This is a genomic window from Pseudoalteromonas sp. TP27, assembly GCF_056470645.1.
This window is the reverse complement of record NZ_JARDAK010000010.1, coordinates 1-57,671: the sequence shown is the minus strand read 5'-3', so window position 1 is coordinate 57,671 and position 57,671 is coordinate 1. Positions and strand designations below refer to the sequence as shown.

Annotated in this window: 46 protein-coding genes and 3 pseudogenes (1 of these 49 running past the window's edge); 29 read left to right on the top strand and 20 right to left on the bottom strand. The window is 38.9% G+C overall.

Going from position 1 to position 57,671, the window contains the following annotated elements:
* The 3 genes and pseudogenes from PX700_RS12840 to PX700_RS12830 all read left to right on the top strand — a co-directional run.
* Positions 1-625, top strand: partial view of a DUF4097 family beta strand repeat-containing protein gene (locus tag PX700_RS12840; protein ID WP_479520897.1) — the 3' portion only. The gene continues 269 nt to the left of window position 1, outside the view; the window shows 625 of its 894 coding nt (coding positions 270-894); its start codon lies off the left edge, out of view; it ends in the stop codon at positions 623-625.
* A 209-nt stretch (positions 626-834) separates the two neighbouring features.
* Positions 835-3,231 carry a PKD domain-containing protein gene (locus PX700_RS12835; protein ID WP_479520896.1) on the top strand — a complete coding sequence of 799 codons (2,397 nt, stop codon included), beginning with the start codon at positions 835-837 and terminating at the stop codon, positions 3,229-3,231.
* Positions 3,232-3,394: 163 nt separating this feature from the next.
* Positions 3,395-5,280, top strand: a pseudogene (locus tag PX700_RS12830) (monovalent cation:proton antiporter-2 (CPA2) family protein).
* Between the two features lie 41 nt (positions 5,281-5,321).
* Here the strand turns inward: PX700_RS12830 and PX700_RS12825 are convergent.
* From PX700_RS12825 to PX700_RS12800, 6 genes are all read right to left on the bottom strand, one after another.
* Positions 5,322-5,549, bottom strand: a complete 228-nt coding sequence (locus tag PX700_RS12825; protein WP_479520895.1) for a hypothetical protein — start codon at positions 5,547-5,549, stop codon at positions 5,322-5,324.
* The gene (locus tag PX700_RS12820) at positions 5,549-5,956 is read right to left on the bottom strand and encodes a hypothetical protein (protein ID WP_479520894.1); all 408 of its coding nucleotides are present in this window, start codon (positions 5,954-5,956) and stop codon (positions 5,549-5,551) included. Before PX700_RS12820 ends, PX700_RS12825 begins: the two co-directional genes overlap by 1 nt.
* A gap of 234 nt (positions 5,957-6,190) precedes the next feature.
* Positions 6,191-6,904, bottom strand: coding sequence for a hypothetical protein (locus PX700_RS12815; protein WP_479520893.1), 714 nt, complete (start codon positions 6,902-6,904; stop codon positions 6,191-6,193).
* Positions 6,905-7,030: 126 nt separating this feature from the next.
* Positions 7,031-8,821: an alkaline phosphatase gene (locus PX700_RS12810; RefSeq protein ID WP_479520892.1), complete on the bottom strand. Its 1,791-nt coding sequence runs from the start codon at positions 8,819-8,821 to the stop codon at positions 7,031-7,033.
* An 11-nt stretch (positions 8,822-8,832) separates the two neighbouring features.
* A complete protein-coding gene (locus PX700_RS12805) occupies positions 8,833-10,416 on the bottom strand; it encodes an alkaline phosphatase (RefSeq protein WP_415638058.1) in 1,584 nt (527 codons plus the stop codon).
* Positions 10,417-10,624: 208 nt separating this feature from the next.
* Positions 10,625-10,987, bottom strand: a complete 363-nt coding sequence (locus PX700_RS12800; protein ID WP_415638059.1) for a hypothetical protein — start codon at positions 10,985-10,987, stop codon at positions 10,625-10,627.
* A 331-nt stretch (positions 10,988-11,318) separates the two neighbouring features.
* On the opposite strand from PX700_RS12800, the pseudogene PX700_RS12795 reads away from it, so the two are divergent.
* The 7 genes and pseudogenes from PX700_RS12795 to PX700_RS12765 all read left to right on the top strand — a co-directional run bounded on the left by PX700_RS12795 (position 11,319) and on the right by PX700_RS12765 (position 14,955).
* Positions 11,319-12,063, top strand: a pseudogene (locus PX700_RS12795) (GntR family transcriptional regulator).
* A gap of 267 nt (positions 12,064-12,330) precedes the next feature.
* Positions 12,331-12,435, top strand: a pseudogene (locus PX700_RS12790) (putative sulfate exporter family transporter); the annotation flags it as partial.
* Between the two features lie 430 nt (positions 12,436-12,865).
* Complete coding sequence (locus tag PX700_RS12785; RefSeq protein ID WP_006792548.1) at positions 12,866-13,075, top strand: cold-shock protein; 210 nt, start codon at positions 12,866-12,868, stop codon at positions 13,073-13,075.
* A 186-nt stretch (positions 13,076-13,261) separates the two neighbouring features.
* On the top strand, positions 13,262-13,471 hold the full coding sequence (locus tag PX700_RS12780) for a cold-shock protein (protein ID WP_007580429.1): 210 nt from the start codon (positions 13,262-13,264) through the stop codon (positions 13,469-13,471).
* 187 nt (positions 13,472-13,658) lie between these two features.
* On the top strand, positions 13,659-13,868 hold the full coding sequence (locus PX700_RS12775) for a cold-shock protein (protein WP_007580429.1): 210 nt from the start codon (positions 13,659-13,661) through the stop codon (positions 13,866-13,868).
* A gap of 187 nt (positions 13,869-14,055) precedes the next feature.
* The gene (locus PX700_RS12770) at positions 14,056-14,265 is read left to right on the top strand and encodes a cold-shock protein (RefSeq protein ID WP_182672130.1); all 210 of its coding nucleotides are present in this window, start codon (positions 14,056-14,058) and stop codon (positions 14,263-14,265) included.
* 441 nt (positions 14,266-14,706) lie between these two features.
* Complete coding sequence (locus PX700_RS12765; RefSeq protein ID WP_002963088.1) at positions 14,707-14,955, top strand: DUF3297 family protein; 249 nt, start codon at positions 14,707-14,709, stop codon at positions 14,953-14,955.
* 229 nt (positions 14,956-15,184) lie between these two features.
* Here the strand turns inward: PX700_RS12765 and PX700_RS12760 are convergent, their stop codons facing one another.
* The gene (locus tag PX700_RS12760; protein WP_415638060.1) at positions 15,185-16,036 is read right to left on the bottom strand and encodes an alpha/beta hydrolase; all 852 of its coding nucleotides are present in this window, start codon (positions 16,034-16,036) and stop codon (positions 15,185-15,187) included.
* A 145-nt stretch (positions 16,037-16,181) separates the two neighbouring features.
* Positions 16,182-16,598: a MerC domain-containing protein gene (locus PX700_RS12755; RefSeq protein WP_415638061.1), complete on the bottom strand. Its 417-nt coding sequence runs from the start codon at positions 16,596-16,598 to the stop codon at positions 16,182-16,184.
* 140 nt (positions 16,599-16,738) lie between these two features.
* Here PX700_RS12755 and PX700_RS12750 point away from each other — a divergent pair, with 140 nt between their 5' ends.
* A complete protein-coding gene (locus PX700_RS12750) occupies positions 16,739-19,141 on the top strand; it encodes a TonB-dependent receptor (protein WP_415638062.1) in 2,403 nt (800 codons plus the stop codon).
* Positions 19,142-19,173: 32 nt separating this feature from the next.
* Positions 19,174-20,562 carry a 5-methyltetrahydrofolate--homocysteine methyltransferase gene (locus PX700_RS12745; RefSeq protein ID WP_415638063.1) on the top strand — a complete coding sequence of 463 codons (1,389 nt, stop codon included), beginning with the start codon at positions 19,174-19,176 and terminating at the stop codon, positions 20,560-20,562.
* Between the two features lie 107 nt (positions 20,563-20,669).
* Here the strand turns inward: PX700_RS12745 and PX700_RS12740 are convergent, their stop codons facing one another.
* From PX700_RS12740 to PX700_RS12715, 6 genes are all read right to left on the bottom strand, one after another.
* The gene (locus tag PX700_RS12740; RefSeq protein ID WP_415638064.1) at positions 20,670-21,971 is read right to left on the bottom strand and encodes a DEAD/DEAH box helicase; all 1,302 of its coding nucleotides are present in this window, start codon (positions 21,969-21,971) and stop codon (positions 20,670-20,672) included.
* Between the two features lie 139 nt (positions 21,972-22,110).
* A complete protein-coding gene (locus PX700_RS12735) occupies positions 22,111-23,310 on the bottom strand; it encodes an alpha/beta hydrolase-fold protein (RefSeq protein WP_415638065.1) in 1,200 nt (399 codons plus the stop codon).
* 110 nt (positions 23,311-23,420) lie between these two features.
* Positions 23,421-25,241, bottom strand: a complete 1,821-nt coding sequence (gene glmS / locus PX700_RS12730; protein ID WP_479520891.1) for a glutamine--fructose-6-phosphate transaminase (isomerizing) — start codon at positions 25,239-25,241, stop codon at positions 23,421-23,423.
* A 40-nt stretch (positions 25,242-25,281) separates the two neighbouring features.
* Entirely contained in the window at positions 25,282-26,046 is a 765-nt protein-coding gene (locus PX700_RS12725; protein ID WP_166421745.1) for a DeoR/GlpR family DNA-binding transcription regulator, read from the bottom strand.
* Between the two features lie 109 nt (positions 26,047-26,155).
* On the bottom strand, positions 26,156-26,806 hold the full coding sequence (locus PX700_RS12720) for a helix-turn-helix transcriptional regulator (protein ID WP_415638073.1): 651 nt from the start codon (positions 26,804-26,806) through the stop codon (positions 26,156-26,158).
* 309 nt (positions 26,807-27,115) lie between these two features.
* Positions 27,116-29,185: a winged helix-turn-helix domain-containing protein gene (locus PX700_RS12715; protein ID WP_415638074.1), complete on the bottom strand. Its 2,070-nt coding sequence runs from the start codon at positions 29,183-29,185 to the stop codon at positions 27,116-27,118.
* Between the two features lie 189 nt (positions 29,186-29,374).
* Between PX700_RS12715 and PX700_RS12710 the strand changes: the two genes are divergently transcribed.
* The 12 genes from PX700_RS12710 (at position 29,375) to PX700_RS12655 (ending at position 43,807) form a co-directional block, all read left to right on the top strand.
* Positions 29,375-29,569, top strand: coding sequence for a hypothetical protein (locus tag PX700_RS12710; RefSeq protein ID WP_415638075.1), 195 nt, complete (start codon positions 29,375-29,377; stop codon positions 29,567-29,569).
* Entirely contained in the window at positions 29,569-30,687 is a 1,119-nt protein-coding gene (locus PX700_RS12705) for a hypothetical protein (protein ID WP_415638076.1), read from the top strand. Before PX700_RS12710 ends, PX700_RS12705 begins: the two co-directional genes overlap by 1 nt.
* 90 nt (positions 30,688-30,777) lie before the next feature.
* Positions 30,778-30,948, top strand: a complete 171-nt coding sequence (locus tag PX700_RS12700) for a hypothetical protein (RefSeq protein WP_179959201.1) — start codon at positions 30,778-30,780, stop codon at positions 30,946-30,948.
* Positions 30,949-30,996: 48 nt separating this feature from the next.
* Positions 30,997-32,022 carry a radical SAM protein gene (locus tag PX700_RS12695; protein WP_415638077.1) on the top strand — a complete coding sequence of 342 codons (1,026 nt, stop codon included), beginning with the start codon at positions 30,997-30,999 and terminating at the stop codon, positions 32,020-32,022.
* Positions 32,023-32,026: 4 nt separating this feature from the next.
* Positions 32,027-32,722, top strand: a complete 696-nt coding sequence (locus tag PX700_RS12690; protein WP_415638078.1) for a hypothetical protein — start codon at positions 32,027-32,029, stop codon at positions 32,720-32,722.
* 10 nt (positions 32,723-32,732) lie between these two features.
* Positions 32,733-34,847 (top strand): peptidase domain-containing ABC transporter, encoded by a 2,115-nt coding sequence (locus PX700_RS12685; protein WP_415638079.1) that lies wholly within the window; start codon positions 32,733-32,735, stop codon positions 34,845-34,847.
* Positions 34,848-34,883: 36 nt separating this feature from the next.
* Positions 34,884-36,110, top strand: coding sequence for an efflux RND transporter periplasmic adaptor subunit (locus PX700_RS12680; protein WP_415638080.1), 1,227 nt, complete (start codon positions 34,884-34,886; stop codon positions 36,108-36,110).
* Positions 36,111-36,118: 8 nt separating this feature from the next.
* Complete coding sequence (locus PX700_RS12675) at positions 36,119-36,823, top strand: ABC transporter ATP-binding protein (RefSeq protein ID WP_415638081.1); 705 nt, start codon at positions 36,119-36,121, stop codon at positions 36,821-36,823.
* Complete coding sequence (locus tag PX700_RS12670; RefSeq protein ID WP_479520890.1) at positions 36,817-39,210, top strand: ABC transporter permease; 2,394 nt, start codon at positions 36,817-36,819, stop codon at positions 39,208-39,210. The genes PX700_RS12675 and PX700_RS12670 overlap by 7 nt, the downstream gene beginning before the upstream one ends.
* Positions 39,203-41,572, top strand: coding sequence for a S9 family peptidase (locus PX700_RS12665; protein WP_415638083.1), 2,370 nt, complete (start codon positions 39,203-39,205; stop codon positions 41,570-41,572). Before PX700_RS12670 ends, PX700_RS12665 begins: the two co-directional genes overlap by 8 nt.
* A 1-nt stretch (position 41,573) precedes the next feature.
* Complete coding sequence (locus PX700_RS12660; RefSeq protein ID WP_415638084.1) at positions 41,574-42,104, top strand: sugar O-acetyltransferase; 531 nt, start codon at positions 41,574-41,576, stop codon at positions 42,102-42,104.
* 77 nt (positions 42,105-42,181) lie between these two features.
* Positions 42,182-43,807 (top strand): tetratricopeptide repeat protein, encoded by a 1,626-nt coding sequence (locus PX700_RS12655; protein ID WP_415638097.1) that lies wholly within the window; start codon positions 42,182-42,184, stop codon positions 43,805-43,807.
* 253 nt (positions 43,808-44,060) lie between these two features.
* Here the strand turns inward: PX700_RS12655 and PX700_RS12650 are convergent, their stop codons facing one another.
* The gene (locus PX700_RS12650) at positions 44,061-44,525 is read right to left on the bottom strand and encodes a hypothetical protein (protein WP_415638085.1); all 465 of its coding nucleotides are present in this window, start codon (positions 44,523-44,525) and stop codon (positions 44,061-44,063) included.
* Between the two features lie 352 nt (positions 44,526-44,877).
* Between PX700_RS12650 and PX700_RS12645 the strand changes: the two genes are divergently transcribed.
* A complete protein-coding gene (locus PX700_RS12645; RefSeq protein WP_415638086.1) occupies positions 44,878-46,518 on the top strand; it encodes a hypothetical protein in 1,641 nt (546 codons plus the stop codon).
* 72 nt (positions 46,519-46,590) lie between these two features.
* Positions 46,591-48,576: a hypothetical protein gene (locus PX700_RS12640; RefSeq protein WP_479520889.1), complete on the top strand. Its 1,986-nt coding sequence runs from the start codon at positions 46,591-46,593 to the stop codon at positions 48,574-48,576.
* 63 nt (positions 48,577-48,639) lie between these two features.
* Here PX700_RS12640 and PX700_RS12635 read toward each other — a convergent pair whose 3' ends face one another.
* The 3 genes from PX700_RS12635 to PX700_RS12625 are packed head-to-tail and all read right to left on the bottom strand — an operon-like array spanning position 48,640 to position 53,004.
* Positions 48,640-51,036, bottom strand: a complete 2,397-nt coding sequence (locus PX700_RS12635; protein ID WP_415638088.1) for an ABC transporter permease — start codon at positions 51,034-51,036, stop codon at positions 48,640-48,642.
* A gap of 1 nt (position 51,037) precedes the next feature.
* Entirely contained in the window at positions 51,038-51,739 is a 702-nt protein-coding gene (locus tag PX700_RS12630; protein WP_138585638.1) for an ABC transporter ATP-binding protein, read from the bottom strand.
* 11 nt (positions 51,740-51,750) lie between these two features.
* On the bottom strand, positions 51,751-53,004 hold the full coding sequence (locus PX700_RS12625) for an efflux RND transporter periplasmic adaptor subunit (protein WP_479520888.1): 1,254 nt from the start codon (positions 53,002-53,004) through the stop codon (positions 51,751-51,753).
* Between the two features lie 225 nt (positions 53,005-53,229).
* Between PX700_RS12625 and PX700_RS12620 the strand changes: the two genes are divergently transcribed.
* Together PX700_RS12620 and PX700_RS12615 are read left to right on the top strand one after the other, a co-directional pair.
* On the top strand, positions 53,230-54,636 hold the full coding sequence (locus tag PX700_RS12620) for a sigma-54-dependent transcriptional regulator (RefSeq protein ID WP_479520887.1): 1,407 nt from the start codon (positions 53,230-53,232) through the stop codon (positions 54,634-54,636).
* Between the two features lie 2 nt (positions 54,637-54,638).
* On the top strand, positions 54,639-55,958 hold the full coding sequence (locus PX700_RS12615; RefSeq protein ID WP_479520886.1) for a sensor histidine kinase: 1,320 nt from the start codon (positions 54,639-54,641) through the stop codon (positions 55,956-55,958).
* Positions 55,959-56,151: 193 nt separating this feature from the next.
* Here the strand turns inward: PX700_RS12615 and PX700_RS12610 are convergent, their stop codons facing one another.
* Positions 56,152-56,598, bottom strand: coding sequence for an REP-associated tyrosine transposase (locus PX700_RS12610; RefSeq protein WP_415638090.1), 447 nt, complete (start codon positions 56,596-56,598; stop codon positions 56,152-56,154).
* An 82-nt stretch (positions 56,599-56,680) separates the two neighbouring features.
* Between PX700_RS12610 and PX700_RS12605 the strand changes: the two genes are divergently transcribed.
* The gene (locus PX700_RS12605) at positions 56,681-56,857 is read left to right on the top strand and encodes a hypothetical protein (protein WP_415638091.1); all 177 of its coding nucleotides are present in this window, start codon (positions 56,681-56,683) and stop codon (positions 56,855-56,857) included.
* Positions 56,858-56,874: 17 nt separating this feature from the next.
* On the opposite strand, the gene PX700_RS12600 is transcribed toward PX700_RS12605, so the two are convergent.
* Complete coding sequence (locus PX700_RS12600) at positions 56,875-57,468, bottom strand: hypothetical protein (protein ID WP_479520885.1); 594 nt, start codon at positions 57,466-57,468, stop codon at positions 56,875-56,877.
* Positions 57,469-57,671: the final 203 nt, after the last annotated feature.

Sequence of the window (57,671 nt, the reverse complement as noted above, 5' to 3'; positions counted from 1 at the left end):
GCTCGAGCAAGACGGTAAACAGGCAAAGCTTGTTGCCCAAAATAAAAGCCGTAATGGCATTAGCTTTTACAGTGGCCAATCTCCACATATTGATTTAGTTGTAACTGTGCCAAGTAATCTAAATTTAGATATTGATGATGGCTCTGGCGACATTTTAATAAATGCTATGCAAAGCAATATTGATGTAAAAGACGGCTCAGGAGATTTAACGATAAGCGGTGCTAAAAACCTAACTGTTGACGATGGTTCAGGCGAAGTAAACTTTGAAAACATCGCGGGTAATTTAGAGCTTACCGACGGCTCTGGCAGCATTCATATAAACAACGTAAGTGGTAATGCCATTATTGAAGATGGGTCGGGCGAAATGCACGTGAGCAACATAACCGGTTTGCTAAACGTTGAAGATGGATCGGGTGATATAGTGATAAGCCATATAAGCGGTGCAGTTAATGTTGATGATAACTCTGGCGACATGATCATTGAGCATATTGGCTCAAGCGTTACTATTGAAGACGGTTCGGGCGACATTCGCGTTAACCATGCAAAAGGGCTGACCATTACTGAGTCGGGTTCTGGCGATGTAAGCATTGATAACATTACCGGACCAGTAAAAGTAGCTGACTAACTCTATTTAACTGCAATTAAACATGTTTTATGCTCTAACAATATGGGCATAAAACGCTCGTCTGAAAACATAAGTCACTTAGAAATAAAACTTTTTCGCTAAAGTTATTTCATAAAATAATGCAAAAGCACTAATTTTATTTATTTTTTTGATTTACTGCCAATTTAGGTACATATTAATATCCACTCTATTAAAAGGATATTAATATTATGAAATGGAAATTATTAATTTTAGCGTCAACTTTAGTAACGCTTGTAGCATGTGGCTCTGGAGGATCAGACTCCAAAACAGTAGCTAAACCAGTTAGCACTAACATAAAGCCTATTGCAGTTATTACTACCGAGCAATCGGAGTTTAAAGTAAATACCATCCTCGTTTTTAGCGCAGCACAAAGTAACGACCCCGATGGCGATGCACTCACCTATCAATGGCAATTAACCAGCAAAAACGAACAAGTAGAAATACCGATTACAGTTAATAATGAAAGTACCGTTGAATTTTCAGTATCTGAAGCACAAGAGTACCAATTAGTATTAACCGTGAGTGACGGTAAGCTTTCAAGCACACCTGCACAAAAACAACTCACCGTTACTACAAATACTCAACTAATTGCTAACGCAGGTAGCACACAAACCGTTAAACAAGGTGATGTAGTGCTTTTAAATGGCGCGCAAAGTAGCACAACCAGCAGCGCCATTAATCAATACAAATGGCAGTTTATTACTAAGCCTGTAGCAAGTAGTGCAACGCTTGAAAATGCGACTCAAGTTAAAAGCCAGTTTGTTGCAGACGAAATAGGCGAGTTTAAAGTTGATCTTACCGTTACTAATTCACAAGGTGATACAGCAAGCACTGTCGTACTCATCAAAAGTGAATCGCTTAATTCTAACTCATCGCCACAAGCGGTTATAAACGTAGAAAATCAAACAATTGCTCCAAATGAAGTTGTTACGCTTTATGGTAATCAAAGTACTGATCCCGATAAAAACGATACGCTTAGTTATGCCTGGGCAATTACATCAAAGCCACAGGGCAGCACGCCAGCTCTTTCAAACATGCAAAATCATACCGCTGGGTTTTCAGCGTCAACAGCTGGAGATTACACGCTTTCACTCACCGTTACCGATCAACAAAGTGAAAGTGATACCGCATCAGTTACTTTAACTGTTACCACAAGTAATAAAGCCCCCGTTGCAACACTTGAATCCGAACGCGATATTACGTTAAACGAATCAACCACTTTGCAGTGCCAACAATGTAGCGACCCAGACGGAGATACGCTGAGTTATAACTGGCAGTTACAAGCCAAGCCTGTAAATAGTGCATCACAACTGACTAACAGTACATCAGCAACGCCCTCTATTATTGCCGATAAAGAAGGCGATTACGTTGTAGTGCTTACAGTGTCTGATGGGCAATTAAGCTCAAACCAAGCAACCTCAGTACTGCATGCCAGTAGCAATAAAAAGCCTATTACTTTGGTAACTTATGAAACCTCCATAACGGTTGATGAACAAGTTTTACTTGATGCCTCAAATAGTTACGATCCAGAAGGCCAGCCACTAAGCTACCAATGGGAAATCATTTCGTCGCAAGGCCAGGCAACGCTTAGCAGTAATACAATATCAAAACCAACGTTTAGCGCATCAGTAGAGGGGCAAGTGGTTATTTCGTTACGCACTAACGATGGCGTGCAGTTCTCTGACACAAAAACCCTAACAATTGATGTAATACAAAATGCACTGCCAGTAATTAACTTCACGGGAGAGGAATCACGCTACGATGTAGTGGGCAATGCAGTTAAATTTGATGTAAGCCAAAGTTACGACCCAGAGGGAACCACTCTCGATTACGCTTGGACGCTATCAGCGCCTTCAGGCTCGAGCACCAGCTTAAGCAATACAAACCAAAGCATTACCGAATTTATCGCCGATATGACAGGTAGTTACACGCTAACCGTTGTAGCAACTGATGCTGATGGATTTTCAAAAAGTGTGCAATTTTCAATTACAGTAACTAACTCTGCCCTACTTACCGGTCGCATTAAAGGGCAACTCACTAATGTGCAAAAAGCGGCTATAAGCAATGTACAACTAACAATTAATGGACAGCAGTACAGCACCAACACAAATGGCTTTTTTGATGAAGAGATTAATTTAGCCCAAGGTGAAAAAATAACGATAACAACATCAGATCAAAGGCTCGCAGCTGGGGAATACAACTCTGTAGCTATTACGCAAAGCAACTTTACTGTGGATGTAGGCCAAAATAGCATGCCCGTTTTACAAGCTGTTGAAGTTTCAGTATTTGTGTGTGCTGAGTTTTCAGGCCCCGACACCGTTAACCTACGCTTTAACATGGTAGATACACTTTTAGCGTCAGATAGCTTTCAATTTAGCTTTGATCAAACAAAACCACTTACTTTGCAAAAAAGCGGAGGTATGTACTTCGATAGCGAATTAAATATTAACTTACCTGCATCTGCCGAATTTGAAGTAACAGTAATTGAAACAAGCGTTGAAAATACAATAAGCTCAAACATGACCATTTATCATTCTGATTCAGGCCAACCAAGCTCAGCAATTATAAGTATTTGTAATATTTAGTCCCCCAACAAGCCCTTCAACATAAAGTGCTATTTTTAGCCCAGTAGTTATAACCATTAGTGTTATAACTACTGATAAATAAGTAACTTTGAGCCATATAATCCATTGTATTTTATAAGCAGCTAAGCCATTCTAAAAGCCTTGATGTTATTAGGATAAACGCGTGTTAGAAATTGCTTTAATTTACTTAGCAGCAGCCATAGTAGCTGTCCCTATTGCAAAACGAGTCGGACTTGGCTCTGTGTTAGGTTATTTAATTGCCGGCATACTCATTGGCCCTTATGCGCTGGGTGTTGTGGGCGATCAAACTGATGTAATGCACTTCGCTGAATTTGGCGTAGTAATGATGCTATTTTTAGTGGGCCTTGAGCTACAACCCTCGCGTTTATGGAAACTTCGACACTCTATTTTAGGGCTCGGTGGCTTGCAGGTTGTACTCACCGCCGCCGCTATTTTTGCATTTTGTTATTGGTTTTTTGCCATGCACTGGCAAACCGCACTCGCCATTGGTTTAATGCTGGCGCTCTCCTCTACTGCTATTGTGCTGCAAAGCCTTGAAGAAAAAGGCTGGCTAAAGCAAGAAGCCGGACAAAATGCATTCTCGGTTTTACTGTTTCAAGACATCGCCATTATTCCTATTTTAGCGCTACTACCGCTACTGGCTTTTGCACCGCAAAGTAGCTCAAAAGACATTAGCGACTCTATCATTGCTGGCTGGCCTGTTTGGCAACAAGTAGGCGTGTCGGCTGCGGTTATCGCTGCAATTATTGCCGGTGGTAAATACGTATCGGCCCCGTTATTTAGATACATTGCACAAACCCACATGCGTGAAATATTTACTATTTTTGCGCTGTTTTTAGTTATTGCCATAGCGCTGGTTATGCAAAGTATTGGTTTGTCGCCTGCATTAGGTACGTTTTTAGCAGGCGTAGTACTGGCCGAAAGTGAATTTAGACACGAGCTAGAAGCCGATATAGAACCCTTTAAAGGCCTACTTTTAGGATTGTTTTTTATAACCGTGGGCGCTTCAATAAACTTTGAGTTATTAGCTGATGAATTTACGACTGTTATTGCGCTCGTTGCCCTACTAATTGTTATAAAAGCCTGCATTTTGTTTGCCCTTGCCGTTACCTTTAATATTAGTAAAAAGCAGCGTTTGTTATTTGCATTAGCCTTAGCGCAAGGCGGCGAATTTGCCTTTGTACTATTAAGTGTAACCACTACATTAAGTATTTTAACGCCAGAACAAACCAGCTTAGTCACCTTGGTGGTGGCTGTTTCAATGCTGATTGCCCCACTGTTATTAATGCTTTACGAACAACTACAAAAGCGCACCAGTAACAACGCGCCCGAGTTTGATAAGCCAGAGCAAATTAGCACCGCTAAGCACGTAATTATTGCGGGCTACGGACGTTTTGGGCAAATTATGGGACGCTTACTGCACGCGCAAGGCTACGAAATTACCGTACTTGATCACAGCCCTAGTCAAATAGAATTACTGCGCCGTTTTGGTAACACCGTATTTTATGGTGATGCCGCACGCCAAGAACTCCTTGAAGCCGCAGGCGCGCACACAGCGCAAATGCTAGTGGTGGCAATAGACGACCCAGATAAAACTATTGAGATAATTAAGCTCGCCCATAAAAACTACCCGCAGTTAAAAATTGTTGCTCGCGCAATCGACCGCCGCCACGCGTATCAATTACTTAATTTAAAAGTAGATGCCTTTAACCGCGAAACAGTCGACTCAGCCATTAACCTTGAGAAGCACTCGAGTTACTAGGTAACACTAAACAAGATGCCGAGCGCGCAGGTAAGCTGTTTAGAGACCACGACCGCGCTGCAGTAGTGCAACTTGCTGCATTATGGGGCGACGATGCCAGCTACGGCGTAGCAGTGCGCCAACGGATGGAAGATTTAAAACATGTGCTACAACAAGATAAACAAGCACAAAGCGATTTAAATACCTGCGACAGCGGTGATTGCGAAGATGGCTTAACAGAAGTAGCGAGTAAACCTAAAAAGCCTGATGATGCTCATTTGGAGTAGTGTCAGGCGATAGTGTTTGTTTTTTATTTATAAGATTACGTTTACTTAAATGTCTTTTTGAACATTTTTTCAATTTCTTCTTTAGCATATTTCTCAGCGAGCTCTTTGCCTTCATCAACTGCAACGTCAACCAATGCATCGTAATCATTGAGCTCACCACATTCTTTGCACTCAAGCATATCGCCTGAACTTAACTCTGTTTCAGTATCGTTCTGAAGTTCACTATCGCAAAACAAGCATTTCAAAGAGATTGTAAATTTATTATTCATTACTTACCTCCAAAGATTTTCAGTGCGAATGTAGCAAGTGTTAATAAGAAGCCGAGGACAATAAATAAGCCTTTGCGCTCTTCAATATAATCAGATGTTTTTTTCAGGAAAGAGCGAGATTTTTTTAATTCCTCAGATCTTTGTTTTGATCTCGCAGCTCCAACGCCTTTTGGTGTTATATGTAAATGAGTATATTTATCTTCACCCTGACCTCTTCGCTTTAACCATTCATGCGCAAAACACTTATCAGCCGCCTTTTGTAATTCTTCTAAAGTGTGAGAGCTGTTGTTTACAGTATTTATTTCCTCAACAAGATCCTCATTAATAGTGACTACTACACTCTTATATGTAAGCCCTTTAGATTCCATATAATCAAGTACGTTGTTTAAGATCTTGAATTCTGGCATGAACTTTCCTTAGCAATTAAATGTACCCTTTGTGTAAACTGTTATTAATAACAAATAGAGTAAATTATTACCAACTATAAATATTATGCAGCCGATGGTGTGTTTTATAAAAATGGGAAATAGTTTGTAGTATTACTTGGCTGGGAATGGCTTAAATTAATCTACTTTTGAAACTAGCTTGTAGCTCATAGCCGCCTGTCATTTTTTAGCTATGAACTACAACATTTAAAAAACCTAGTGATGATGTCCGCCTTGAATTGCTTCGCCCTGCTGGTTGTAAAAACCCGTTGCGCTGTGTTCTATAAAACCAAGGTTGATCATTTTAGCTAAAAACGGGTCGTTTTCGTTATCGCCAATGTCGGCGTAGTCGGTGGTTTGAAAGCGATCCCATTTGGCAAACTGCTCAGTTATTTCTGCTTTATTACTGCTTACATTATTAAGGCTAAGCACAATGTTTGTTTGGGCTTTTTTATTGGTTACGCTAAAGCTTTTAACTAAGTTTGATTGCGTAAATAAAGCGAGTTTAAATTGGTTGTCGCCTTCGATAAGTGCGTAGTTTTTTACTTCATCGCAGCCTGTGTTTTGGGTGTTTAAAAGCGCCATTTTTTCTATTAAGTGCGCATCCACCAGCTGGTTTTTAGCACTCCAATTTTGTACGCCGCGAACCTCAGATGGCTGATATTCAATACCGCGTTGCTGGGCATTAAAGTAACGAATAGGGCGAATTTTCTTATTGGCTAAGTGCTGCCAAAGCTCGGTAATTACTTGGCGTTGATGCGCTACTTGCTGATCGTTTCGCCAAAGGGTAAGTGACTCATTACTTTGCTGCGCTTTATGGCTGTTGGTAATTTTATAATCGGCTTTTAAATATTCGGCATTAATATCGCACTGCGCTGCTAATGTGCTGGTGCTTGCTAAGGTTGCCATTAAAAATAATGCTACTTTCATCGGTTAATCTCTTATTTAAACGTCACTGTAATAGCCATACAATAACGACTTACAATGGCATTTTTATGACATAAAAAAACAACTCGCACAGGGTACGAGTTGTTTTTAAACATACAAGTTAGCGGCTTACTGCGTTACTTTTTCGTCGGCTGTTTTAACTAAATCAGCCGCAAAGTCCATTACATGGAATAAAAAGCTTTGCTCGTTTGTGCCTGTTACTAAGTGCGCACCTGGTCCCATTGCATAAACACCTACATCTTCACCGGCGTGAGTTTCTGAGCCTAGCGGAACTAGCGCTTCTTGATGAAAGCCCGGTGTGGTTGTATCAACGTCAGTTAAATCAACACGCCCTGTTACCGGTGCGGCTAAGTAAGATGCATCGGCATTGGTTTCATCGCCTAAATCTCTGTAACCTAAACCATTGGTGTAGCCAACAGTTGTGTATGGCATATCGTCGGCAGCAAGGCTTGGTTCTGTTTCGCCTACTGCAACTACTTTACCTAGTATTGGGTTACCACGTTTAGGGTAACCGGCAATGGTAAATACATGGCTATGATCGGCTGTTACTATAATTAGCGTTTCTTCTGGGTTGGTGTTTTCCATTGCCACTTTTACGGCTTTAGCCAGCTCTACGGTATCGTTTAGTGCGTTGTATGCGTTACCCGCATGGTGCGCGTGGTCAATACGCCCTGCTTCTACCGATAAGAAAAACCCGTTTGCGTTGTTATCAAGCACATTAATTGCTTTTGCGGTCATTTGCGAAAGCGAAGGCTCGCCCGCTACGTCGTTTGCGCGGTCGGCTTCGTATTGCATGTGGGACTCGTTAAACAAACCAAATACTTTAGTGGCATCATCGCTTATTGCATCAAAACCGGTTTGATCCATTACGTATGTGCCGCTTGGGTAGGTTGTTTGCCACTCAGTCACTAAGTTACGGCCATCAGTACGATCGCCTTCTACTGCGCTTACTGCATCGCTTGAATTTGCTGCTGCATCTTTTGGTAAAAAGTGACGACGACCGCCACCCATTACTACGTCAATCCCATCTACATCAATACCTGCAAAACGCGCTTCTAGGTTGGCTTCAAAGTTAACTAGTTGCGATGCTATGTCTTCACATGCCTCAGAACCTGCTGGCATATCTGAAATATCTTCCCAGTTACGATCAGCCGATTTAGCATACGTTGCCGCAGGTGTTGCATGAGTAATTCGCGCTGTTGAAATAAGGCCCGTTGCTTTACCGGCTATTTCAGCAAGTTCAAGCGAGGTAACTAGCTCATTACCTTGCGCTGTTGAACACACGCCACGTTCAATGTCTTCATCTACACCAATTACGCCAACGTCGGTTTTAACACCCGATACCATTGCCGTCATAGTGCCTGCCGAGTCTGGCGTTTGTGCATCTACGTTGTAGGTTTTAACAAAGCCTGAATAAGGCATGGTTTCAAAGCTAAGTTGGTAATCTTCACCTAGGCCGCCTTCAAGCTGGCCCGCTAAAATACGTGCAGCCGTTACGGTTGAAATACCCATGCCGTCGCCTACAAATAAAATAACGTTTTTAGCTTTGCCCGACTCGGTAACAACACTTGCGTTAGCTTGTTGTGTTTTTGCAAGCTGAGCCTGCGCGCCGCTATACCATTCGTTACTTGTTAAGGATGCTAGCTGCTCGCTAGTAAGTGATGTAGCAGGTGCATTACACACTAAGTTAGTTGAGTTAACTTCGTCACTATCTAGCACGTCGTTATTATTGGTATCTGCGCCTACTTGCGTCTCTACACCGCCATTAATACACTGCTCAGAGCCAACTGCAATAGCGTTATCTACTGCGATAATATTGTTTTCATTTTTATCGTTATCACTTGAGCAACCTGCAAGCGCGACCATTACTGCCAAAGAAAGTACTTTTAATTTGTTCATGTTAGCCGCCATTATTGCTGAGTTAGTTCAAGAGCTTGATTAATTAAATGAAACACTACATTTTGCTCAATTACGCCTTGGGCAAGTTGTGCACCGGGGCCTTTTGCGTGTAGTGAAATGTCTTCACCTGCATGTGTTTCTGAACCGAGTGGCACGGTTGTTTCTTGATGAAAACCGGGTGTTGTTGTATCAACTCCATTAAGCTCTACACGTCCGGCTACTGGGCCAGTTGTATAAGCGGCATCGGCATCTGTTTCATCAACTAAATTTCTAAAACCTAAACCATTTGCATAGCCTACTGTGGTGTATGGCATATCGTCGGCAGCTAGGCTTGGTGTAGTTGCACCTACCGCAACTACTTGACCTAAAATTGGGTTACCGCGTTTAGGGTAGCCTGCAATAGTAAATACGTGGCTGTGATCGGCGGTTACTAAAATAAGGGTTTCTTCTGGGTTGGTATTATCGATGGCAGCTTGCACTGCTTTTGCAAATTCTATGGTGTCGTTAAGCGCGTTGTATGCATTACCCGCGTGGTGCGCGTGGTCAATACGACCCGATTCAACTGTTAAAAAAAAGCCTTTTTCGTTTTTACCCAATACATCAATAGCTTTGGTGGTCATATCGGTAAGTGAAGGCTCACCCGCTACGTCGTTTGCGCGGTCGGCTTCGTATTGCATGTGCGATTCATTAAATAAACCAAATACCTTAGTGGCGTCGTCGCTTATTGCATCAAAGCCTGTTTGATCCATGACGTAAGTTGCATCTGGGTATTGTGTTTGCCATTCAGTCACTAGGTTACGCTCGTCAGTTCGATCGCCCTCTACCGCGCTTACTGCGTCAGTTGAGTTAACGGCTGCATCTTTTGGTAAAAAGTGACGACGACCGCCACCCATTACAAAATCAAGGCCGTCTACATCGGTACCTAAATAACGGGCTTCTAAGTTTTTTTCAAAGTTTACAAGTTGCGATGCAATATCTTCACATGCTTCTGAACCTGCTGGCATATCTGAAATATCTTCCCAGTTACGGTCGGCCGATTTAGCATACGTTGCCGCTGGCGTTGCATGAGTAATACGCGCTGTTGAAATAATACCCGTTGCTAGGCCTTTAATTTCAGCAAGTTCTGTGGCTGTTAAAAGCTCGTTACCTGCAGCGCTTGAACATACGCCGCGTTCTATATCTTCATCTACGCCAATAACACCTACATCGGTTTTAACGCCTGAGATCATCGCGGTCATTGTGCCTGCAGAATCAGGAGTTTGTGCATCTACGTTATATGTTTTTACTTGCGCTGAGTATGGGAACTCTTCAAAGCTTAAATAACCTTCTTCACCTAGCTCACCCGCGCGCTGGCCTTGTAAAATACGTGCAGCGGTTAGAGTAGAAATACCCATACCATCGCCTACAAATAAAATAACGTTTTTAGCTTTTGTTGTTTGCTCACTTTGCGCTTGAGTCGTTTTTGCAGCCAACGTAGTTTGGGCATTTGTATACCAGCTACTTTGTGCTTGGCTTTGTGGTAATACATTGGCGTAGCTTGGTGCACTTAACATAAACGTTAAGCCAACTGCCGCAGCAACTTTTTTTATTTTCATCCTTTATTATTCCCATTGTGTAGTGGTTATTTTTTGTTGAAGCGTAAACCTCAAATAAGTAACCGCTGCACTATAAAAAATAGATATGACTACCAAAGGACTTTTTGATGAAGAAACAATGACTAAATTATTACAAAAATAAAACACAAAAAAAGCGCAACGTGTTAAACGTTGCGCTTATTCATTCAATTAAACGTTATTATTTTAATTAACGACCATCTTCAAACGAAGCCGTTGCGGAAACTTTGCTCCAAGTACCATTTGTATATAATACAGTTGCTTCTGCTTTATTACTTATAAAAGGTCCGATCGAAAATGAGCATGATGTACCAGATACGCCACAAGACGATGCAGCATTTGACCAAACAACACTATCAATATCAGAGCCATTACCTACAACTCTAAATACTGCTGTAGCCGCTTTTTTACCATAAACCATCGCAAAACATTGGTTAGGAGTAAATTGGTCATATGCTTGAGTATCTACGTAGCACTCCATTTGATCTGCGCTCGCTTGTGCAGAAAAAATAGATGCCAAAATAATACCTGTAGTAATTAATATAGTTTTCATTTTTATCCTTAATAATTGAACCTAAATAGGTACAAAAAAGATAGAACAAGAATCACTTTCTGTACAATTTATTTACAATAAAAATTAAAAAACATACAAAAGGGTTGTTTTTACCAAAAAAGCGCAGCGTGTTAAACCTTGCGCTTATAAAGAAAATTATCGCCACTGTAGATGTTTGCAAAGCTTTCATCAGTTAAGTTTTTAGCAATACTCTATTGCTTATATAAGCAATTACAGTCGTAGCTCGCGTTTAATCGTGTTACGCAAATATGCGTAAAAGGTTTCACCTATGATATAACTACAGGTGGATTAAATTTAATGGTAAATGGCAATGAGTGACTCTATGTTTGATCAGAAATTAAGTGGTTCAAGCTTGGGTTTTCAACCTCTCTACTTACAAATAGCTGATAGTATTAAACAACTCATTGTTAAACAGCATTGGTTGCCCGGCGAAGCTTTACCAAGCGAATTTCGCCTTGCTGAAAAATTTAACGTAAGCCAAGGTACGGTTCGTAAAGCATTAAATTTGTTAACCGACGATAAAATAGTAATTCGTCGCCAAGGCGTTTGTATCAGAGCATACCTCGCAAGACGCCTTATTCAGGTTTTTTCCGTTACAAGCCGACAGTAAAGGTGACGACTCACCAAAGGCGGAGCTGCTATCAGTTGAGCTTTGTTCAGCGCCCGCTGAAGCTATAAAGGCTTTGCAGCTAAATAAAAAAGATAAAGTTACTAAGCTTGTTCGTAGACGTAGCCTTGATAACAAATTTTGCATGAGCGAAACTATATACCTACCGCAAAGCTACTTTCCTGATATACATCAAAGTAGAGATATACCGCACATTCTCTATCATTACTATCAGAGTAAATTTAACCAAACTGTACACAAAACCCAAAACAGTATTAAAGCCGTACTTGCTACAATAGGTGATGCAAAAATGCTTACTATAAAAGCTGGCGACCTACTACTGTTAGTATCGCGCATTACCGAATCAATCGAAGGTAAACGTATTGAATACCGCCTAAGTAAATGCCGTAGCGATCACTATCATTACCAATTGAGCTCGACTAGTTAAACGTACTTAAACTACTAATTAGCAATCTTAGCGCGTAACCATTAAATATTTTTTAAAGACAGCAAGCCTTACCTTGATGGCTTTGTGCTGGTTGTCCACCCACTAATCGCCACTTTGCTGTAAACGCAGTATGATTCACATATTGCATAACGCATCTTCGAGATAAATTCCTATTGAAATAATTAAGTAGCATCCTTCCATTAGGGGTCTATTTATTAAACTTAGAGTAAGAATATTGGGTACAAACGGTATGAATACTAATTTAGGAAAATTAATTTAGGAAAACTTACCGAAGTAGGTATAAAACCTATTATTTTAATTGTTGCTGAAACACTTTGGATTGCATTATTAATACTTGGATTTGTAATTTAAAGCTAATGAATCATGTTATTTAAGATATATATCAAAAAATTTAGTAGGTAATTAGGTCATGTTTTAACCAGTTAAAACCTGTATTTTACCTACTCTAAAACCGTGTGCAAAAATAATCGTAAAGCATTGATTAAAATAAACTTAACTTTAATTTATAAGTTAAAAAGATCATCTAAATCATAACGAGTTAGTTAAAAAACAAACAAACAAATAAAGCACTTACTCTAAAATAAATTTACAATAGGGCTTGGTATATAACTTAATTTACTGTTATCCTGCTTGCCATCGGGTTGACAGAAAACCCTATTTATTTGTAAGTACCACGTTGTTTTAGTAATAATCCTTCGCGTTATCCTCAGTTAAATGTATGTTTTCTTCCTGTTAAATTGCCTAATTTAGGCGCACTTTTATTAATTCTTAGGATACTATTATGTCTAATACTACAACTGGTACAGTTAAATTTTTCAACGAAGCAAAAGGTTTTGGTTTCATCGAGCAAGAATCTGGTCCTGATGTTTTCGCACATTTCAGCGCAATCTCTGGCGACGGTTTCAAAACTCTAGCTGAAGGCCAACGTGTACAGTTTACTGTTACTCAAGGTCAAAAAGGTCCACAAGCTGAAAACATCGTTAGCATCTAATTGCTTTCGTTAAAATGGGTTAGCAATAACCCATTTTGAATACTAGTTTGAAAGAAGTTTTGTTTTATTTGTTAGTACCCCGTTGTTTTAGTAATAATCCTACGCGATATCCTCAAGTTAACTATTTTTTCCGGCTCAATCGCCTCTTTTCAGGCACACTTATATTAATTTTTTAGGGTACATATTATGTCTAATACAACTACTGGTTCAGTAAAATGGTTTAACGAAGCAAAAGGTTTTGGTTTTATCGAGCAAGAATCTGGCGCAGACGTTTTTGCACATTTTAGCGCAATCTCTGGCGACGGTTTCAAAACTCTAGCTGAAGGCCAACGAGTACAGTTTACTGTTACTCAAGGTCAAAAAGGCCCACAAGCTGAAAACATTGTTAGCATCTAATTGCTAAACAATTTGATGGGTTAGCAATAACCCATTTTGAATACTAGTTTGAAAGAAGTTCTGTTTTATTTGTTAGTACCGAGTTGTTTTAGTAATAATCCTACGCGATATCCTCAAGTTAACTATTTTTTCCGGCTCAATCGCCTCTTTTCAGGCACACTTATATTAATTTTTTAGGATACATATTATGTCTAATACAACTACTGGTTCAGTAAAATGGTTTAACGAAGCAAAAGGTTTTGGTTTTATCGAACAAGAATCTGGCGCAGACGTTTTTGCACATTTCAGCGCAATCTCTGGCGACGGTTTTAAAACTCTAGCTGAAGGCCAACGTGTACAGTTTACTGTTACTCAAGGTCAAAAAGGCCCACAAGCTGAAAACATTGTTAGCATCTAATTGCTAAACAATTTGATGGGTTAGCAATAGCCCATTTTGAATACTAGTTTGAAAGAAGTTTTGTTTTATTTGTTAGTACCGAGTTGTTTTAGTAATAATCCTACACGATATCCTCAAGTTAACTATTTTTTCCGGCTCAATCGCCTCTTTTCAGGCACACTTATATTAATTTTTTAGGATACATATTATGTCTAATACAACTACTGGTTCAGTAAAATGGTTTAACGAAGCAAAAGGTTTTGGTTTCATCGAGCAAGAATCTGGTCCTGATGTTTTCGCACATTTTAGCGCAATCTCTGGCGACGGTTTTAAAACTCTAGCTGAAGGCCAACGTGTACAGTTTACTGTTACTCAAGGTCAAAAAGGCCCACAAGCCGAGAACATTGTTAGCATTTAATTGCTAAATAATTTAGTGGGTTAGAGATAACCCATTAATATATTTACCTTTATAATTTTTTAATCAAATATCTTCAAAACCCCTTCTGTAAATATTTTCCCAGCACAACCTCATTTGTATACACAACTCATTAATTATACCAATCTGCTTATATATGGGGTCTATTTAACGTTAAGAAAATTACGCTAGAACTAGGCAAAAATTTTTGTATTTAGTTGTTCTCGGCAATTGCTCCCTGCATTGCTCTACCTCCTGCATCCATGCAGTCGTAAATAAAAAATTTTTAACGACGTTATAGTGGAATTTAATTCGTTAAATTGATCAAAGATTTATGCAGGTTGGTATTAGTACATTTTTAAACATATTTGCAACTATCGCACTTGAGCGAAAGCATTGTATTGCCTACAATAGCGCATACTTCATTCAATATAGAATATGACCATGAACGACACTACCGCAAAACCTGCTTTACCAGATCGCCTTTCTATTAACCCACGCAGCCCACATCATGTGGAAGAAGTTTTTGAACACGATATTGGTATCACGTTCAACGGCAAAGAGCGTTTTGATGTTGAAGAATACTGCATCAGTGAAGGTTGGATAAAGTTTGCATCTCCAAAAGGGCTTGATCGTCGCGGACAACCCCTTTTACTTACAAGAAAAGGCACTGTTGAAGCTTTTTACAAGTAATACCAATCTGCTTAATTAAGTGATCTATTTTGAGGGCGGAAAAACGAGTTGGTAGCCAGGCAAAAAATTCGCTATTTAGTTGTTCTAATTGAGAATTTTTTAACGCAGGTAGCGACACGTTTAGCCCCGCAAAATGATTAAGTATTATTGCGGATTGGTATAAGCTAATACTACTCACTAAAAAAGCGACACCTTATTGGGTAGTCGCTTTTTTTGTACTTGTTAAAATTCATTTAATTGTATTAATTTTCGCTTTACCCAGCACCCAATCAAGCCCCTGTATTGCTGTGGTAGGAAACGCAGTTGCATGACTAGCCCCTTCAATAACAATACTTTTTAATTCTATATTGTCACTTTTAAGTGCATTAACTTTTTGCACAAGCTGCGCAGCACCTTCAATCATATTTTGCCCTTCGCCAAAAGCAGGCGTTTCCATAGATCCAACTGATATATATACCCTTATAGGTAATTTTGGTTTATTCACTTTTAATGCTAATAGTGCATTGTTATTAAACCAGACAGATGGGCTGCCAATAATATAATTGTTAAATAAATCAGGCATCGTAAATAAAATAGTGGCGCCAAATAACCCGCCTAAAGAGTGACCTATATAGGTTTTTTGTGTGCTACTTGCTCGGTAGTTGCTTTGTATAAACGGCAGTACAGTATTTTTTAAAAACAGCGCATGATTTTGAGCGTTACCAGTTTGTTTTTTCCAGCTTTTAGCCTGATTTGGTGTGTAGTCTCTAATTCGGCTATTAGACCCTTTGGAGCCTTTTTCGTAACTAATGGCCACAATAATAGCCTGCTGCATTTTGCCGCTATTCATTGGAAACCGCGTAGCCCCCGCCACAATGGGAAACGTATACGGTGCATCGGTTAAATAAATAACCGGATATATTTTTTCAGGGTGTTTTTTATATGACTTAGGGAGCTGAATAAAAACAGGGTATACCCGACTGGTTTCGGGCTCAGTGAGCTCAATAACGCTACTTCTAGGAATTTGGTACGGAGTATTTGCGCTTAATTTAAAACATATTAAGGCGCTTAAAAGAAAAAGAGATTTTAAAATAAGAGGCACTGTATTGGTTAACCTAAGCTAAAAATAAATTAAGTACCTACTTTAAAGTACTTTTAGCGAATATATAAGCTATCCAAAAAACAAAGTTTAAATAAAAAATAAAGTGCCAGTGTAACTTTCGTTTAAACCACCAGCACTTATAGCATTAAACCGCTTGGTCTAGCTCACTGCCTGAACACGGGCAATACTCATCTTCTTTTTTAAGACATTGGCGATAGTTGAACCAATGCGCTATGGCTATAAAAACTGAGCCAGTTAACGTTAATGCTTTTTCTGCGGCTTCATTCCCTACAAAGATAGCTGATAGCATTAAGCACAAACCCATAATCCCAAGTACCATGTAATTAAATTGCTTATGTTTTTTACAACCCAAGCTTAACGCAAGTAAGCTCGTAGGTAATACCGCCGCTAATATCCATACATGAAACTGCTCATTATCTAGCTGCAGCGCTGCCAAGCTCGGTAAAAGCACTAAAAGAATTGGCGTTGCAAAGCAATGCACTGTACACATTAACGAAAGCCCTATTGCTAGGCGATCTATTACACTTTGACTCGATTTCATTTTTTCCTCTATAAATCAATGGCTACAAGCAAAAATTTTACTTTTAAATAAGCATTTAAATAACAATCGTTAATTACACTTGATACATTATAACATTTCCAGCACAATTGATATAGTATAACATTTCAAGGAAAGCAAGAATGAAACGTAAATCGCAGTTAGCTATTTTAATAGCGGCATTATTACCCGCAAGTGTGCTTGCACAGTCCATAGTGGGCACTGTTTTAAATACAAAAGGGAGCGCTGTAAATAATGCAGTAGTAGAACTTGAAGGCTCAGATATAAAGGTAACTACCGATAAAAACGGTAAATTTGTTATAGCAGAGCTAAACAATGGCTTAAAAGAGCTTCACGTTGTAGCCCCTGGCTATGCGCATCTTCATCGCGATATAACAATAACGAATGATGAAAACCAATCTGTTACGTTTAATTTAAAGCGTTCGCCTATTGAAGTTATTGATATTGAAGCAACCCCTATTCATATGTCGGCAATGGAATCTGCCTCACCTGTAAGTGTGCTCTCTGGCGAACAGCTAAGACGACAACAAGCTGCAACACTTGGCGATAGCCTTGAAAAGCTCCCAGGTGTAAATACTAACTTTCATGGCAAAGTTGCGAGTACGCCTATAATTCGTGGGCTAAGTGGACCGCGCGTGCTTATCACTCAAAATGGTCTTGATGTTAGCGATGTATCAAGAGTTGGTCCTGATCACTCTGTTGCATCAGAAGCGTCTACCGCACAACAAATTGAAGTATTACGTGGTCCTGCAACCTTATTTTATGGCAGTGGCGCCATTGGTGGCGTTGTAAATATAGTTGATAACCGCGTACCAACCGACAGTACAACCCGTGGCGAATGGAACGTAGAACATAACTCGGTTGATAACCAAAAAGTAGCCTCGTTTAATGCCACCACAGGCACTGATTCATTTGCATTTTATGCCGATGCATTTTGGCGTGAAGCCGACGACTACGAGGTGCCTGTAGCTGCCGATATAGATAGCAACGGTGAAGAGCATCATGGCGATTACACTGTTGAAAACAGTAATGAAGAGTCCGACGGTTTTACTGTTGGCGCTAGCTATTTAATGGATAACGGATTTATTGGCATAGCGGTAGAGCAATTTAATCGTCAATACGGCATTCCTGGTCATACGCACGGCGATGAAGAAGAGGAAGAACACAGCGACGAAGAAGAGAGCGTATTTGCTGATTTAGAGCAAACTAAGGTGCAATTATTAGGTGAGTACAACCTAGATAATAAATGGCTAAACAAAGTAAACCTGCGCGTTGGCCATACCGACTACGAACACGCTGAAATTGAAGGGGGCGCTATTGGCACTACCTTTAAAAACGAAACAAATGAATTACGTATAGACCTACTACATAACCAATTTAGCGAGTGGAATGGCGGCATTAGCTTTCATTACAAACAAAGCGATGTTGAAGCACAAGGTGAAGAGGCTTTTACGCCTCCATCAAAGACAGAAAGCTTTGCTGTAGCATTAATGGAAGAAAGGCACTTTGGTGATTTTTTAGTGCAAGTAGGTGGACGTATAGAGCGTGTAACAATTGAAGCTGGCAACGTATTACTGCCAGACATTGACGCTCACGCACACGATGAAGCAGAAGAAGCCGACGAACATGATCACGAAGAAAGTGCCGAAATTACTCGCGTATTTGATGTAGAGCATGAGTTTACGCCAGTCAGTTTATCGGCAGGGGTAGTATGGGATTTTACACCTGACTATAACTTAGGGCTTTCGGTATCTCGCTCTGAACGTGCGCCTTCTGCCTCTGAGTTGTTATCGTTTGGGCCACATATTGGTACTGGCACTTACGAAGTAGGCGCACTATTTGATTTAGACGACGATGGGCATTTAGGTTTATCTGATCAAGCAATAGATCTGGAAACAGCCAATAATATCGATTTAACCCTGCGTAAAACTCAAGGCGATGTTGGCTTTATTTTAAATGCCTTTTACAACCAAGTAGATAACTACTATTACCAAATAGACACCGGTTTATTCGCAGAAAGTGGCCACGATCATGACGAAGAAGAAGGCGTTGACGAGCACGACCATTCATCAGAACTACCGGTTTATTTATTTAAAACAGACGACGTAATTTTACATGGTTTTGAAGCGCAAATTGCGTGGCAATTAACCGATGAGTTTAAAGTAGATTTATTCTCAGATTACGTTCGTGCACGCCTTAAAGACGGCGGCGATTTACCACGCACACCGCCACTTCGTTTTGGCAGCGAACTAAGCTATCAAACAGATAAATTAAGTGCGCATATTCACGTTACTCGCTATCAAAAGCAAGATCGCACCGCCCCACAAGAAACAGCCACAGACGGTTACACATTAGTTGATGCAAGTGTGTCTTATGACTTATCAGTACTTAATCAAGACCTTTCATTGTACCTAAAAGGGATAAACTTAACGGATACAGAAGCACGGGTGCACAGCTCGTTTGTAAAGGATATAGCGCCACGTCCAGGACGTAGTTTTGCGCTAGGTATTCGCGGTTATTTTTAAGCGTTAAAAAATTATAATTAAAGGAAATAAACATGAAAAAACTATATCAATTAAAGCTTATTGCACTGGCAATTAGTACTACATTTATCACAGCCTGTGGCGATGCAGAAACCACTATTGTGGAAAAAGATCCAATTGTTGTAGAAGACGAACATGATCATGATGATGATGATCATGACGACGGCTTTACCATAAGCTCACTTGGCAGACTTGCCATACTTGCTGGGGATAGCAACGAAGCGAGCTTTTTTGATTTAGACGATAACGCACTGCTTGATACATTTGTATTAAACGATGAGTCAAGTACGTTGTCGGCTTCGCCTGACTTTCGTTACGCTGTAATTACAAACCGAACTCAAGATTACCTAGGGTTTATAGACGGCGGTATGTGGCGCGAAGATCACGGTGAGCACTTGCATGATTATGAGCAAGGCCCTGCATTTAGTAGCTACGAGCTAACAAGTGGTAGCCGCCCTACACACTTAATGACTCACGACGGACAATTAGCAATATTTTACGATGGCGATGCAGATTCAGGTGCGCCTGCTTCTGTTGAAGTATTAACAGATAGCGATATCACTAACGCAACAGCAACACTCCCTGGTATTAGCTACGATATAAATATGCACGGTGTAGCTGAACCACGTGGTGAACATTTATTATCAACTATTCGCCGTGATGATGCAGATAACACATCGGTTGCTAAAGTACTGCCAGACCAAGTCGGCGTTTATCATTTTCATGATGGTGAATACGAACTTGAACAAACGCTAGCGCCTACATGTCCTGATTTACACGGCGCAGCACAAAACCACGACTATGTTGTATTTGGTTGTGGTGATGGTGTGCTAATAGCTCATCAACAAGATGATGTATACGAAGCACAAAAAGTGGCAAATATAGAAGCTGTAGGCACTGAACGCATTGGTACTTTATATGGCCACGAAAATAGTAACACCATTTTTGGTATTGCAGCGGCACACGATGGCAGTGGCTCAGTATTACTGAGTATTCATCCTGAAAATGCCGAAATGGAAGAAGTAGAATGGCAACTAGCCGATGGCGCAAGTGCTGTATCTTATTCTTTCTCAGCCAGTGGTGAACACTTTTTAGTTCTCGACAGCTTAGGCTTTTTAAATGTACTTACGGGGCATGACCATGATGGTGAAATGCACTGGGAACTTGCAGGCCAAGTTGATATAACACAAGAAGATATATCAACCATGCCTCAGGGCATGAACTTTAGCATGACGGTAGCTCAAAATGGTGAGTTTGCTTATGTTGCCGACCCAATTGCTCAACATATAGTGCAAGTACACCTTGAAGACTTAGAGGTTGAAGGTGAACTAGAGTTAACTTTTCCACCAGCAGGCTTAACATGGTTAGGTATTGCAGAAGTGGAAGACGGTCACGACCATTAATTTAGAAATATTAATAGTTAACACTTTAAGCTAAAGCTACAAAATAAAAACCCGTAATTAGGTTTACTAATTACGGGTTTTTACAGCTATTTATTTAGCTCTCTATGTTACTTACGGCGCCAGCCACTCCATACATCATCTATATCATCGGCTTTATTTTTTTTCTTTTTCTTGCCTGTGCCTTCTGGTTTTGCCATTGGCTTTTCATTTTTAAGCGCATCAGCTGCATCAAGGTTTGCTTGGTTTACAGCAAAACCGGTTACTTCTTCACGCTCTAGGCGTAGTTTGTTTTTCTTCTCGATTATTTTAAAGTGATGAAAATCTTCATAATCAACCAATGAAAGCGCTAAGCCTACTTCACCAGCACGGCCGCTTCGGCCAATACGGTGCATGTAATCAGAAGGGCTGCGTGGTAGATTAAAGTTTATTACCACTGGCAGTTTTTCAATATCTAAACCACGTGCAGCAATATCGGTTGCGATAAGTACTTCGATTTCGCCCGCTTTAAATTTTTCGATTACGCGAGTACGCTCACTTTGACCTTTATCGCCATGGAATACTTGTGCGTTAACACCGCGTTTTTCAAGTTTACTGGCTAAGTGTTCACAGTCTTTTTTAGCGTTTACAAAAATCAGTGCTTGGCGCCAGTTATGTGTTTTAATTAAATGCGCTAAAACAGTGGTTTTCTCGCCTTTATTTACGGTAAAAACACGTTGTACTAAGGTGCTTTCGTCTTTGCTTTGAACTTGTATTTCAACAGGGTCGTTTAATAGCTCTTGCGTTAGAGACTTAACTTGCTCAGGGAAAGTAGCTGAAAACAACATGGTTTGTTTTTTAGCAGGCATTAACGCTAATAGCTCAGCAAGCTCTTCGGTAAAGCCAAGGCTTAGCATGCGGTCGGCTTCATCAAGCACAAGCGTATTTAGTTTATCAAGCTTAATCGCGTTACTTGAGATTAAATCGAGTAAACGCCCAGGCGTTGCAACAATAATATCGGCGCCACCACGAAGAGCCTGCATTTGTGTATTAACCGATACACCACCAAACACAGCAACCGTTTTAATTACGCCATTAAAGTTAGCAGAATAAGATTTAACACTATCGGCTACTTGCGTAGCAAGCTCACGAGTAGGTACTAAAATAAGCCCTGTTACAAAGTTACCTTTGCTGGCTGTGCTTTTACTACCTTGTTCAACAAACATTTTTTGTAGCATTGGCAGCGCAAACGTTGCTGTTTTACCTGAGCCAGTATTTGCCCCTGCAATTAAATCACTGCCCGCAAGCACACTAGGTATAGCCTTAGCTTGAATTGGCGTAGGCTGGGTATATTCCAAATCGGTTAAACGAGCTAATAGATCTGGAATAAGGCCAAGTTCGGTAAAGGTGCTAGGGCTTGTTGCTGAGGTCATGAATATTACGGGCTCATTGCTAAAAAAGTAGCCTGTAATTTTAGCGTATTTAGCGATTATTAAGTAGGGATTAGTGATTTAAATAAAATTTAGCTACAACTAATAAAAAGACGCTTGCGCGTCGTTTTATTAGTTGTAGCTAAAAAACCAAGTTACGCTTATCAAACTCTGCCTGCAACCTAGCTTTTGTTTCTTTTAAGTAATTTATGTAAGGATATGAGTCGTCAGCAATCGCTAAAGCAGATTCCATATATTCAAGCGCTTGACGGGTATCGCCTTGCATTTCATAGCCATAAGATAGAGCAGAAAGCGCATCGACTGATTTTGGATAGTTTTTTATATTGTATTTAAACACTTCAATAGCACGGTTAAATTGCTTGCTACCCGTTAGATTATAACCTAGTGATCTAACAGCGCGATCTGGTGGCGATATTTGCTCACCCCACTGCTGAGATAAGTTTTGATAATAAGCATCAATAGAGGCTACATCGTCAGTTAAATCATTTATGGACATTTGTTTAGGCAAAAATAAGTTGTGATAGGCATTAAATGCACCAGCAACGGAAGTCAGGTTATGCGAGACACCATCAAACGCATCACTAAAGAAGCGTAGCTCTAGCACTTTATGCGCTTGCAGTAATTGCTGTAGTTCATCGTACCTTTCGCGCATTATGCCGCTTTCTTCGCCGATATTGATGTAAACGTAACTGTTAAGCTCTTTCGTTTTAGCTATAAACGATTTTGTACTTTTTACCGATGCGCCATAGTTCCACCAAACGGCAGGGCTGTAAGCAATATGCGCTTGGAAAAGCTCAGGGTTAGCTTGCATAGTATAAAGTGCAAACACGCCTGCTGCTGAGCCCCCAGCAATTACATTAAAGTTATGCGTACGATAACTTTTATTAATCAAGGGCATAAGCTCTTGCTCAATAAATGCTAAAAACTTTGCAGCACCACCGCCTTCACCTACTGGACCTTGTGGCTCTTTATTCACCGTTGGATATAAATCTCTTAATCGATTAGTGTTTTCAATAGCGACAATAATAACCTCGGGCGCACGATTATCATTTTGTAAGCGCTCAATAACAGCACTGGCAAGCGGTATATTACCCGCGCCATCTAAGCGATATATAACAGGATATACCTTGTTTGACTCAGCTTGATAGCTTTTAGGCAACTGTACTGTAACTGTGCGTTCTTCGTTTAAAACAGCCGATTTAAATATATGTGTGTACTGAGAGTAATCAGCGGTTTGTTGTTTAGTGCTAGATTGTGCAAAGGCACTTTGTGAACTAAAAGCAAAAAAGCTAACAAAACAAATTACGGTTAATAAACGCATGACTAATCCCTTAGAGAATAATAAGTTACTTAAGCTAACAGACTTTCAGGCACAAAAAAAGCGCCTTAAGCGCTTTTTTAACATCAATCAAAACCTATAACATATTGATTTTACTCAACTGTAACTGATTTAGCCAAGTTACGAGGTTGGTCAACGTCAGTACCTTTAATTACCGCTACGTAATACGACAATAACTGTAATGGCAGTGTGTAAACAATTGGCGCAATAATGTCGTCAGTGTGGTTTACGTTGATTACACGCATTGTGTCGTCTGACTCAAAGTGTGAATCTTTATCTGCGAATACGTAAATAATGCCGCCACGTGCGCGTACTTCTTCTACGTTTGATTTAAGTTTTTCTAGTAGCTCATTGTTTGGCGCTACAACAATAATTGGCATGTCGGCATCAATAAGTGCAAGTGGGCCATGTTTTAGCTCGCCCGCTGCGTAGGCTTCTGCGTGAATGTACGAAATTTCTTTTAGCTTAAGCGCACCTTCCATCGCGATTGGGTATTGCGAGCCACGACCTAAAAATAATGAATGGTGTTTATCAGCAAATTCTTCTGCAAGGTCTGCAATACCATCTGCAAGCTGTAATGTTTCTTCAAGCTTAGCGGGAAGTACTTTTATAGCATTTACAATGGCACTTTGATCAAGCTTCTTTTCTTGCGCTATAGACGCAGTAAGCATTAACAAACCAACTAATTGGGTTGTAAATGCTTTAGTAGAAGCTACACCAATTTCAGCGCCCGCTTTAGTCATAAAGGCAAGGTCTGATTCGCGTACAAGCGATGAGCCAGGTACGTTACAAATGGTCATTGATGCCATGTAACCTTGCTCTTTAGCTAAGCGTAATGCCGCTAGCGTATCGGCTGTTTCACCCGATTGTGAAATAGTCACAAGCAGGCTGTTTTCGTGTACAAACGACTGGCGGTAACGGAACTCAGAGGCGATTTCTACATTACAGCTAACGCCTGCAAATTGCTCAAGCCAGTAACGCGCAACCATACCTGAATGGTAAGACGTACCACAGGCAATAATTTGTACGTGTTTTACATCTTTAAATATTTGCTGAGCACTTTCGCCAAACGCATCAATTGCTACGCGATCATCGTTTAAACGTCCTTCAAGCGTATTACGTACTGCAAGTGGCTGCTCGTAAATTTCTTTTAGCATGTAGTGACGGTAATCGCCTTTACCTGATGCATCTTGCGTAATGTTTGATTCAATCACTTCACGCTCAACGGCGTTACCGTTTGCATCAAAAATTTCTACTGTGTCACGTGTAATACGTGCTACGTCGCCTTCTTCTAAAAAGATGAAGCTGCGAGTAACAGGTAATAGTGCTAATTGATCAGACGCAATAAAGTTTTCGCCAAGGCCTAAACCAATAACAAGAGGGCTACCTGAGCGCGCTACAATAATTTCGTTATCGTTATCTTTATCAAATACAACGGTACCAAATGCGCCTTCAAACTGTTTAACAGCTGCTTGTACTGATGCAAGTAACGTTGTGTGTTGCTTACGAAGTTGGTGAATTAAATGCACCATTACTTCTGTATCAGTGTCTGATAAAAATTCGTAACCATCAGCTTTTAATGCTGCACGAAGCGTAGCGTGGTTTTCAATAATACCGTTGTGCACAAGTGCTAGCTGGTTGTTTGATACATGTGGGTGAGCATTTGCTTCTGTAACGCTACCGTGTGTTGCCCAGCGTGTGTGTGCAATGCCTGTATGACCGCTAACGCCTGCTTTTTCTAAAGCTGCTTCTACGTTTACTACTTTACCGACTGCTTTTACCGTATTAAGTGTGTTGCCATCAAGCAATGCTACGCCTGCTGAGTCATAACCACGGTATTCAAGACGCTTAAGGCCTTCAACTAAAATTTTGTTTACTGGACGTTCTGCAACTGCCCCAACTATTCCACACATAGTGTCTCCATTAATTTTTTAAATACTTGCTACTCAGTAGCTATTGTATAATCTCTGCGCAAATTAGTTTTACACCACACGCCTCAATCGCTTTGCGTTTATCGTCTGCTAAGCCATTGTCGGTTATTAATGTGGTTACTATTTTCCACGGTAATTCTAAATTTGGTATTTTTCGGCCAATCTTGTCAGATTCAACCATTACTATTACTTCACGGGCAGCTTTTGCCATAACCTGGCTTAAGCCTACTAACTCATTAAAGGTTGTAGTGCCACGCTTTACATCTATACCGTCAGCACCAATAAAAAGCTGATCAAAGTCGTAAGAACATAATACATTTTCTGCAACTTGCCCTTGAAACGACTCTGAATGAGGATCCCAGGTTCCACCGGTCATCAAAAGTGTCGGCTCGTTCTCGAGCGCTAATAAACGACTAGCGACTTTAATCGCATTGGTCATAACAACGAGCCCACGTTTATTGGCAAGTTCAGGGATCATCGCTGCTGTAGTGCGTCCGCTATCAATAATAATGCGATTATGATCGTTTATAAGTGAGGCCGCCGCTTTTGCTATTGCGACTTTGCGCTTTGAATCTACTTCATCGCTAACAATTTCTTTGGGTAGTGCAATAGCACCACCGTAGCGGCGAAGTAATAAGCCACTTTTTTCAAGCGAGGTTAAATCTTTTCGAATGGTTACTTCTGATGTTTGAAACTGCTCAGCTAGCTTTTCAACAACGACTTCACCTAGCTCATTAACCTGAACCAGTATATTGTGACGACGCTGTTGTGTGTTTCGTTTAGTCATAAATTAAGTTTCGTTTCGAAAGTTAATAGATTTTAAACGAAACGATTCAAATGGCAAGATGTAGATCAAAAAAAGCGCAAAATGCGCTTTTAATTTGTCAGGGGAAACTCTATTGAGGATTCAGTAACTCTCCACTCAGAATGCATTTAACAATTGCATGTTGCCGGTTTGTACTGTTTGTCTTTTTAATGCAATTTGTTAGGTGAAAATCAACCGTTCTTTGACTAATATCTAGAATTTGACTTATCTCCCACGATGTTTTTCCAATAGATGCCCATCGAATACACTCTTTTTCACGTCGCGTAATTTTTACAACATCAAGACTTGTTAAGCGTCGGTATGCTTCAAATATTTCAACTAAAAATATTCGCCAATAATCCCCTAGCATTTTCACTTTATGAGGTTCAGCACCTAAACTTAACGATTCCAGCACAAAACAAGCCAATTTATTTTTATATACTCCTGTAGGAACTACTAATACAGACTCATAGCTGCCAATTAACTCACTAAGTTGAATTGCTTTTGTTTCATTTAAGCAATAATGAAGTAACTCCTTACGAGAATTAACATCACTCAAAAAAGAGTCATCTAATTCACCGAAATAATGAGTATCAAACTTAAATAAATCGGAGAGATCAAAAATAATAACCCCTGCTTGAACATAGCTATAACTATTTTTTATATATTTAAAAAAATCATTAAAGCCATGGATTGAGTTTATAAGCTCAATCCTAGAATGTAGTTCATTTATGTTTATCATATGCAGAACTCGATTTAGACTTATCTTTACAGAGTATAGGAAACATCACACAAGAATAACTTGGCGAGTCATTATCAGTAATTTGAGTGTTAATACCTATGGACGAATCAGCGGGATATATCACTGTTAAGAAAGTAAAAATAACTGTATAGATAAATGATGATTTGTATACATAATTCATGTTGGTGTTGCCCCTAATCTATTTGGTTTTTGTAGTTCTATTGTTCACATTAAATTTGAACTACACGATAGATATTATCAACAACAATCAGATAACTTTTTTATAACTTTGCAAAAACTAAATTTAACCTATTGAATTTCAATGGAAATAATATCACTATTTCTACTACCTAAACTTTCAACAATAATTAAACCATTCACTTTATCCACATAAAACCTTGGTCTAATTACATTAAAGTCAAAGGCTTTTGACTTTAGGCTAGAAGCATCCACATCATTTAAGTCTATTTCATAAAACATCGTATTTAACAAATTGTGATCACTCCATAATACTTTACCGTTTAATACAGCCCAATTTGTGTTTGTCTCAGTAGACACACTTACCGATATTGGAGTCATCGTTTCTTTTTGCACATCAAACCGCGATAACCTCCCTGCATTATCACCTAAGACATATCCTCCTTCAAATTGACGAATAAAGCGATAGCCGTTGAAAATAATATTTTTATTTTTATTATCAATAATATAATCAAATACTTGCCACTCACCATTACTCTTACGTGTATATAGAATGGACTTTTCATCAACTGAAAAAGTAACATCACCAATCAACTCATCAGCCTTAGAGAGGTAAGTCAGGCTGTTATCAAAGGTATTAAGAATTGTTATGCGGTCTTGAAGCTTTAATAACACATATTGCCCAGACAGAGAGGGGCTGATCAACTTGAGTGATTTTTCAGTACTCATTAACGTTGCTTTTTTTCTAGCCTTGCTTTTTTCATAAAAAATTAAGGAGCTAATACCTTTCTCTTTTATAACCATCCAGGCTTTGTTACCTAAAGGTTGATAGGCAATAATGCTACTATGTTGCTCAGGTTGTTCCTTTTGAATCATTTCAACATTTTTAAAATCACTTAATGGCAGTTTTTTCTCTATCAGAGTATTGATAATACCATTATCTCTGATAGCTAATAATGTATTAGGGGTTACTCGTTCTAATGCGATCAGGCCTCTGTTTTCATCGATAATAATATTTGAATGGCCTGTTTTAACATTCATTTTAACTAGCTGTTTATCATCTAATAAAACGATATGCTCATCATCAAGCCAATGAACATCATAGATAGCTGTATTTTGATCATGATGAAAAAGAGTTCTGCCAGTTTTTAAATCGTTTACTCGAATAGAATTACGCTTACTACCCAAATAAACTCGCAGTACAACCAGCTTACTAGAGTCTGGAGAAATGTCCGCACGACTATCATGAAATCCTTTTTGAGGAACAGAAGTAATCTCTTCAAGCAAGCCTTTTTCAGAGTTGAATTTATAGATAAGTAATGCACTTTGCTGATCTTTTTGCCCAGAAAAATAAATTACGTCATTTTCATTTTTGTCGATAAACACATCTGAGATAAAATAAAAATCAGCTACTAACGTACCTATTCCATGCGCTTTATTTGTTAGATCTACCTGCTTTAATAAAGCAATACCACCTAAATTATCGGAAAAGTACAAGCGCTCCCTATCATTAGAGAAAACCAAACCTGTAGGCAGGGTTGTATTATCTACAAGCACCTCTATAGTCTCTGTTTTCTGGTCTTTTAAATAAATATGATAATTCTTTTCATGACTTAATTTACTAGTGAATGCAATGTATCGACCTTCACTGGAGGCTGCAAAGGCTTTTTTGTCTGAGACGACAGTATTTACCACCCTAGCAGTAACTGAAACTTCATCGACATTGTATTTAAATAAAAGATAAGCTAACGAAAGAAAAAGAATCGCTATTGCAATAAGGTAAAAATAGACCTTAGCTTTTTCAGCATTCTTGTGCTCTGTTTTTTCTATACTTTTTTGTTTTTCTTCTATAGGGGAGATAATTTTTGAGACAGGACAAATTAATTTATAACCTCGCTTAGAGAGCGATTGAAGATATTTAGGATCCTTATGATTGTCATTCAAAACTATGCGTATTTTACTAATAATACGCCGTACAGCTGCATCTGACACACAACGACCTTGCCATAGATTTTCATGTAATTCATCCATTGAAATATACCGCTCATGATGCTCAATAAAATACATCAATACGGCAAAAACTTTTGGTTCAAGTACAACTAACTGCTCATTAATTTGAAGAGACATTTCCTCAGTGTCCAAACAGTACTCACCAAACTTAATCAACATAGCATTTGCCACTTACAAACCTTAACAGTCCCTTAACATGCATTATATTAACGTACTGCAATAACAATTACCACAAGGTTTTAACCAATTGATTTAAATGAAGGTTACATTTTAGTTATGTATATATCACGTATTAATTATTGTAAAAATAAATCGCGGCAATAGGCTGAATTTTTTACCCATAGCCATAAGGTATAGACAATGCATAACCACATAAAAAAAGAAAAAAATGCAATTACTGCCCGCAGAACAAATGATGGATTAATCGAAATTACAAGCCTTGAACTGCTTGATCAACTCGTCGGAGGATTCATAAGTCCAGAAGATGTTTATTGTAATGTCATTGATAATGATGAAACGCCTTCTACGAAAATAAGCCAAGAAGGCATCGGCTGATGGATATTGAAGTTTGCAAGCCATACAAGCCAAAGCTGAAGCGATTAACAGAAAAGAGAGATTTAAACTCCTTATCGAACCTTGAAGATTGGTGCGAAGAAATGTGCCTTGCTTTTGATAAAGATGTTCGTAACCAGAGTTCAAGTGACAACAAAACTCTGCATTGGCTGATTAACGCCTACCCGCTTATTTTAGCTTACCAAGGAAAAACACAAGAGAGCGAATTGTTTTTACACAGAGTAATAGCTTATTGGTCGGATAAATTTTTGCAGGATGAAAATAATCAAAACCTCATAAACTTAATCGATCCCACAATCAACTTATTACGCCTTTATAAGCTGACAAACCAACACTCAGCATACCTCAAGCTGATGGGTGAAATAGCTATTCTCGACAATACGGGCAAAGCAAAACTAGGGTCCATAAATGTCACCAAAGAAATACTAGGTGAACAATGGGAGATATTGCACTTAGCTGCAATAGATGAGTTCTTGAAGTTCTCCCTTTTGAGATCAAATTTTAATGACGTCCTCAACTTCAAAAAAGTAATACCCGCTCATTTAAAAAGTAATGACGTTTACATAGAAGCAAATGTAACGGCATTAATGAGTTTAGGTAAACATAAAGAGGCTATACAGCTTTCCTGGAAAGAAATCAGCAAAAAAACATGTATAAAGAATGGAATATACAGTTATCGCTTATATGAAGCTTTCATGGGGTTAGGAAAGCAAAGCAAAGCTAAAACTGTTATGAAACATTTAATATCAAATATGGAAAAAACCCCTCTTGATTCTTTGTCTTTACTAACTTTTTCTTCATTGATTATCGAAACAGAAAATCTTCCGCCTTCTTCACACTTGGCAAAAAAGACATTAAATAAATATATAGAAATAAAAGACGAGTTTAATTATGGAATGACTTTATGCCACCTCTATAAAAACTATCCAGATGAAGATAATAAGAAAAAAATATTAAATTTATACAATAAAACTGGTTATGAAATTTTGAAAAACAGAATAGAAAGCACATTAAATATTAAAAAAGAAATAAAAAAAGAAGATAGCATTAATTTAAAAAAAATAAGTGCATCAATAAACCAATTAATTAGCAAAGGCTAGTAAATATTACAGTTACCTTATCAATTTTAATTAGCCATAGTAGTTCCACCTCATCCAGAGGGATAAATAATACAATTGAAGGAATTTAAAATGACTAAGAAATTTGAAAATATCGAAAGCCAAGAAATTAAATTAAATGAGCTAGGTGAAGTTGAATTAAGCGAAGAACTGGCCAACGCAGTTGCTGGTGGCTTTTCTCCAGAAGAAGAAGAAGAAGAAGGCGTAACGATCAACTTTGGTTGTGGTAAAAAAGAGAAATAAAACAAATGGGGCTACTTTTCAAGCTAGCCCCATCTAAAGAGGAATATCATGTCTAATGTGCAACAAGTAAAAGGTTTTTCTAGGCAGCATCTTGCAAATAGCCTTACAAATAAAAAGTTTCAGCTTATCCTTTTCCCTACTGAGCAATGTAATTTCCGATGTGTATACTGTTACGAAGATTTTGAGATAGGAAAAATGCCTAACTGGCTCGTAGAGGCAACCAAAACTTTAATTCTCAATAAGATACCAACATTAGAGTATTTATCTCTAAGCTGGTTCGGTGGGGAGCCATTATTAGCAAAAGATATTCTTTTTGATATCGCCGAATACAGTCTATCGCTCGCCGAGCAGTACGGATGTAAACTTAGTGGTGATTTAACAACTAATGGCCTGCTTCTTGATATTAAAACGCTTACCCGACTTGTAGAGCTAAAACAGAACAGCTTTCAAATATCTATTGATGGTGATAAAGAATCGCATGATAAAACTAGGTTAACACGTAGTGGACGAGGCAGCTTTGATAAGATTTGGGCGAGATTACAAGATGCGGCAAATACCGATTTAGGCTTTGCAATAACACTTCGGGTACATGTAACTGATTTAAACCATGAAAGTGTACTAAGTTTTTGCGACCGCTATGATAAGACGCTAGGAAAAGATAATCGATTCAATCTACTTTTTCAGGCTATTGCTGATTTAGGTGGCGATAATCAAGAAGCTATCACAAACCTCACATCAAAAAAATCTGCTGCATGCTTGGTCAATGAACTAACCCAAAGATATTCAGAAAATACAGATCAACCGAGTACTAATTATATATGTTATGCCGGTAAACCTAACTCTATTGGCATTAGAGCAAACGGCAATCTTAATAAGTGTACGGTCGCTCTAAGTGACGATAGAAATACCGTTGGCAAAATCAACCCAGACGGAACATTGACCCTAAATAATGAAAAATTTAGTACCTGGATAAAAGGCTTTACGACTCTTGATAGCTGGCAAATGGGTTGCCCGCTAAGCTATATGAATAACAATAATACTGTGGGTGATATTCCCATCAAGAAAGTAAGTTAATACTATGTCTATAGTTAATATGTTCCGTAAAGAAGCCCTTAGAAATCAATATAAATCGAGTGATATAGGGAAGTCGCTTATAAAACAGCCTAAAATTATAAATAATTCTATTTCAGCTTTAATCGCAATTTTCGTATTTAGCTTTTTAGTTATTAATGTTCTAACTTTATCAACAAAAAGAAGTCTTGACGCCAAGGTCTCATCTGAACACTATACTCCGCTTATTTATAATGAAGTAGTGGTTATAAATGAGCACTTTGCGATAGATGGTGAGAGCGTTAAAAAAAATCAACAGCTACTTACTATCTCTAAGTTTGATAGTAATAGTAAGTTAGAAAAAGAGGTTATTCGATCTCCTTCCGATGGTTTGTTTTTTCATTCTTTAATCGAAAAAAATATAATACAACCATTTGAACCTCTTGGTTACCTTTTAAGTACTTCTTCAGAAAATGAGTTATCTTTTTGGATTTCTAGCAATAAAAATATGAGCATTAATGTAAATGACCACGTTACTTTAATTGTCAGCAATGATGAATTAAAAGGCATAGTTACAATGGTTATTGGTAGTAATAAAAATAATAAAGAACAAAAAATACATTTAAAATTAGAAGCTAACAATTATTCAAAACTGTCACCTAACGCAGATATAAAATTACTACTCACTCAGCAATCAGAAAAAGTCCTTAACTTAATTAAATAGTGAAATTTAAATGCGTCTCACAGACTACATTGACTTTAAACCATCAAAACTACCTCTTTTCTTACAAAGTGAAGTAGCTGAATGTGGTATCACATGTATAGCTATGATTGCTTTTTATCACGGCTATAAAGTAAATATGCTTGCTATGCGACAACGCTACCCCGTTGGTAGCCAAGGAATAACAGTTAAGCACATTTTAAAAATTGCAGATGATATTGGCCTATCTGGGCGAGTATTAAAGCTAGAGCTTGGTCAATTGTCAAAACTAAAGGGCCCAGCAATATTACATTGGAACTTTAATCACTTTGTCACACTTGCTTCGGTAAATAGGACTGGCATTATTATCCATGATCCTGCCAAAGGGAAAATCAAACTAGATTGGAAACAAGTCTCTGAAGCATTTACAGGCATAGCAATCGAGTTAACTCCAACACCTGCATTTACTGTAGCCGATGAACGAGTGAAGATGCCGCTCAGAGCATTCATTGGCAATATTGAAGGACTCGCATCCTCATTATTTAAGATATTCGTTGTCGCCTTGATTCTGCAATGCTTCCTCTTAATATCCCCCTACTATATTAGAATTGTGATAGATCATGGAATTCCACTCTCCGATAGTGGAATGTTAATATGGTTGCTAATCGCATTTATAGCCGTCACCTTACTAACAACTTTTAGTAATATTATTCGCTCAGCTGCAATTTTATATTTAGACAAAAACTTAGGTTTTCAAGTAAAAGCTAATATCCAACGCCATTTACTTCATTTACCCCTTTCGTTTTTTGAATCTCGCCATGTTGGCGATATTAAATCTAGGTTTGAAGCATTTAATGAAGTCCAAAGAATGATAAGTCGTGGTTTTATTTCTGCCATTGTCGAAGGCTTGCTAGGCATAACAACTTTAATCATTATGTATACTTACTCACCAACACTTGCTTTAGTATCTTTATCATTCCTCTCTTTCACATTATTGCTTAGGCTTTATTTAACCAACAAAGAGAATAAACATTTAGAACAAGTTTTATCCAAGCAAGCAAAAGAAAATAGCCATTTTTTAGAAACTATCAGAGCAATTATGCCCATAAAATGCTATGTAAAAGAAAGTACCCGACTTTCTTCATGGCTCAATTTATTTGCAGATACTACAAATGAAAATATTAAACGTGAAAAGGTCACGATTGCGGCAGAGATTAGCCAGGATCTAATCAGTAAAATTGAATATTTAATCGTTATATTTATTGGCGCGACATTAATAATAAATAAACAATTTACTATAGGGATGTTTATTGCTTTCCTAGCTTATAGACAACAATTTTCGAGCAGCACACAAACTCTGGTAGATCATATATTTAAGTTCAAGTTAGCCTCAACTTATTTACGGAGAATGTCTGATATAGTGATGCAAAACCAAGAGCAAGAAAATACCTCACTAACAATAACCAAAGAACAAGCAAAAGGCCACATTGAAGTTCGCGACCTGCATTTTCGATATTCAACATCCTCTCCTTGGTTATTTAAAGGAATCAATTTTAAAATAAATGCTGGAGAATCAGTCGCAATTATCGGCCGCTCTGGTTTAGGGAAATCATCACTACTTAAATTAATGACTGGATTAATTAAAGCAGAACAAGGTGATTACTTATTAGATGGGCATTCGATAAACATGCTTGGCATGAGAAACTTTCGCTCAATGTGTGCAACGGTAATGCAGAATGACCAATTACTAAATGGATCTTTAGTTGAGAATATTTCCTTTTTTGAACCTAAACCTGATCTAGATAAAATCACAGAAGCCATTAAAGGTGCTGCTATATGGCATGAGATTCAAAGCATGCCTATGGGTTTACATACTCAAGTTGGTGATTTAGGTAGCTCATTGTCAGGTGGTCAAAAACAAAGATTGCTTTTGGCAAGAGCGCTTTACAGTCAACCAATCATTTTATTTTTAGACGAAGCAACAAGCCACCTTGATGCTGCTACTGAATTGCAAGTAAATAAATATTTAAAATCAAAAAAAATAACTAGGGTTAGTGTTGCTCATAGGCAAGAGACAATACAAGCAGCAGATAGAATAATTGATCTCGAAGAATTAATTAAGAACCAAACGTTAGCCCAAGCTGTGTGATTAAATACCATGGTAAGAATAACAAAAGGAATAACTATGAAATTTACATCTAAACTAATCTATCAAGGGTTGATAGGTTTATCTGTCGTTATGCTTATCTCAGGTTGGCAACTAGGTTTTGCCGATAATGCCGAAATTATATCAAAAGACTCTGTCACTATTGCGAAGGTTGAGCGCGGTGATTTTTCAATAAAAGTGGATGGATATGGTTTATTGCAATCAATCAATAAACGGCTGCTTACTGCAACTAGCAATGCCGTAGTTGACGAAATAAAACTAAAAGCGGGTGCTGTGGTTAACCATGACACTGTGATCCTCACTTTAAATAACCCCGAGCTCGAAAGTAAACTGCGCTTGGCATTAGCAAAACTTAAAAATGCCAAAACCCAAAAGCGGCAAACCGTATTGCTACAACAACGCGAGTTGTTAAATAACGAGTCAACCGTGTCAGAGCTAAAAGCACAATCTGAAATTGCCATGTTACAAGTTGAAGCAGAACGCACACTGGCTAAATCTGGTATTGTCTCTGGGATCAGCGCTAAGAAAAATGAGCTCGAAGCCAAACAGCTATTAAAGCGTATTAACCTTGAAGAATCTAAGCTTGATAAATTAGCACAGATGCAAAAAGAGTCGCTTTCAATTCAAGATGACTTAATAGCCCAAGCGCAAGACGAGTTTGATGTCGCCAAATTAATGGTAGAGCAACTTTCAGTTAAAGCAGGTATGAACGGTGTTATTCAACGCTTGCCCTTAAGTTTAGGGCAAAGCGTCACTGCAGGTTCTGAACTGGCGCTAATAGGAAGCCTCTCTCCTTTGGTTGGTGAAATAAAAGTACCGCAAATTCAAGCTCATTTAATTCAAATAGGTATGACAGCCCAAATTAGCACCTTGAATGACCAAGTGCGCGGCCAAGTAGTACGTGTAGATCCTGTGATCAGCGATGGTGCTGTACAAATTGATATTGAACTCGAAGCTTCAGAATCAGACACCATGAAACCCATGCAACAAGTCGATGCGACTATTTTTGCCGATGTACAAAAAGAAGTGAATTATATAAAACAACCAACAGGTGCAAGCGAAGGCGGCTATGGCTCATTATTTAAACTCACAATGGATAACAAAGCCATTAAAGTTGAAGTGCAATACGGCAAAGCATCTGGGCAACTTATCCAAGTGTTGTCAGGGTTAGAGCCTGGTGAACAAGTCATTATTTCTACATTAGATATCCCCGCTGAAACAACAACTATAAAAATCGCTAGTTAAGGAAAAACATGAATACTGAAATCTTAAGAGTTAATAACCTAAGTAAGTCTTTTTCTAATGGTGAACAAGTCAGTCAAATTTTAAAAGGGATTAGCTTTACGGTATACGACGGCGAATTTATTTCTATTTCTGGGCCTTCTGGTTGTGGTAAGTCAACGCTACTGAACATAATGGGACTACTTGACACACCTCAAAGCGGTGAATATTACATTGACGGTTTACTGGTCTCTGATATGGACTCAAATCAACGTGCAAAAGTACGCGGTAATCGCATTGGCTTTGTGTTTCAATCGTTTAACTTAATTGATGAAATGACCGTACTTGAAAATGTTGCGCTACCGCTAAAATACCGTGGTGACTCTTTATCATCACGTCACGCAAGAGCGTTAGATTGCCTAGAAAAAGTGGGCCTCGCTGATAAAGCTGATTTACATCCGAATCAAATTTCTGGTGGTCAACAACAACGCGTATCGATTGCACGCGCACTAGCTGGCGATTCTGGCATCATGCTGGTCGATGAGCCCACAGGTAACTTAGACTCAAAAAACGGCGATGCAATCATGGCGTTAATAAAAGACCTTAATCAGCAAGGCACAACCATTGTATTGGTTACCCATGATCCGCGCTATGCCAATATGGCTACGCGTAATATTCAGCTAAAAGATGGCACTGTGGTTACTGCAGATGTAGATCAGGCTGCTCAGCTATGTTAAAAACAGCCTACGATACTTTTAAACGTGCCAAACAATACTATTTCACCACCGTTTTTACACTGGCATTAACATTGTCGATGGTGCTTAGTTCATTTAGCTTAGTTGATCTAGTGTTTTTCGCCCCATTACCTTATCAGCAGAGCGATAACTTATATTTGCTTGAAGGCACAATTAATTCTAAAGGTTATTCAGGGCCTGCAAGTAATTCAAAAGTAATGAGCTACATACAGAGTGAAAACACCGTTTTTACTGATGTTGCTACTTATCATAAGTGGACTGACTATAAACTACTAGATAAACCAACAAGACCTGCTGTGGACGTAATACTTGCCACACATAATTTATTTGATTTACTCGGCGTACAACCCAAGCTTGGTCGGTTATTTAACAAATCAGAAGCGCTCGGTACTCAGCAAATGTCGGTCGTATTAGGTTATCGTGCTTGGCAAGCCCACTATAATAGTGACCCTGATATTGTTGGTAAAAAAATACAACTTAATCAACGCCGCTTCACTGTTGTTGGCGTTGCTCCCGACAACCTTGTACTACCTAATTACAATAAGATAAATAACGCAATTTGGTTACCTATTGATGCTGACGAAGCCTTTAACCCTAAAACATCTAACGGCTTTATGGGCGCATATAAGAGCGTGGTTAGATTTAAGCCCGCAACCTCAGAACAAGAAATTAGTAAACAATTAAGTGATTTATCGCTCAAAGGTGCGCAGTTGCACGCGCCTAATATTTTGAAAGACTTTACTGTGGATGCGCGTGTTACTGCATTTAATGATGCACTTAGGGGTGACAGCGGGAAGATTGTATTAATGCTATTATTGGGTGTGTGTTTATTAATGCTCATTGCTCTTATCAACCTGTCTAGTATGCAGCTCGCTAAAGCCATTACGCGCATCAAACCCCTTGCAATCAGCTTTGCATTTGGGGCAAGCAAAAAGCAACTAATTATTGAAACGTTAAAACACAATGTTTTACTTATTAGTGTTGCAGTGTTTCTTGCTTTAACACTTACTCAAATCGGCTTTATCGTTATTCAAAACCTAGCAGCTGACGCCATTCAACGTTTAGACACGCTTTCTCTTAGCTTTAATACTTTGTTATTTTCAGCTTTGCTGATTATTAGTATTGCCTCACTTTATTCATTTATAGAACTTAGTGTAGTGAAGGAGCAAAACTTAATGAGCAGCCTACAAAGCAGCGGTAAAGGAACGGGTAAGCAAATGAGCTCAGCCACCAGCCATTTACTTGTTGGTCTGCAAATTTTGTTTTCGTTTTTAGTATTAACCACTGCTAGCCACGTAGTTTTAGTAACTCTTTCTGAAGCACTCAGAGATAACGGGCTGAATACAGAAGGTAAATATTCATTAACAATAAACTATAGTAATGTCGATAAATCCGGCGAGCGTATTAATTTACACAAAGCAGTTAACCAGCGGTTACTGACGCTTAATAATGTGAGCAGCTTAGCTGCTTCGTCTGAAATGAGGTTACCTAAAACGGTTAACGTCAATCAAATATACAACGAAGCTGGACAGTATATTGCCCAAGCACGTAATAGCTTAATAACTGCCAATTACTTTACTGAACTTAACTTAACGATAACGGGTAAAGGCTTTGCCAAAGGGGATGAACAACTCGAAAACCCACCGATCATTATCAATCAACGCCTTGCAGATTTACTTAATAAAAACAGTAATGAAGTACTAAATAGTAAAGTGAGTTTTGATAATAAAAAGTATTACTCAATCATAGGCATTGTCAGCAATACCTATGTGCCTGGCAGCCCTGAAAGTGAAGACTTTGAAGTTTTTACACCTAAAGATTACCCTAGTTGGCAACAATTTACGTATTTGATTACTGTTGCAGATGAAAATAATGCAATTGCCGATATTCAACAAGCAGTATTAGAAGTAGACCAACGATTAGACATTAATAACATAGCCTCTTTAACAAGTATGTTTGATGAAAAAAGGCAACGCCACTTAAATGCAGCATGGCTGGCTATTGTATTAGCATCAACATCGCTGCTGATGGTGTGTATTGGCATAAACGGTATTGTTAGCTATTTAGTTAAAGTGCGCAGATATAGCTTAGGCGTAAAGCTTTCTATGGGGGCTGACAATTATAGGTTGCTCAAAGAAAGTTTATTAGAGCTCATGCAACCCATAACAATGAGCTTAGTGTTAGCTTTTTCGTTGGCATTTTTAATTATAGGCTATTGTATGTCATTACCTGGGGTTGACCTGCCTATAGACTGGTGGTTAACAACGGTTATTTGGTTAGGGTTATTAGCAATATCAGTACTTGCCAGCTTTTTTCCGATCAACCAAACGTTACGACAAGATCCAATAAAGGCATTAAGAAATGAGTAAACTTTGTCTTTTTATAGCGTTATGGTTCATTGCTTCATCATCCGTTGTAGCTATTGAAATAGATAATAGTAAGTGGGCTAATCTCATAGAGTCTACAGGGCAAGAAACTATTTCATTATCACCGAATGGGGAGCTGGTAATATTTTTACACCAAATAAAATACCCATCAATTGAATATTTATCTCAACAGCGCGTCGCATTGGCTGGTCTGGATTTTTATACTAATTTATCGAGCAGAGTTGATACTGAACAATATAGCCATGCAACTTTATTTAATCTTGTAACAAAAGCTAAAGAAGAAATTAAGACTGTAGAAGGAGTGATTGTCGATTTTAATTGGTCTCCTGATGCTAAAAAAGTAGCCCTTTTAATTCAACGGGGTGCCAATACAAACCTATGGTTGTACGATATAAATAACAATGTATCTAACAAGCTAACAGATCTCAATTTATCCACAAGTCTTGGCGGAAGACATTTGCGATGGTTACCTGATGGCCAAAGTCTTGTCGTCAAGCAGCGAAGCTTGCCAATAAAGACATCTGAATATATACGTAAAAAACCCAATTTGTTGTCATCTGAGCTGCAAACAGATCAAGGGCGGACCCATCAAAGCTTATTAATAAATGACGAGATGAAGAATCAGTTTACATCTATCAATCAAACCAAATTAGTGAAGATAGACCTCAATGGTAAAGTTTCTACATTAACTAAAAGTGGCTTGTTTAATGATTTCTCCGTCTCTCCTGATGGAAAGTATTTACTGTATTCCATGCCTCCGAGTGAGTTGTCATCTTATTTACCTTATAAAAAATGGGGGAGCGCTTATAATATCGTTAATATAGAAGAGCCAACTATCACATACAGCTTACCCAACTTAAACGATAAAATTAATCTACCCAAATCTAAAGATAGCGTACCTATTGGCGCTAGGTTAGTTAAATGGCTACCATCAGAAGACTCAACTGTGACTTGGGTCGAAGCGAATGATAATGGTGACATGTCTTTAGCTCAAACTTACCATGATCACATCTACAAATTAGTAAGTCCATTTGACGAGAATAAAAAACTGGTGCATCAAGTAAAATGGAGAGTTCACGATGTATTATGGGGTGCTTCTGGAGTGGGTATACTTCAAGAGTGGCGCTATGATAGCAAACAGGCAAAAACTACTTTAATCAACGCCGAAACGTCTGTGAATTATTTAATCCATAGAAGAGATTATCGAGATAAATTCAACGACTTTGGTGATCCACAGACTCTCCGTACGCCTGAAGGATATGAAACTTTAGTTGAACAAGATAATTATTTATTTTTCTTTTCCTCAGGGCAAAGTAAAGAAGGTATAAAGCCAATAGCTCAATCTTTTAATATATCGAATCACGTTGTTGAAACTATATTTTTAAGCAATACTGACAGTATAGAAATGCCTATAAGAATCGCTAATGACACCTTAATAATAGAAAAGCAAAATAATACAAGCGCACCTCAATACTACGCATTAACGAATAAAGGTTTCAAAAAACAGATTTCACTTTTATCAAGCGAAAATAAAAATAGTTTTGTTAACAAGCCACTTACTATCAATTACAACAGAAGCGATGGATTAAACCTGGTTGGAACACTGCATTTACCTAACAATTATAAAAGGAATAAATCAGATAAAATCCCTGCTATTTTATGGATTTACCCCGATGAATTTAAAAACAAAAAACTGAGCCAGCAAAATACAGTACGCACGAATTTATTTAGAGAGTTTGATCCGCTAAGTCCCTTGGTATTTCTTCATGACGGTTTTGCCGTTTTCGAATCTCCTTCAATGCCAATCACCTCATTTGATGGAAGCGAACCTAACGATGACTTTATTAATCAAATTCATTTAAATGCCAAAGCAGCAGTAAATGCTTTAGAGAAAACTGGTCGTATTGATGTGCAAAAATTAGCGGTTATGGGCCACTCTTACGGAGCTTTTACTGTAGCAAACTTACTTGCGCATACCGATCTATTCAAAGCTGGTATTGCACGAAGTGGCGCTTATAATAGAACCCTAACCCCCTTTGGGTTTCAGGGAGAAAAACGTAATCTATGGCAAGCAAAGGAAACATACATTAATATATCGCCTCTAATTTACGCAGATAAAATAAATGAGCCATTATTATTAGTCCATGGTGAAAGCGATCAAAACTCTGGAACCTACCCAATGCAGTCAATGAGAATGTATCAAGCATTAATTGCTAATAAAAAAACAGCTCAGCTAATTATGCTCCCGTATGAAGGGCATACCTATCAAGCTAAAGAAAACTTATCCTATTTACTCACACACCAATCTGAATGGATGAAGAAGTGGCTCAACACTTCAAAATAATATGTTTAAACAATTTAATTCAATTACTAAAGAGTTACTTAAAGAGCGCAAAGCCGCTCAAGAAATCTGCCGCCTATTTAATAAAAGTCCGAGCAAAGGCAACTTAAAACGTATTAGAGAGTTATTTCTAGAATGTGGTGAAGGCGTTATAATTGAAGCAGGCTTTCACTGCGATTACGGCAATCAAATTACTATTGGCGATCGTACTTTTATAAACATTAATTGCACTGTATTAGATGCACCAATTGATGAAGGTGCAATATCGATTGGCAGTGACTGCTTAATTGGCCCTAATGTACAGCTATTAGCGGTATCTCATGCAGTTGAGCCCAAACAAAGACTACAGAAAGAAAATTTTGCAGCACCAATAACTATAGGTAATAACGTATGGATTGGCGCCGGAGCTATTATTTTGGCTGGTATTACCATTGGCGATAATAGCGTGATTGGTGGCGGCTCGGTGGTCACCAAAGACGTAACCGCTAATACCGTGGTTGCAGGAAATCCAGCACAAAAAATACGTAACATTTAATAGTCATACAATCTTTATGACGAAAAGTTAATACTGTGTTATTTTTAGTTTAACAAAAATGCAACTCGTACTTAGTGATGTTTCTAAATATTGTTTTTATTATATTTTTACTTTTTTCTTATCCGGTATCGGCAAGTGTTTGTGAGCAAAATAAATCAGTTGATATAACGAGTGATATTTTAACCTGCAAGCAAAAAATCAGTAAACTCAAGCCACACTCAACTGCGTCATTTGAGGCTAAATTAGAATTAGCTGTACTGTATAGACAAGCTGGTGATTTAGCCTTAGCAAACTCAGAGCTTGAGCAACTACTTAGCCAAAGTTTAAGTATTTCACAGCAATATCATGTAACGCGGCAACTCGGTATTAATGCATACAGGCAAAGAGGTTATATTCAATCTCTTACTTATTTTCATAAAACACAAAAGCTTGCTACGCAGTTAAAAAACTTAAGTTATGAAGGTCAAACATCGAATGATCTTGCTAATGTATATCAAGCGCTTGGGGATTTAGACACTGCTTTAACTTTATTTTTAAACAGTTACGACACTGCAAAGCAATTAAACGACTTAAAACGCCAAGCCGTTACTTTAAATAATTTAGGTAATATATCGCGAGATATTAATCAATTAGATGATGCTATCGTGTCATTTCGACAAGCACATTTACTGCATACACAGCTTGGCAATCAAACAAAGGCAAACCATACGCTGATAAGCTTAGCTGAAGTGTTTTTTAAAAAGTTACAGTTTGATAAAGCTATAAACCTTATAAACACAACGCTCACGCAGTTAAACAATAGTGGTGCGCACACTCAAGCTTCACGCGCCTACTTACTACTCGCTGAAATCGCTTTAGCTCAAAATAAGCTTAATGAGGCACATAAATGGCTAGCAACACAAAAACGTACCCGTAGTCTTATTCAAAATGACAAAGTCGACCAACGCGCGCTATTAATAGAGGCAAAACTAAAACAACTAGAAGGTAATGACACTGAAGCACAAGTGTTATTAAAACAAGGGTTAGCCAAAAACCACAATCAAAACAGCCAACTAACAGAGTTATTTTACATCGCACTCGCTCAGTCACAACAGCAATCAAAACAATACCGTGATGCGCTAAGTACGCTTAAAGATTACAATACAATGTTACGCCAAAATCGAACAGATACGGCCAATATATACCAGCTACGCTTGAAGCAAGCCGATATTCTCCCAAATAAGCCACAACATAACTATTTCACTCTTTATAATGTATTAGCAGTATTTAGTGCCTTTATAGCTGGGGTGTTGCTCAGCTATAAATATTTAGCACAAACAAGCAAACCTCCAAATACAGTGAATAACGCCGTCCCCAACGAAGCTACCGACACAGAACAAGACACTCGCCAATTAATTGTAGAAGTTATGACGCTATCGCTGAGTATTTGGGAGCAAACAAGCTCAAAAACAAGAATTGAGCTAGCAGAAGAAAGTAAAATGTGGAAAGTAAACATTGATGATGGTCGGCTGCGGGTGCGTACATTAGAGCGCTATTTAGCGATTAAAACACTGCCTAAAAAACCACGCTGGCGTAATATAATAAAAACCGCACATTATGTTATTAACCACTGCAATGAAGAGCATGATGATTTACATAAACTAAAACAACAAATACAAAAGCTTGAAGTACTTGCTAAAGCCTCACCTCACTATTTAACCTGAACTCTGGTTAAGAGATTTACTAACATATTGAATCATGGTGATATTTAAATTTATTTTCTCTAGCCAGAGATTTTCAATGAAAACAAGGCGAATTTACGCGTCAATAGCTGGCCTATTGCAAGTAAATTTAACGCCGTTAGCGCTGAAAATAGCTGCTCGAGATAGATTTATTATCCAGAGTTCAGGTTATTTAACCTGAATCAGAATTAAAAAGCACAAGGTATCACTTATATCACCTCGTGCTACGGTTTAGCTACTCTGCTGTGTCACAGATGTAACATGCTAGTGTAATGCCCATATTCGCTTTAAATTTTTGATGGTGTTCGTCCCCTTTAAACTCGTAAGGGCCTTCAAAGCGGGTAAATATTTGCATATCTGAGTTTAATGTATTGTCGAAACGCATCATATTTGAGTGTAACGACTCACACATATTGTTTCCCATGTCGTAAGCTAAGCGCCAATCATCAAACTGACCACAATCTAACATTGGACTCTCTTCTCCCGATATATAAAGCTTTTTTTCCGTACATCCGCTACTTGTATCACTTTTTAAAAATGCAAATGTTCCTGTTGATATTTTCATCGAAGCGAGGAACGTTGTTTGCTTTTTAGGGCAGTTTTGAGCATTAACTTCCAGTTCTTCTTGCAGCATTTTTGCACTGTGCGCATGTACAAAGGTTGTTAGTAACAGACTTGATATTAAAATTGTGTATTTCATTATATTTACCTCCATTTATTTACTTAATCCTATTGTTGATGCTGTATTTACATACCTATTAAATACAAAACCAACTCAAAAAGTGTGCCTCAAAGAAAGATAAATCACACTTAAAATCATGGGACAATTGGGTAAAATCGGGTAAATTAATTTTTAAATTACTGTATTTAAACAAATATATATTTATTCAATTCAAAAAATAATACCCAGTATGTTTACATCCCCTTACTTTTCTCACTTTTACCCAACTCGCCCCCTGCTGACCCTGCAAATTCCTTTCGTGATGAAAATAAACAAGCAATATAAAAGGGCACATTATTTGTGCTTATTTATTATTTATGGAGGAATAAAAATGAAACGTACATTAATGACACCACTTGGTTTAGGTTCTCTTGTATATATGGCAATCATAAGTACCACTGCATTTGCAGGTACTGTTGAAAATACCAACCACCGTACTACCGCTTTAGAAAATGATTATGGTGCAATGGCACCCGCTCAAGTTAGCAAACAAACTTGGCAGACTATTTCAGCATGGTCTACTGACTCGCTTTCTTTGCTTGATTTTATGGCTGAAAACGATGAAGAAGCGGTACTCAATCATTATATTGAAAAACTAACAGCAACTTATCAGGCCGAAGAAATCTTAAGCCAAATAAAAGAGATAGACGTAAATGCGCTTGATTTATGGTCTACGGTGCTTGCTGATCACTCACCAGAGGACAGCTATTACCTTGCGCGCTACCTTATACAATATAAGCCGGCTCTTTTTAAGCAATGGTTAACAATGCAAAAAATGGTTTCGTTAGCTGAGTTTGTCGAAATAAACAATCCACGGTTATTTGAAGCGTGGTTTGAAACTTACGCGGCGCCTAAGAAAAAAGGGCTCTCCGTTTTAAGCTATAACAAGGAAATAGATCCAACTACTTATAATGAAATTAAAGAGTTATTAAATAAAGATGCAAAGGGTGGTCCAAAGTCAGCCTGTGCCTGCCAAATGGTAGTCCCAAATACAGGCTCTGGTACTGTGGTAACAAATTACCCTTCAACCCCATCATCACTTGCACCTGTAATATATAGCGACAATAAAGGAATGTCTAAACACGGACTTAACTTTACCAGTACTGCTTACGGCGCATTTCATTCAGGCGATGGTGAGCGTTGGTCAAAACATAAAGCGTATGGCTACGACAACACAATAAATCATAACTCTACTGAGTTTTCGGTAAAAATGCTGTGTGCCGATCAAGCGGGTTTTGATTGTAATCAAAGTAATTCATGTTCAGGAAACTTAGAAGTTAGAGGCACTTATGCCTCTCGTTTCCATGTAAAAGGGACCGCAAAGCAAATTTGGTCAAAAGCCACTAATGCACACTCTGCCGATGGCGCAAAGTTTGCCGTTGATTTACCTGGTTCTGCCCCTGAGATTGTATTGTTTAATAAAGCCGGTGGTGCAGCAATGAGCTTTAACACTGGATGGGATATTAACTCGGTGCTGGGCACTATAAAAGCAGCTTTAGGTATTACTGCTGCAATAGTTAATGACAATGCGGGCAGCTTACTCGATGCACAACTTGCAAGTGATTTAATTACTAATATTGCAGGTATAATTACCCGTTCGGGTAACGAAGCAAGCGTAAACTCGACGATGCGAGCTCGATTTGATTCATCTGACGTAAGTCCATTTTTGTTGCAACCTAACGAAGTTTACCACTTCACACTGGACTCAGAAGCCCATGTTAAAGCACGAGGTTATGGCGGTTATTCTGATAGTCATTTTGAGTTTGGTAGCTCTGGCGCTGTAATGTATGCCGCTAATCACTTTACTTGTGGCCCAAATGTTACCGCACCTATGCCTACCGGTTTATGGTTTTATGCCAGCCAATCAGGTCCTGATAACACCGCATCTCTTCGTAGTGATGTAGAAGGCTGGCTATCTATTCAGCTAAATCAAGGTGTTAATGCTATTCAGCAGCAAGGGGTTGTATATTAAGCACTGCAATCAAACTTATAAAGGGTAGGTGTTTCCTACCCTCTTTTGTATGTTTAAAGCAAAGGAGTCATCATGAAAAAACTACTTACATTTTTTATCACCGCACTTACAATAACAACAAGTATGCATTGTGTTGCTATAGCAAAACAATTTGATACAAGCACTCTACCAGTACTCTTTTATGCAAACCAAGAGAGCTATTTGGCTCAAACACCTTGGTTTAATTTTGCGTATCAGCAACGCAAAATACAGCTACAAACTTGTAAAGAAGAAGCGTGTGTTCAACGTTTACAATTTTTAGAGCTCCAAGAAGGAGATCAAAGCCATCAACATAATAATGGCTCCGCTTTTTTAGGTAACGCCGATAACACACACACTTCAAACACTTACTCAAAGCTTAAGTTAGGCCAAAATAATCACAATACGTTGCATGTTAGCGGTAACCAACGGCGCATTCTTTTTTCTTTTGAGATCACTGAAAGAGGCACGCCATTACGGTTCAAATTTGAAGACGAACAAGATTCTCTAATCTCACAGGAACAACATGCCCTTGTTCGCTCGTCTAAGTTATGCATATCAAAGTGTGAAACAACATGGCAGGCATTCAGCGTAGATAAGGAGGGTCAATACACTCCAATAACTTTCCACCAGCAGGCGCAAGATCAGTGGGTTATTAAAGAACTAGATAATACCATTAGAATTGAATTAACCGCTTTATTTGGTCAATATTCAGCCCCATTACAGCAATATCACAACGAGGAAGTGTCGTTTTCAAGCTATCAAATAAATGACAAAGCACTTATAAATACACAGAGTCATGATCAACAAAATCAATATAATTTTGAACATACTAAAGTAATTGGTTTGAGTGAAAACACATGGATTTTGCAACAAGATAGCACTCTACAGCTGACTGATAATAATGCAAAAATTATAAAGTCTCGCGAGCTATCAACTTGGCACGTAAACAAATTGATAAGCAGCTATATATCAAAAAATCAGATTTATTTATTAGCACAAGTAAGTGATAAGTACCTAACCCCACCTTCAAAGCAAACCGTGATAGCCCAATACCCAAAGGAAACGCAAAGCAAAATGCGCCCTGTAGCACTCTATGAGTTCGATTTAGCGCTTAACTTAATATCTAGCACCACACTCTATTTGCCTGAAAGTGAACTACCGTATGCACAAATAACACTTCAGTCGTGGGGAGTATTAGTAGGCACAGGTGAAGCCGCTGCTGCATCGGTTAATCACACTTATCAAAGTAACCAATCATCAGCAAACATGGCAAACTGCCCGATGATAAATGACGGTTATGGTTATGGCTTACTATGTTGGAAAGCATTAAACAACCCAACTATAAATTATACACCTAGTGCAGCTAGTAGCATGATCCCAGTAACGGTTGTCGACAATACAACGCCAAACCTACTTAACCAACTGGAGGCAAACCAACATGGAACAATATTCGATAACAGCGGCACTCCTGTTGATCCAGGCGGCTCATGGACACATGCAAATAACGTTGCAATAAACAAAGAGGACTTAGGCCTATCAATTGCGATGTATAATGAACGGTGGAATTCACCTGTCGCGGCAAATATTATTTTCCCGGCGGGTAGCTCTTCTCGTCCTGTTATGTTTAGGTCTGTAGAATATTCTGCAGCAAATACCAGCAACCTCCCACACAATGTTTGCAATCAGTTTGCTGCCAATTCTGGCTATCCTGAATACCAAGCCGCCGATGCATGTATGACACAAGCAAATTTTGGCCTATTTAGCTTAGACACTTTGAAATTTGATCGCTGGCAAGGCGGTATCTACCACCCCGACCAAAGCGTAAGTGGCAATGATAATAGCTGGTTCCCGTGGTTTACTAATTTTGTTGGTGATCCTCCTGTCGAAGAAGCTTTTACAGCTGAAGCAGTCCATGAAATGGTGGCTCGTATGCGTATTAACGCTGCAAATATTGGAACTTTAATACAAGATTCATACATTGACGGGCACTTATATACCCAAGCACATGTACCAGGGTATTACATTCCGTATCAATAAACTTTACGATACAAAAAAGGGTTAGTGTATTCCCCAACCCTTTTTTAATTCACTGAACTTTATTTATTCATAGCGTAAAGTAAGCGATGGCCTTGTGCTTGCAGCTTTAAATGCAAGGCTTGCAACCGTGAGCCAAGTAATCGCAGCAATAACCAAAGCTGCTAAGCTATATACCCACCAAACTTGATCGATGCGGTCATTAAAATTAGCAAGCCAATCGCCCACCAGCCAATAGGTAAGTGGGTATGCAATGGCTACACTCACCAATACTAAAATTAAAAACTCTTTTGCCAGTAGGTTCATAATACTAATACGTGATGCGCCAAGTACTTTGCGTACCGCCACTTCTTTTTGGCGACGAATTGTGGCAAATGAAGCTAAACCAAATGTACCTAAGCAGGTTAAGAATACCGCAAGGCCCGTAAAAATAAGTACTACAAGAGAAACTCGCTCATCAGCTTTTAAAACCGCTTTATAGTTTTCAGCTAGTAGGTTTATTTTTGGCTCATAAATATTAGACACCTCAGCCAAGGCTGCGATCACTTCTTGCTTTATAGCTGGGAGCTTTTGCAAATTAACTGTTAAAATCACTTCAGATACCGGTGCTAAATAGTTAAAGCCACATAAAAACATAATGTTAGAATTTGCATCTTGTGCATTACCAATTTTTACATCTTTTACAACACCGACAACCCGCATATCCACATTACGCCCTGTGTCTTTAATTGTTTGTCCAACAATATCAGCCACATTGCTATAACCAGCCTGCTTGGCAACGGTTTCTGTAATAATTGTACCCACCGTTGTAACCCCGTTTGCTCGCGTCGCCCAGTCTGAGGAAAACTCACGGCTAAAGTCTCTACCAGCAATGAGCGTAAGGCCTAGCCCTTTTACGACATCAAAACCAGAACCTATCACAGGGGTTATTCCACCTGATGATTCTCCATTGGGCCAAGTTGGCTGTAATGTATTATTAATTGAAACGGTTAAACGGGTATCAATAATCGTTGCTTGCTCTACGCCATCAATAGCCGTCAAGCGATTAATTAGTGCGCTAGGCTGCTGCGTAAATACCGATTGCACAGGCAACTCTGAAACCACTAAGCGTTGCTGTGTTTGATAGCCCAAAGGAAGACTTTGTAAGTGAGATAATTGGTTTAATAACGTAATAGAGGCAATGATCAGGCCTATTGCCAATGAAGCTTGTAGGGTTAATAAACTTTTACGCACCCAAGTAGCTGTACTGCCTCGTTGTAAATCGCCACTTAATACTCGTTTAGCGCTAAATGATGAGATAAACAATGCAGGGTACAAACCGGCAAGTATGCCTACAGCAATCACCACGCTAATAATACCCAAGCCAAAGGCTGAAAAATAAATTACGACTAGCTCACGATCGACTAACTGATTAAAGCTCGGTAATAACAGCTCTACTAATACACATGCAGTAATCATCGACAATAACGCAACCAACATAGACTCAGCTAAAAATTGCGTTACTAACTGCCCTTTACTTGCGCCAAGTGCTTTACGCACCCCAACTTCTTTAGCACGCCTTGTGGACTGCGCCACCGTCATATTGATAAAGTTAAAGCCCGCAATTAAAATAAGCAACACACTCAAACCCGCACAAATCATCACGACTTGCTTTGCGCCACCCGCTTTCATTTCAAATGGTGATTTGGCTATTAAATGTAAGTCTAATAGTGGGTGAAATTCAATGGCAATTTGCCCCGCCATTTGCCCATTAAAGTATTGTTTAGAAAGTGTATCCGCAAGTGCGATTGGATCGGCCTGTGGCGCTAAACGCATATAAACGTAGCTACTATTCATCATAAGGTTGCTCGGGTCATGTTTTACATACACTAGGTTTTTAAATGCAAAGTGAGTATTGCTTGGTAAATCTGCAAACACCGCCCGTACAGTATATTGCCCTTGTTCGTGCTGTAGCGTATTACCAATAACATTCACAGAACCAAAAATACGCAGTGCTTCAGACTCACTCAATGCTAGGCTACCAGGTGTACTCATAGCATTTTTTAAATCGCCAGCCAATGTGTTCATATTGATAAAATTCTCAATATTTGGAGTTGCTCCATATAAATCGCTGAGCTTAAAACCCTGATCGCGATACTGTACGTCAACCATCGCCTCTCTAGTCATCGACACCATAGTCAAACCAAAGACTTCTTCCACTTGGCTATACTCGACTGCCTTCGCTCCTTGTGAATAATTGAAGATTGGGATCACAAATAAGCCCAACTTCGAGAAGTCTTGGCCTACGCGGTAAACACGTTCAGCATGTGGCTGCTGACTATCGTAAGACAGCTCATTTTGTGCGAACAACGCCACTAAAATAGCTGAAGCTAAGCCAATACTTAGACCTAATACATTTAAAATAAAATGTTGCTTTTGCTGTTTGAACGAACGCAGCGCTGTAATAAAGTAACTTATAAACATGCTATGCAACCTCCATCGTTTGTTGTACGTTATTTGCTTTATCAAGCATCACTTGGCCATCAAGTAGGCGTACTAAACGATCTGCATAATTACCCTCTTTATCAGAGTGCGTAACCATAATTACCGTGGTGCCTTCTTTATTTAATTCGCGGAGCATTGCCATTACTTCATCACCATTTTTTGAGTCTAAATTACCGGTTGGCTCATCGGCTAAAATTAGCTTAGGATTAATCACCAAAGCTCGCGCTACTGCTACACGCTGCTGCTGACCACCCGATAACTGCTGCGGTAAATGATCGCCTCGATGATCAATACCCACTCGCTTTAAAATGGTTTCAACACGCTCTTTACGCTCACTTTTTGAAATTTTTTGATATTGCAAAGGCAGCTCTACATTTTGATAAACTGTCAATTCATCAATTAAGTTAAAGCTCTGAAATACAAAACCAATTGAAGCTTTACGTAACTCTGCTAATTGTTTTTCGCTATAACCTGCAATGTCAGCACCTGCAAACTCAAAGCTTCCACTCGTTGGCGAATCTAACATGCCTAAAATAGATAATAAGGTTGATTTACCACAGCCCGATGGGCCCATAATTGCTAAAAAATCACCTTCTTTTACGGTTAGAGTAATATTGCTTAGTGCAGTTGTTTCAACATCTTGAGTACGAAATACACGGCTTAAATTAGTTAATTTGATCATTATTGTTATCCTTAAAATTGTAGTTGTTGTGCTTTTTCGAAGTTGCTGTAGCTTGAGGTGATCACTTGATCCCCTGCTTTTAGCCCTTCAAGCACTTCAAAATAATGTTGATTTTTTTTACCTAAACGAATATCACGGCGCAGTGCTTTATCACTACCTTGCTCAATTACGTAAACCCAATTACCACCCGAGTTTGTGAAAAATGCGCCTCGATTAAGTAATAAGGCATCGTTTTTATTGTTGCCAAGCATTAACTCAAGGTCGATGCTTTGGCCACGCTTAATACTTTTAGTGTTACTGGGTAAGTCCACTTCGATTTGAAATTGAGACTGCTGTACGCGGCTATCGATTTTGCTCACTTTGGCAGTAGTAGCGTCATCATCAAGCTCAATCATCACGGCCATATCGCGCTGCACCTGATTTAAGTAAAACTCATCAAGACGTACCACTAATTTATACTCGTTAGGAATATCTATTTGTCCGAGTCGTGCGCCGCTACTTTTTGATTCGCCAATTTCTACATCAAGCTCGCTTAAATAACCAGATACAGGTGCTTTTACTAATAAGTTGTCAAGGTTTCGACGAGCAAATTGAAGGTTTTTCTCGAGCATTTTAGCGCTGTCTGACAGCTGTGCGACTTGCACTTCACGTATTGATCTTTCTTGCTTTTGACGCTCAAGCGTTAGCTCCTTGCGAGCATGGTAATAACTTAAATCTTCCTCAAGTTCTGCTAATTTATCTTGCGCCAACACCCCACTTTTAACTAATGGTTTAGTTTGTTTTAAACGGCGTGTTAAATGCGTAATCTTTAACTCTATTTCTAATAAGTCTCGGCGTAAGTTTAAGCGACTGGTTTCCATATTCATTTGCGTATTACGTAAAAAATTAAGCTGCTCTGTTACTTGAGCCTCACGGCCCATAACATCAAGTTGCAAGTTAGTATTACTCAAGCGCACCAAGGGTTGGCCTACTTCTACAAATTCGCCTTGCTCTACCAAACGCTCCTCAACTTGGCCACCGGCGATAGTATCAAGATAAATACTGGTTTTTGGCACCACTTGACCGCGTAAGCTCAACGCATCTTTAAATGCACCTTGTTTAACTGTGCTAACCGTAAGGCTGCCAAGCTCAACATTTTGGCTACGACCTGTATCGCTAGTTTGCGTAAAGCCATACGCAGCCGCCGCAACACCTAAGGCCATCGTTGCAAAGATGAATTTTTTAAAATACTTTTGAGTAAATGAGCGTTCTATTTTCTTATCCATGTTGCCGCCTTGATACAGGTTTAATTTAACTAATGACCTATTGCTATTACAAAGCGTATGCCAACTTTAATTATTCTTTAATTACAACAACTTGAATAATTCCTTATACAGATAGATATTTTAGGTGTCCGTTTATAGAACACTTTTTATTTTAATAAGCGTCCATTTATGGACACTGTTCCTTTTTTGTTTTAGGCTAAATAAAACTCTATAAAAATAAAAACCATGAAACACACAGGCTCAATTTTAATTGTTGACGACAATCCCGATATTCTCATTGCAGCACGCTTGCTATTAAAGCAACACTATCAAAGCGTCAAAACTACTGATAACCCCTTTGATATTGCTGGCATTATTAGCAAGCAACGAGAAAGCGATCAGCCCATTGACGTGATTTTATTGGATATGAACTTTAGCCAAGATTCGATTAGCGGCAAAGAAGGGTTTTATTGGCTCAAAAAAATCATTGAGCAAGACGCCAATATAGTGGTGCTACTGATGACCGCTTACAGTGATATTCAGCTTGCGGTGGATGCCATTAAAGCGGGTGCCTCTGATTTTATTGCTAAACCTTGGCAAAATGAGCAATTACTTGGCGCGGTTGCTGCTGCATTCTCGCACGCAAAAGACAAGCAACAAGTTGGTAAACTTACTCGCCAAAAGCACGGCCTAAACCAAGCACTAAATACGCCTTCGTTTAAATTTTTAGGGCAAAGCGCAGCAATGCAGCAAGTATTTAATACTATCGAAAAAGCCGCAAAAACCGACGCAAATATATTAATCACTGGCGAAAGTGGTACAGGTAAAGAGCTCACCGCCCATGCAATTCATCAAGCAAGTATGCGCAGCGAACACACCTTTATGAGTGTAGATATGGGCGCAGTGGCGCAAAACCTGTTTGAAAGTGAGTTATTCGGCCATAAAAAAGGGGCATTTACCGATGCAAAAGTGGATCGAATTGGTAAATTTGAGTTGGCTCAAGGCGGCAGTTTATTTTTAGATGAGTTAGGTAACTTACCTCTTGAACATCAAGCTAAGTTACTCGCCGCATTGCAAAACCGCCAAGTAACTCCGATCGGCAGCAGTAAAAAAATTGATATTGATATTCGCCTCATTTGCGCCACTAACGACAACCTTGAGCAAGCCGTCGTCGACGGTCGCTTTCGTCAAGACTTACTGTATCGTATTAATACTGTTGAAATTAGATTACCTGCCTTACGTGAGCGCAGTGACGACATTCCATTACTAGTAGATTATTACCTAAATCATTTTTCACAGAAATACAAACGCGACCTAACCATTGCGGTAGGTGATATGACATCACTTTGCCAATACTCATGGCCGGGAAATGTGCGTGAGCTAGCCCACGCCATAGAGCGCGCGGTAATATTAAGTGAAGGCGAAAATCTTGATGTGAGTTCAGTGGTTGGTAATACTACAAGTAACGTCAACAGCACTAATAACCCTATCGAAAATAATAATTCATACGACACTTTTGATTTAGAAGCACTTGAACAACGCACAGTTCGAGCTGCCCTTACTCATCATCAAGGTAATGTAAGCCACGCTGCTAAAGCGCTTGGTTTAACGCGCGGTGCTATGTATCGTCGCCTTGAAAAGTATGGATTATAAACATGCGACCTTACTTTTTTCTCGGGTTCAACCTAGTCGCATTAAGTAGCTGCAGTGCATTACTGTGCTACTTACTTATTAATAAAGGTTTCTCGGCAACATTATTGTTAGTCGTCTTGGTTGGTGTTACGTTGAGCGCCCATATTTTCACACTATTTACTCGCCAACAAAAACAAGCTGAAATAGTTATTCGCGCACTAGCTAATGGCGATAGTACGTTAGGTCTTAGTCAGTACCACCCAATGCGCCAGCAGTTCGATCAAGTAAAAGCACAAATGCAAACCGCACGCTTTAATGCCGAGCAACAAGCTCAGTTTTTACAAGCATTACTCATTCATGTCGATTTGGCTGTATTGGTGTCTGATAACAGTGGCCAAGTGATTGAATCAAACCCCGCTGTAAGTAAGCTTTTAGGTAAAAACGTTAAGCACTTGAGTGAATTGGGCGCTGTGGGTGATCTTCTTTTAAAAGCCGATCGAAACGTACGTAATACCCTGCATTGGCAAACAGGTGAACAACAAGATACATTATCAATTGCGCTCAGTATCGCCGAAATTCAAGGTAAAGTTCGCCGCGTTGTCAGCATACAGTCTATTCACGACCAATTGCAGTTAAAAGAGCAGCAGGCCTATAAGCGCTTAACTAAAGTGCTAACTCACGAAATAGCGAATTCTATAACGCCACTTTCATCACTCGCTAACACGTGCACCACTTTATTACCGCAAACGCTGTGCTTTGATGAGCTTGAAGATAAGCAAGACTTACAACTCGCACTCACTACACTTGCGTCTCGCACTGAGCATTTAGGCGATTTTATAGCACGCTTTCGTCAAGTAAGTAGCTTACCTACACCTAAATTAGCGCCTTATAATTTAACTAGTGTGCTCACACAAATAGTTGCATTACATCAGCAGCAAGCATTTAACCAAGGCACTACTTTTGAGCTTAATATTAATACCCAACAATTAGTGATGCTCGACAACAGCCAAATAGAACAAGTACTGGTTAACTTAGTAAAAAATGCACTTGAGGTACTCGCCACAAGCCACCAACATAATGCGCAAAACCCTAACAAAGCACCAACGATTCAACTCATCCTCGCACAAAATCACGCACAACAGCTTTACATTGAAGTCAGCGATAACGGACCTGGTATTGCTGAACACGTTATTGATATGGTGTTCGTGCCTTTTTTTACTACCAAACAACAAGGCTCGGGTATTGGTTTGAGCTTATCGCGGCAAATTATGCTCAACCACGGCGGTGATTTGGTTTATGTAAAAAAACCACAAGGTGCATGCTTTAGATGTGTGTTTGGGTGAGTAATCAGTAGATCGTCGTTCACAGCAACAACATAAAGTAACAACCCTCTAGCAAGCTACTTTACGCGCTAAAGCACGTCCTACGTGTAGGTCGTCATTTATGGCGACAACACAAAGCAGCAATCCTACAACAAGCTACTTTACGCGCTAAAGCACGTCCTACGTGTAGGTCGTCATTTATGGCGACAAATACCTACAAATATACTGAATTCCAAAAAGGGTAATCACCAAGCTTGTTAACTATGCTACGCCTTAAAGGGTTCGCTGCAATGTATCTTGCTATTTCAATTCTATTTTCTTCTTCTCGTAAAGCATGATCATAATACGCAGGCTGCCACACATTTTGACGAAACCCACGAACCTTATTTACTCGCCAAGATGATAGCCCTTTTAAATGACCAACCACATTGCCTAACTTAGCCCCTTTAAGCTGTAATAAACCATGAAAGTGATCAGGCATAAGAACCCATGTTAACCAGCGGCACTGGTGACTAAATTCATTATCAGCAATACATTTGCAAAAAGTATTGGCAAGCTCATAGTCACTAAATATGTTCTGCCCATTCTGGCACGTGATAGTAATAAAATATTCGCCGGACTGAATTGATACTCGCCCTTTTTTTAAATCACTCCAACTCATCCAAAACTACCTCTTCTAAACAAAGTTTCATTAAAAAAGGTAGCTCAGTTATCCCAAGGATGCTTGCTGTAGGTCGTCATTTATGGCGAAAACACAAAGTAGCTTAACCCTACAACAAACCACTTTACGCGCTAAAGCACGTCCTACATGTAGGTCGTCATTTATGGCGACAACACAGAGTAGCTTAACTCTACAGCAAACATCTTTACGCGCTAAAGCACGTCCTACTTGTAGGTCGTCATTTATGGCGACAAATTAAGGTATGAAAATCAAAAACTAACTTTTTAACCCTAACTCAATTCTTAACTTTTCAATATCTTTATGTTGCTCAAAAAAGCTCACAACAGCCTGAATCTGTTGCAACTTTTCGCCTTCAAAATTAGCCAAGTAATGTTTAATCTCTCTAAAACCACACGTTAATTTCATTTCCGCCGGCATTGCTGCTAAGGCAGCAAACACCTCTTCAATAGTTTTATCGTTAAGTAAAAAGCGAATAAGCTGCATCACAGCTAAATTCTGTGGATCCTCTGAGTTTTTTTCAGCCTCTGTAACACGCTTAAGAACTTGTTCTGCCGCTTCATAAAGTAAAGCCAGTTCAGCTATATTTGCTTTTGAAGCAGCTATAATGTTTCTAATCTCACTGTTTTCTGAGCTGTGAAATGTTTCAAGCAACATTGAATGCGGCTTTAGAGCTGTGGGAAAGTCTTTTTTCAGGCCATATACAGCACTCTGGTTAAACATCGCACTAGCTACGGGTATTTGAATCTCTTCATTCAACGAGCCTTTAAACTGCTCAATCAAGCTTGTGTTACTGTTGAGAGCATCTTTCAACTTTTCCTCCTTACGATAAGCAACACCTTGGTTTAGCATTGCTTTTGCTACAAATTTCCAACTCCCATCATTATGTATACTTTTAAAGTTTTTAATTAACTCATCATAAGCTTTAAGTTCAGCATTTATACCAATCTGCTTATATATGGGGTCTATTTAACGTTAAGAAAATTACGCTAGAACTAGGCAAAAATTTTTGTATCTAGTGTTCTCGGCAATTGCTCCCTGCATTGCTCTACCTC

What these genes read in the sequence shown, in the direction of transcription:
- PX700_RS12625 (WP_479520888.1), bottom strand. Translation starts at nt 53,004, where the DNA reads ATGGATAAGAAAATAGAACGCTCATTTACTCAAAAGTATTTTAAAAAA.
- PX700_RS12765 (WP_002963088.1), top strand. Translation starts at nt 14,707, where the DNA reads ATGAACGACACTACCGCAAAACCTGCTTTACCAGATCGCCTTTCTATT.
- PX700_RS12835 (WP_479520896.1), top strand. Translation starts at nt 835, where the DNA reads ATGAAATGGAAATTATTAATTTTAGCGTCAACTTTAGTAACGCTTGTA.
- PX700_RS12665 (WP_415638083.1), top strand. Translation starts at nt 39,203, where the DNA reads ATGAGTAAACTTTGTCTTTTTATAGCGTTATGGTTCATTGCTTCATCA.
- PX700_RS12775 (WP_007580429.1), top strand. Translation starts at nt 13,659, where the DNA reads ATGTCTAATACAACTACTGGTTCAGTAAAATGGTTTAACGAAGCAAAA.
- PX700_RS12810 (WP_479520892.1), bottom strand. Translation starts at nt 8,821, where the DNA reads ATGAACAAATTAAAAGTACTTTCTTTGGCAGTAATGGTCGCGCTTGCA.
- PX700_RS12780 (WP_007580429.1), top strand. Translation starts at nt 13,262, where the DNA reads ATGTCTAATACAACTACTGGTTCAGTAAAATGGTTTAACGAAGCAAAA.
- PX700_RS12695 (WP_415638077.1), top strand. Translation starts at nt 30,997, where the DNA reads ATGTCTAATGTGCAACAAGTAAAAGGTTTTTCTAGGCAGCATCTTGCA.
- PX700_RS12620 (WP_479520887.1), top strand. Translation starts at nt 53,230, where the DNA reads ATGAAACACACAGGCTCAATTTTAATTGTTGACGACAATCCCGATATT.
- PX700_RS12755 (WP_415638061.1), bottom strand. Translation starts at nt 16,598, where the DNA reads ATGAAATCGAGTCAAAGTGTAATAGATCGCCTAGCAATAGGGCTTTCG.
- PX700_RS12645 (WP_415638086.1), top strand. Translation starts at nt 44,878, where the DNA reads ATGAAACGTACATTAATGACACCACTTGGTTTAGGTTCTCTTGTATAT.
- PX700_RS12655 (WP_415638097.1), top strand. Translation starts at nt 42,182, where the DNA reads ATGTTTCTAAATATTGTTTTTATTATATTTTTACTTTTTTCTTATCCG.
- PX700_RS12685 (WP_415638079.1), top strand. Translation starts at nt 32,733, where the DNA reads ATGCGTCTCACAGACTACATTGACTTTAAACCATCAAAACTACCTCTT.
- PX700_RS12800 (WP_415638059.1), bottom strand. Translation starts at nt 10,987, where the DNA reads ATGAAAACTATATTAATTACTACAGGTATTATTTTGGCATCTATTTTT.
- PX700_RS12670 (WP_479520890.1), top strand. Translation starts at nt 36,817, where the DNA reads ATGTTAAAAACAGCCTACGATACTTTTAAACGTGCCAAACAATACTAT.
- PX700_RS12700 (WP_179959201.1), top strand. Translation starts at nt 30,778, where the DNA reads ATGACTAAGAAATTTGAAAATATCGAAAGCCAAGAAATTAAATTAAAT.
- PX700_RS12710 (WP_415638075.1), top strand. Translation starts at nt 29,375, where the DNA reads ATGCATAACCACATAAAAAAAGAAAAAAATGCAATTACTGCCCGCAGA.
- PX700_RS12610 (WP_415638090.1), bottom strand. Translation starts at nt 56,598, where the DNA reads ATGAGTTGGAGTGATTTAAAAAAAGGGCGAGTATCAATTCAGTCCGGC.
- PX700_RS12675 (WP_415638081.1), top strand. Translation starts at nt 36,119, where the DNA reads ATGAATACTGAAATCTTAAGAGTTAATAACCTAAGTAAGTCTTTTTCT.
- PX700_RS12635 (WP_415638088.1), bottom strand. Translation starts at nt 51,036, where the DNA reads ATGTTTATAAGTTACTTTATTACAGCGCTGCGTTCGTTCAAACAGCAA.
- PX700_RS12820 (WP_479520894.1), bottom strand. Translation starts at nt 5,956, where the DNA reads ATGCCAGAATTCAAGATCTTAAACAACGTACTTGATTATATGGAATCT.
- PX700_RS12805 (WP_415638058.1), bottom strand. Translation starts at nt 10,416, where the DNA reads ATGAAAATAAAAAAAGTTGCTGCGGCAGTTGGCTTAACGTTTATGTTA.
- PX700_RS12740 (WP_415638064.1), bottom strand. Translation starts at nt 21,971, where the DNA reads ATGACCTCAGCAACAAGCCCTAGCACCTTTACCGAACTTGGCCTTATT.
- PX700_RS12640 (WP_479520889.1), top strand. Translation starts at nt 46,591, where the DNA reads ATGAAAAAACTACTTACATTTTTTATCACCGCACTTACAATAACAACA.
- PX700_RS12735 (WP_415638065.1), bottom strand. Translation starts at nt 23,310, where the DNA reads ATGCGTTTATTAACCGTAATTTGTTTTGTTAGCTTTTTTGCTTTTAGT.
- PX700_RS12785 (WP_006792548.1), top strand. Translation starts at nt 12,866, where the DNA reads ATGTCTAATACTACAACTGGTACAGTTAAATTTTTCAACGAAGCAAAA.
- PX700_RS12660 (WP_415638084.1), top strand. Translation starts at nt 41,574, where the DNA reads ATGTTTAAACAATTTAATTCAATTACTAAAGAGTTACTTAAAGAGCGC.
- PX700_RS12745 (WP_415638063.1), top strand. Translation starts at nt 19,174, where the DNA reads ATGAAAAAACTATATCAATTAAAGCTTATTGCACTGGCAATTAGTACT.
- PX700_RS12680 (WP_415638080.1), top strand. Translation starts at nt 34,884, where the DNA reads ATGAAATTTACATCTAAACTAATCTATCAAGGGTTGATAGGTTTATCT.
- PX700_RS12825 (WP_479520895.1), bottom strand. Translation starts at nt 5,549, where the DNA reads ATGAATAATAAATTTACAATCTCTTTGAAATGCTTGTTTTGCGATAGT.
- PX700_RS12630 (WP_138585638.1), bottom strand. Translation starts at nt 51,739, where the DNA reads ATGATCAAATTAACTAATTTAAGCCGTGTATTTCGTACTCAAGATGTT.
- PX700_RS12815 (WP_479520893.1), bottom strand. Translation starts at nt 6,904, where the DNA reads ATGAAAGTAGCATTATTTTTAATGGCAACCTTAGCAAGCACCAGCACA.
- PX700_RS12615 (WP_479520886.1), top strand. Translation starts at nt 54,639, where the DNA reads ATGCGACCTTACTTTTTTCTCGGGTTCAACCTAGTCGCATTAAGTAGC.
- PX700_RS12650 (WP_415638085.1), bottom strand. Translation starts at nt 44,525, where the DNA reads ATGAAATACACAATTTTAATATCAAGTCTGTTACTAACAACCTTTGTA.
- PX700_RS12600 (WP_479520885.1), bottom strand. Translation starts at nt 57,468, where the DNA reads ATGCTAAACCAAGGTGTTGCTTATCGTAAGGAGGAAAAGTTGAAAGAT.
- PX700_RS12750 (WP_415638062.1), top strand. Translation starts at nt 16,739, where the DNA reads ATGAAACGTAAATCGCAGTTAGCTATTTTAATAGCGGCATTATTACCC.
- PX700_RS12720 (WP_415638073.1), bottom strand. Translation starts at nt 26,806, where the DNA reads ATGATAAACATAAATGAACTACATTCTAGGATTGAGCTTATAAACTCA.
- PX700_RS12725 (WP_166421745.1), bottom strand. Translation starts at nt 26,046, where the DNA reads ATGACTAAACGAAACACACAACAGCGTCGTCACAATATACTGGTTCAG.
- PX700_RS12605 (WP_415638091.1), top strand. Translation starts at nt 56,681, where the DNA reads ATGGCGAAAACACAAAGTAGCTTAACCCTACAACAAACCACTTTACGC.
- glmS (WP_479520891.1), bottom strand. Translation starts at nt 25,241, where the DNA reads ATGTGTGGAATAGTTGGGGCAGTTGCAGAACGTCCAGTAAACAAAATT.
- PX700_RS12770 (WP_182672130.1), top strand. Translation starts at nt 14,056, where the DNA reads ATGTCTAATACAACTACTGGTTCAGTAAAATGGTTTAACGAAGCAAAA.
- PX700_RS12690 (WP_415638078.1), top strand. Translation starts at nt 32,027, where the DNA reads ATGTCTATAGTTAATATGTTCCGTAAAGAAGCCCTTAGAAATCAATAT.
- PX700_RS12705 (WP_415638076.1), top strand. Translation starts at nt 29,569, where the DNA reads ATGGATATTGAAGTTTGCAAGCCATACAAGCCAAAGCTGAAGCGATTA.